Source organism: Paraburkholderia sp. CNPSo 3076 (assembly GCF_026343935.1).
Taxonomy (GTDB): Bacteria; Pseudomonadota; Gammaproteobacteria; order Burkholderiales; family Burkholderiaceae; genus Paraburkholderia; species Paraburkholderia nodosa.
The window spans coordinates 56,383-114,053 of the sequence record NZ_JAPMAL010000027.1; the positions used below are offsets into that span (position 1 = coordinate 56,383).

The 57,671-nt window shown below is 64.0% G+C and carries 48 protein-coding genes and 3 pseudogenes (2 of these 51 only partly in view); 26 read left to right on the forward strand and 25 right to left on the reverse strand.

What is annotated here, in order from left to right; all coding sequences use genetic code 11:
- The 3 genes in view from M3A49_RS28355 to M3A49_RS28365 are tightly spaced (at most 12 nt apart) and all read left to right on the forward strand, a layout consistent with a single transcriptional unit that may run on beyond the window.
- Nucleotides 1–1,828 carry the 3' portion of an efflux RND transporter permease subunit gene (locus M3A49_RS28355; protein ID WP_266231983.1) on the forward strand. It extends 1,382 nt beyond the left edge of the window, so the window shows 1,828 of its 3,210 coding nt (coding positions 1,383–3,210); its start codon lies beyond the left edge, outside the window; the stop codon is at nucleotides 1,826–1,828.
- A 9-nt stretch (nucleotides 1,829–1,837) separates the two neighbouring features.
- Nucleotides 1,838–3,052 carry an efflux RND transporter periplasmic adaptor subunit gene (locus tag M3A49_RS28360; RefSeq protein WP_266231984.1) on the forward strand — a complete coding sequence of 405 codons (1,215 nt, stop codon included), beginning with the start codon at nucleotides 1,838–1,840 and terminating at the stop codon, nucleotides 3,050–3,052.
- 12 nt (nucleotides 3,053–3,064) lie between these two features.
- Nucleotides 3,065–4,549: an efflux transporter outer membrane subunit gene (locus tag M3A49_RS28365; RefSeq protein WP_266231985.1), complete on the forward strand. Its 1,485-nt coding sequence runs from the start codon at nucleotides 3,065–3,067 to the stop codon at nucleotides 4,547–4,549.
- Here the strand turns inward: M3A49_RS28365 and M3A49_RS28370 are convergent.
- Nucleotides 4,524–5,939 carry a heavy metal sensor histidine kinase gene (locus M3A49_RS28370; protein ID WP_266232105.1) on the reverse strand — a complete coding sequence of 472 codons (1,416 nt, stop codon included), beginning with the start codon at nucleotides 5,937–5,939 and terminating at the stop codon, nucleotides 4,524–4,526. The genes M3A49_RS28365 and M3A49_RS28370 overlap by 26 nt on opposite strands.
- 8 nt (nucleotides 5,940–5,947) lie before the next feature.
- Nucleotides 5,948–6,625, reverse strand: a complete 678-nt coding sequence (locus M3A49_RS28375) for a heavy metal response regulator transcription factor (protein WP_266231986.1) — start codon at nucleotides 6,623–6,625, stop codon at nucleotides 5,948–5,950.
- Between the two features lie 597 nt (nucleotides 6,626–7,222).
- Here M3A49_RS28375 and M3A49_RS28380 point away from each other — a divergent pair.
- The 8 genes and pseudogenes from M3A49_RS28380 to M3A49_RS28415 form a co-directional block, all read left to right on the forward strand.
- Nucleotides 7,223–7,390: a hypothetical protein gene (locus M3A49_RS28380; protein ID WP_254356497.1), complete on the forward strand. Its 168-nt coding sequence runs from the start codon at nucleotides 7,223–7,225 to the stop codon at nucleotides 7,388–7,390.
- A 307-nt stretch (nucleotides 7,391–7,697) separates the two neighbouring features.
- The gene (locus tag M3A49_RS28385; RefSeq protein WP_266232106.1) at nucleotides 7,698–16,853 is read left to right on the forward strand and encodes a hemagglutinin repeat-containing protein; all 9,156 of its coding nucleotides are present in this window, start codon (nucleotides 7,698–7,700) and stop codon (nucleotides 16,851–16,853) included.
- 25 nt (nucleotides 16,854–16,878) lie between these two features.
- The gene (locus M3A49_RS28390) at nucleotides 16,879–17,280 is read left to right on the forward strand and encodes a hypothetical protein (protein ID WP_266231987.1); all 402 of its coding nucleotides are present in this window, start codon (nucleotides 16,879–16,881) and stop codon (nucleotides 17,278–17,280) included.
- 524 nt (nucleotides 17,281–17,804) lie between these two features.
- The gene (locus M3A49_RS28395; RefSeq protein ID WP_266231988.1) at nucleotides 17,805–18,029 is read left to right on the forward strand and encodes a hypothetical protein; all 225 of its coding nucleotides are present in this window, start codon (nucleotides 17,805–17,807) and stop codon (nucleotides 18,027–18,029) included.
- A gap of 4 nt (nucleotides 18,030–18,033) precedes the next feature.
- Entirely contained in the window at nucleotides 18,034–18,246 is a 213-nt protein-coding gene (bcpO, locus tag M3A49_RS28400) for a CDI system lipoprotein BcpO (RefSeq protein WP_266231989.1), read from the forward strand.
- A 29-nt stretch (nucleotides 18,247–18,275) separates the two neighbouring features.
- A complete protein-coding gene (locus M3A49_RS28405; protein ID WP_266231990.1) occupies nucleotides 18,276–20,012 on the forward strand; it encodes a ShlB/FhaC/HecB family hemolysin secretion/activation protein in 1,737 nt (578 codons plus the stop codon).
- Between the two features lie 31 nt (nucleotides 20,013–20,043).
- Nucleotides 20,044–20,664 carry a hypothetical protein gene (locus M3A49_RS28410; protein ID WP_266231992.1) on the forward strand — a complete coding sequence of 207 codons (621 nt, stop codon included), beginning with the start codon at nucleotides 20,044–20,046 and terminating at the stop codon, nucleotides 20,662–20,664.
- A gap of 169 nt (nucleotides 20,665–20,833) precedes the next feature.
- Nucleotides 20,834–21,103: pseudogene (locus M3A49_RS28415) on the forward strand (hypothetical protein); the annotation flags it as partial.
- A 114-nt stretch (nucleotides 21,104–21,217) separates the two neighbouring features.
- Here the strand turns inward: M3A49_RS28415 and M3A49_RS28420 are convergent.
- The 5 genes and pseudogenes from M3A49_RS28420 to M3A49_RS28440 all read right to left on the reverse strand — a co-directional run bounded on the left by M3A49_RS28420 (nucleotide 21,218) and on the right by M3A49_RS28440 (nucleotide 26,895).
- On the reverse strand, nucleotides 21,218–22,567 hold the full coding sequence (locus tag M3A49_RS28420; protein WP_266231993.1) for an MFS transporter: 1,350 nt from the start codon (nucleotides 22,565–22,567) through the stop codon (nucleotides 21,218–21,220).
- A gap of 522 nt (nucleotides 22,568–23,089) precedes the next feature.
- Nucleotides 23,090–24,268 carry a tannase/feruloyl esterase family alpha/beta hydrolase gene (locus tag M3A49_RS28425; RefSeq protein WP_416339031.1) on the reverse strand — a complete coding sequence of 393 codons (1,179 nt, stop codon included), beginning with the start codon at nucleotides 24,266–24,268 and terminating at the stop codon, nucleotides 23,090–23,092.
- Complete coding sequence (locus M3A49_RS42525; protein WP_416339027.1) at nucleotides 24,162–24,866, reverse strand: tannase/feruloyl esterase family alpha/beta hydrolase; 705 nt, start codon at nucleotides 24,864–24,866, stop codon at nucleotides 24,162–24,164. Before M3A49_RS42525 ends, M3A49_RS28425 begins: the two co-directional genes overlap by 107 nt.
- 191 nt (nucleotides 24,867–25,057) lie before the next feature.
- Nucleotides 25,058–25,786, reverse strand: coding sequence for a substrate-binding domain-containing protein (locus tag M3A49_RS28435; protein WP_266231994.1), 729 nt, complete (start codon nucleotides 25,784–25,786; stop codon nucleotides 25,058–25,060).
- An 88-nt stretch (nucleotides 25,787–25,874) separates the two neighbouring features.
- Nucleotides 25,875–26,895: pseudogene (locus M3A49_RS28440) on the reverse strand (amidohydrolase family protein).
- Between the two features lie 370 nt (nucleotides 26,896–27,265).
- On the opposite strand from M3A49_RS28440, the gene M3A49_RS28445 reads away from it, so the two are divergent.
- Entirely contained in the window at nucleotides 27,266–28,438 is a 1,173-nt protein-coding gene (locus M3A49_RS28445) for an epoxide hydrolase family protein (protein ID WP_266231995.1), read from the forward strand.
- A gap of 3 nt (nucleotides 28,439–28,441) precedes the next feature.
- Here the strand turns inward: M3A49_RS28445 and M3A49_RS28450 are convergent, their stop codons facing one another.
- Complete coding sequence (locus M3A49_RS28450) at nucleotides 28,442–29,443, reverse strand: fatty acid desaturase (RefSeq protein ID WP_416339028.1); 1,002 nt, start codon at nucleotides 29,441–29,443, stop codon at nucleotides 28,442–28,444.
- A gap of 128 nt (nucleotides 29,444–29,571) precedes the next feature.
- On the opposite strand from M3A49_RS28450, the gene M3A49_RS28455 reads away from it, so the two are divergent.
- Entirely contained in the window at nucleotides 29,572–30,396 is an 825-nt protein-coding gene (locus tag M3A49_RS28455; RefSeq protein WP_266231997.1) for a phosphate/phosphite/phosphonate ABC transporter substrate-binding protein, read from the forward strand.
- A gap of 208 nt (nucleotides 30,397–30,604) precedes the next feature.
- Complete coding sequence (locus M3A49_RS28460; RefSeq protein WP_266232109.1) at nucleotides 30,605–31,405, forward strand: MetQ/NlpA family lipoprotein; 801 nt, start codon at nucleotides 30,605–30,607, stop codon at nucleotides 31,403–31,405.
- A gap of 572 nt (nucleotides 31,406–31,977) precedes the next feature.
- On the opposite strand, the gene M3A49_RS28465 is transcribed toward M3A49_RS28460, so the two are convergent.
- The 3 genes from M3A49_RS28465 to M3A49_RS28475 all read right to left on the reverse strand — a co-directional run bounded on the left by M3A49_RS28465 (nucleotide 31,978) and on the right by M3A49_RS28475 (nucleotide 35,454).
- Nucleotides 31,978–32,958: a zinc-dependent alcohol dehydrogenase family protein gene (locus M3A49_RS28465; protein WP_266231998.1), complete on the reverse strand. Its 981-nt coding sequence runs from the start codon at nucleotides 32,956–32,958 to the stop codon at nucleotides 31,978–31,980.
- 53 nt (nucleotides 32,959–33,011) lie between these two features.
- Nucleotides 33,012–34,409, reverse strand: coding sequence for a dihydrolipoyl dehydrogenase (locus M3A49_RS28470; protein ID WP_266231999.1), 1,398 nt, complete (start codon nucleotides 34,407–34,409; stop codon nucleotides 33,012–33,014).
- A 130-nt stretch (nucleotides 34,410–34,539) separates the two neighbouring features.
- On the reverse strand, nucleotides 34,540–35,454 hold the full coding sequence (locus M3A49_RS28475) for a LysR family transcriptional regulator (protein WP_266232000.1): 915 nt from the start codon (nucleotides 35,452–35,454) through the stop codon (nucleotides 34,540–34,542).
- Between the two features lie 125 nt (nucleotides 35,455–35,579).
- Here M3A49_RS28475 and M3A49_RS28480 point away from each other — a divergent pair, with 125 nt between their 5' ends.
- Nucleotides 35,580–36,503, forward strand: a complete 924-nt coding sequence (locus M3A49_RS28480; protein WP_266232001.1) for a DMT family transporter — start codon at nucleotides 35,580–35,582, stop codon at nucleotides 36,501–36,503.
- 71 nt (nucleotides 36,504–36,574) lie between these two features.
- Here M3A49_RS28480 and M3A49_RS28485 read toward each other — a convergent pair whose 3' ends face one another.
- The 4 genes from M3A49_RS28485 to M3A49_RS28500 form a co-directional block, all read right to left on the reverse strand.
- Nucleotides 36,575–37,462: an ABC transporter permease gene (locus M3A49_RS28485; protein ID WP_254357872.1), complete on the reverse strand. Its 888-nt coding sequence runs from the start codon at nucleotides 37,460–37,462 to the stop codon at nucleotides 36,575–36,577.
- The gene (locus M3A49_RS28490) at nucleotides 37,459–38,379 is read right to left on the reverse strand and encodes an ABC transporter ATP-binding protein (protein WP_375541844.1); all 921 of its coding nucleotides are present in this window, start codon (nucleotides 38,377–38,379) and stop codon (nucleotides 37,459–37,461) included. The genes M3A49_RS28485 and M3A49_RS28490 overlap by 4 nt, the downstream gene beginning before the upstream one ends.
- A gap of 167 nt (nucleotides 38,380–38,546) precedes the next feature.
- Nucleotides 38,547–39,602 carry an ABC transporter substrate-binding protein gene (locus M3A49_RS28495; protein WP_266232002.1) on the reverse strand — a complete coding sequence of 352 codons (1,056 nt, stop codon included), beginning with the start codon at nucleotides 39,600–39,602 and terminating at the stop codon, nucleotides 38,547–38,549.
- 63 nt (nucleotides 39,603–39,665) lie between these two features.
- Nucleotides 39,666–40,571, reverse strand: coding sequence for a TauD/TfdA dioxygenase family protein (locus M3A49_RS28500; protein ID WP_266232003.1), 906 nt, complete (start codon nucleotides 40,569–40,571; stop codon nucleotides 39,666–39,668).
- A gap of 208 nt (nucleotides 40,572–40,779) precedes the next feature.
- On the opposite strand from M3A49_RS28500, the gene M3A49_RS28505 reads away from it, so the two are divergent.
- A complete protein-coding gene (locus tag M3A49_RS28505) occupies nucleotides 40,780–42,228 on the forward strand; it encodes a DNA-3-methyladenine glycosylase 2 family protein (RefSeq protein WP_266232004.1) in 1,449 nt (482 codons plus the stop codon).
- A complete protein-coding gene (locus M3A49_RS28510) occupies nucleotides 42,225–42,716 on the forward strand; it encodes a methylated-DNA--[protein]-cysteine S-methyltransferase (protein WP_266232005.1) in 492 nt (163 codons plus the stop codon). The genes M3A49_RS28505 and M3A49_RS28510 overlap by 4 nt, the downstream gene beginning before the upstream one ends.
- A 70-nt stretch (nucleotides 42,717–42,786) precedes the next feature.
- Here the strand turns inward: M3A49_RS28510 and treA are convergent, their stop codons facing one another.
- The 5 genes and pseudogenes from treA to M3A49_RS42760 all read right to left on the reverse strand — a co-directional run.
- Nucleotides 42,787–44,481 carry an alpha,alpha-trehalase TreA gene (gene treA, locus M3A49_RS28515; protein ID WP_266232006.1) on the reverse strand — a complete coding sequence of 565 codons (1,695 nt, stop codon included), beginning with the start codon at nucleotides 44,479–44,481 and terminating at the stop codon, nucleotides 42,787–42,789.
- 307 nt (nucleotides 44,482–44,788) lie between these two features.
- A complete protein-coding gene (locus M3A49_RS28520; protein ID WP_266232007.1) occupies nucleotides 44,789–45,091 on the reverse strand; it encodes a chemotaxis protein in 303 nt (100 codons plus the stop codon).
- 144 nt (nucleotides 45,092–45,235) lie between these two features.
- Entirely contained in the window at nucleotides 45,236–45,409 is a 174-nt protein-coding gene (locus tag M3A49_RS42750; RefSeq protein ID WP_416339029.1) for a hypothetical protein, read from the reverse strand.
- On the reverse strand, nucleotides 45,369–45,761 hold the full coding sequence (locus M3A49_RS42755) for an SDR family NAD(P)-dependent oxidoreductase (protein WP_416339030.1): 393 nt from the start codon (nucleotides 45,759–45,761) through the stop codon (nucleotides 45,369–45,371). Before M3A49_RS42755 ends, M3A49_RS42750 begins: the two co-directional genes overlap by 41 nt.
- 41 nt (nucleotides 45,762–45,802) lie before the next feature.
- Nucleotides 45,803–46,135 (reverse strand): annotated as a pseudogene (locus M3A49_RS42760) (SDR family NAD(P)-dependent oxidoreductase); the annotation flags it as partial.
- A gap of 68 nt (nucleotides 46,136–46,203) precedes the next feature.
- On the opposite strand from M3A49_RS42760, the gene tkt reads away from it, so the two are divergent.
- Nucleotides 46,204–48,321: a transketolase gene (gene tkt / locus M3A49_RS28530; protein ID WP_266232008.1), complete on the forward strand. Its 2,118-nt coding sequence runs from the start codon at nucleotides 46,204–46,206 to the stop codon at nucleotides 48,319–48,321.
- Here the strand turns inward: tkt and M3A49_RS28535 are convergent, their stop codons facing one another.
- Together M3A49_RS28535 and M3A49_RS28540 are read right to left on the reverse strand one after the other, a co-directional pair.
- Nucleotides 48,322–48,609, reverse strand: coding sequence for a DUF1488 domain-containing protein (locus M3A49_RS28535; protein ID WP_266232009.1), 288 nt, complete (start codon nucleotides 48,607–48,609; stop codon nucleotides 48,322–48,324).
- A gap of 126 nt (nucleotides 48,610–48,735) precedes the next feature.
- Nucleotides 48,736–48,897 carry a DUF1328 domain-containing protein gene (locus M3A49_RS28540; protein ID WP_028205820.1) on the reverse strand — a complete coding sequence of 54 codons (162 nt, stop codon included), beginning with the start codon at nucleotides 48,895–48,897 and terminating at the stop codon, nucleotides 48,736–48,738.
- Between the two features lie 274 nt (nucleotides 48,898–49,171).
- Here M3A49_RS28540 and M3A49_RS28545 point away from each other — a divergent pair, with 274 nt between their 5' ends.
- Both M3A49_RS28545 and M3A49_RS28550 read left to right on the forward strand, forming a co-directional pair.
- Nucleotides 49,172–49,357 (forward strand): hypothetical protein, encoded by a 186-nt coding sequence (locus tag M3A49_RS28545; protein WP_266232010.1) that lies wholly within the window; start codon nucleotides 49,172–49,174, stop codon nucleotides 49,355–49,357.
- A gap of 33 nt (nucleotides 49,358–49,390) precedes the next feature.
- A complete protein-coding gene (locus M3A49_RS28550) occupies nucleotides 49,391–49,822 on the forward strand; it encodes a CBS domain-containing protein (RefSeq protein WP_266232011.1) in 432 nt (143 codons plus the stop codon).
- A 61-nt stretch (nucleotides 49,823–49,883) separates the two neighbouring features.
- Here the strand turns inward: M3A49_RS28550 and M3A49_RS28555 are convergent, their stop codons facing one another.
- Complete coding sequence (locus M3A49_RS28555; RefSeq protein WP_323183336.1) at nucleotides 49,884–51,302, reverse strand: cation:proton antiporter; 1,419 nt, start codon at nucleotides 51,300–51,302, stop codon at nucleotides 49,884–49,886.
- Between the two features lie 45 nt (nucleotides 51,303–51,347).
- Nucleotides 51,348–51,833, reverse strand: coding sequence for a GNAT family N-acetyltransferase (locus M3A49_RS28560; protein ID WP_254357862.1), 486 nt, complete (start codon nucleotides 51,831–51,833; stop codon nucleotides 51,348–51,350).
- 165 nt (nucleotides 51,834–51,998) lie between these two features.
- On the opposite strand from M3A49_RS28560, the gene M3A49_RS28565 reads away from it, so the two are divergent.
- The 3 genes from M3A49_RS28565 to M3A49_RS28575 are packed head-to-tail and all read left to right on the forward strand — an operon-like array spanning nucleotide 51,999 to nucleotide 53,804.
- Entirely contained in the window at nucleotides 51,999–52,388 is a 390-nt protein-coding gene (locus M3A49_RS28565) for an ester cyclase (RefSeq protein WP_266232012.1), read from the forward strand.
- The gene (locus tag M3A49_RS28570) at nucleotides 52,385–52,795 is read left to right on the forward strand and encodes a sugar ABC transporter ATPase (protein WP_266232013.1); all 411 of its coding nucleotides are present in this window, start codon (nucleotides 52,385–52,387) and stop codon (nucleotides 52,793–52,795) included. Before M3A49_RS28565 ends, M3A49_RS28570 begins: the two co-directional genes overlap by 4 nt.
- A gap of 22 nt (nucleotides 52,796–52,817) precedes the next feature.
- Complete coding sequence (locus tag M3A49_RS28575; protein ID WP_266232014.1) at nucleotides 52,818–53,804, forward strand: alpha/beta hydrolase family protein; 987 nt, start codon at nucleotides 52,818–52,820, stop codon at nucleotides 53,802–53,804.
- Between the two features lie 3 nt (nucleotides 53,805–53,807).
- Here the strand turns inward: M3A49_RS28575 and M3A49_RS28580 are convergent, their stop codons facing one another.
- Nucleotides 53,808–54,611, reverse strand: a complete 804-nt coding sequence (locus M3A49_RS28580) for an IclR family transcriptional regulator (RefSeq protein ID WP_266232015.1) — start codon at nucleotides 54,609–54,611, stop codon at nucleotides 53,808–53,810.
- Nucleotides 54,612–54,773: 162 nt separating this feature from the next.
- Between M3A49_RS28580 and M3A49_RS28585 the strand changes: the two genes are divergently transcribed.
- The 3 genes in view from M3A49_RS28585 to M3A49_RS28595 are tightly spaced (at most 52 nt apart) and all read left to right on the forward strand, a layout consistent with a single transcriptional unit that may run on beyond the window.
- The gene (locus M3A49_RS28585; protein ID WP_266232016.1) at nucleotides 54,774–56,528 is read left to right on the forward strand and encodes an FAD-dependent oxidoreductase; all 1,755 of its coding nucleotides are present in this window, start codon (nucleotides 54,774–54,776) and stop codon (nucleotides 56,526–56,528) included.
- 52 nt (nucleotides 56,529–56,580) lie between these two features.
- Nucleotides 56,581–57,348: an SDR family NAD(P)-dependent oxidoreductase gene (locus tag M3A49_RS28590; protein ID WP_266232017.1), complete on the forward strand. Its 768-nt coding sequence runs from the start codon at nucleotides 56,581–56,583 to the stop codon at nucleotides 57,346–57,348.
- 42 nt (nucleotides 57,349–57,390) lie between these two features.
- Nucleotides 57,391–57,671 carry the beginning of an MFS transporter gene (locus M3A49_RS28595; RefSeq protein WP_266232018.1) on the forward strand. The gene runs 1,084 nt beyond the window's last position, so the window shows 281 of its 1,365 coding nt (coding positions 1–281); it begins with the start codon at nucleotides 57,391–57,393; its stop codon lies beyond the right edge, outside the window.

Consider the following 57,671-nt stretch of genomic DNA (forward strand, 5'->3'; position numbering starts at 1 on the left):
GCCGCTCGCCGAGGCCGTGGTGTTCGCGATGTGCGCGTCGTACTTCTTCTCGCGCACGCTGATTCCCACGCTCGCCATGTATCTGCTGCGCACACGCAAGCCTGACGCTGCACCCAGGCGCGGCATCGCGGGTCTGTTGACGCGCTTTCAGGCGGGCTTCGAACGACGCTTCGAAGCGGTGCGCAACCGCTATCGCGCGCTGCTTCAGGCCGCGATAGCGCAGCGCCGCCGATTCGTCGTGCTGTGGGTCGCGCTGTGCCTCGGCTCGCTCGTGCTCGTGCCGTTCACCGGCCGCGACTTCTTTCCCGCTGTCGATACCGGCGAAATCCGCCTGCATCTGCGCGCGCCCACCGGCACGCGCATCGAGGAGACGGCCCGCCTCACCGACGAAGTCGAAGCGAAAATCCGCAGCGTGATTCCGCCCGCCGAACAGGCCGCGGTGCTCGACAACATCGGCGTGCCGGTGAGCGGCATCAACCTCACGTACGACTCCTCGGACCCCATCGGCCCCGAAGACGCCGACATCCTCATCACGCTCGCGCCGAAGCACAAACCCACCGCGCAATATGTGGCGACACTGCGCAACGTGCTCAACGCGTCGTTTCCCGGCGTGACGTTCGCGTTCCTGCCTGCCGACATCGTGAGCCAGATCCTGAACTTCGGCCTGCCCGCGCCCATCGACGTGCAGATCGTCGGCAACAAGCTCGCGCAGAATCGCGTCGTGGCGAACCGCCTGCTCGACCAGATGCGCGGCGTGCGCGGCCTCGTCGACGCGCGCATCCAGCAGCCCGGCGACGAGCCCACCCTCAACGTCGACGTGGACCGTACGAAGGCCTTGCAAGCGGGCCTCACGCAGCACGACGTGGCGCAAAACCTGCTCATCGCGCTCTCGGGCAGCTCGCAAACCACGCCCAACTTCTGGCTCGATCCGAAGAACGGCGTGAGCTACCCGCTCGTGACCGAGGTGCCGCAATACGATATTCATTCCCTGCAGACGCTCGCCAATATTCCGCTGACGACGTCTCAATCCCTCACGTTCACGCCACAGAACCAGCTCGGGACGCTCGGCACGGTCTCGCGCAGCTCGCAGGAAGCCGTGGTCTCTCACTACAACGTGCAGCCCGTGCTCGACATCTTCGCGTCGACACAAGGACGCGACCTGGGCGGCGTCGCCTCCGACGTGAACCGCCTCGTGAACGCCGCGCGCGCGCAACTGCCGCCGGGCTCATCGATCGTGATACGCGGCCAGGTGCAGTCGATGAACGCCTCGTTCAGCGGCCTCGCAGCGGGCCTCGTGTTCGCCATCGCGCTCGTCTACCTGCTGATGGTCGTGAACTTCCAGTCGTGGCTCGATCCGCTCATCATCGTGAGCGGCCTGCCGGCCTCGCTTGCCGGCATCGCGTGGATGCTGTTCGTCACGCAGACCACGCTCAGCGTGCCGGCCCTCACGGGCACGATCCTCTGCATGGGCATCGCCACGGCCAACAGCATTCTCGTCATCAACACGGCGCGCGAGTCGCTTGCCGCCGGCATGGAACCGCTCGCCGCCGCGCTCGACGCGGGCTTCAACCGCTTTCGCCCGGTGCTCATGACAGCGCTCGCCATGCTGATCGGCATGTTGCCGATGGCGCTGGGTCTCGGCGACGGCGGCGAACAGAACGCGCCGCTCGGACGCGCCGTGATTGGCGGCCTCGCGATCGGCACGCTCTCCACGCTCGTGTTCGTGCCGGTCGTGTTCGGCATGGTGCATGGCTGGCTCGCGCGACGCCGCGCCGCGCGCCATGCCAGCAACGATGCGCAAGCCAGTGCAACCACTCACGTTGAATAAGGAATCCAGATGAAATCGCAGACACCGCACGAAGGACGCGATGCCGCGGCGCCAACCGCAACGCGAGGTCGCACCGCTGTCGTCGTCGGCCTTACCTGCCTCGCCATCGCCGTCACGCTCCTCACGGCGGGCATCGTGCCGCGCCTCGAAGCGCGCACGGCGCAAGCCCGGCAGGTCGCGGCGCAGCGCGAGCTGATCGTCTCCACGCTCACGCCCACTCGCGCACCCGCCACGCAGGACCTGTTGCTGCCCGGCTCTGTCATGTCCTGGGCCGACGCCTCGATCTATGCGCGCACGAGCGGTTACGTGCAGCATTGGTACACGGATATCGGCGCGCACGTGAAGGCGGGCCAGACGCTCGCGCAGATCGACACGCCCGAACTCGACGCGCAACTCCAGCAGGCGCGCGCCGACGAAGCCACCGCACAGGCCAACTATCGCTTCGCCAGCAGCACGGCGCAGCGCTGGCAGACGATGCTGCAGACGCAATCGGTTTCCGAGCAGGACGCCCAGGCGAAAACGAGCGACGCCGCCGCGAAACTCGCCACGCTCCAGGCGGCGCAGGCCAACGTGGCGCGGCTGCAGGAGCTGGTTTCCTACCAGAACGTGACAGCACCTTTCGATGGCGTCATTACGGCGCGCAACGTGCAGGTGGGCGCGCTCGTCACAGCGGGCGGCACGCCCGGCCTCGCCACGATGCCAGGCGAGCTGTTTCATCTCTCGCAGACCGACCGGCTGCGCGTGTACGTGGACGTGCCTCAGGACGACGCGAGCCTCGTCACGCCGGGCACGACCGTCTGGTTGACGACGCAGCAATATCCGGCCCGCCGCTTCGAGGCGAGCGTGGCGCGCAGCGCGAACGTGATCGATCCCGTGAGCCGCACGTTGCGGGTGGAAGTCGATGTGGACAACCACGACGGCGCGCTGATGCCCGGCGCCTACGCGCAGGTGCATCTTGCGCTCACGGCGGCCGCGCCGGCGCTCGAACTGCCTGTGAGCGCGCTGCTGTTCCGCCCGGACGGCGTGAGCGTCGCGGTGGTGGATGTGAAGAGCACGGTGCAATTGCGCAAGGTGACCATCGGCCGCGACTTCGGCACCTACGTGGAAGTCGCAACCGGCCTCGCGCCGACCGATCGCGTCATCAACAATCCCGGCGACGCCATTGCCAGCGGCCAGAGCGTGCACGTGGCGGCGCCCTCGACGGCTACGAAAGCGAAAGCGTAAGCGAGGCTCATCATGTTCGAACGCCCTCTCCCTGCGCTGCGCCGGATCGTCGTCGCCTGCACGGCAGCCTCGCTCGCGGCGTGCACCACGTTGCCGCAGTACAGCGCGCCCCCGCTAGACGTGCCCGCGCACTACGCCACACAGGCAACACAACTCGCGGCGGCGCCCGGCTGGACGGTCGCCACGCCCGCCGACGTCAAACCACGCGGCCCGTGGTGGACCCTCTTCGGCGACAACGACCTCGACCAGCTCGAGGCGCGCGTGGACGTGTCGAATCAGAGCGTGCGCCAGGCCGTCGCCAATCTCGAAGCCGCGCGCGCGATGATCGATTATCAACGCGCGGGCTATGCGCCTACCGTCACGGCGGGCGTGGCGGCGCAGCGTTACCGGACCTCGCAGAATCTCGTGGACCATTCGCTTGCGGGCAAGACGATTCCCGATTATTCGACGGGCCTCACGGCGAGCTGGGAACCCGACTTGTTTGGGCGCGTAAAGGACGCAACCACGGAGGCGCATGCCAACGCGCAGGCTGCGGAAGCCGACCTCGAATCGGTACGCCTTTCGATTACGAGCCAGCTTGCTACGGACTACTTCGATTTGCGTTCGCTCGATCGCCAGAAGAAGCTACTCGACGACACCGTGACCGCCTACACGGCCGCGCTGCGCATCGTGCAGCAGCAACTTGCCGATGGCGCGATCGACGCCTCCGCCGTCGCCCAGGCGCAAACCCAACTGGAAAGCGCGCGCACGGCCGACAGAGACATCGACGTGCAGCGCGCGCAGCTTCAGCACGCCATCGCCACGATGATTGGCGTGCCCGCTTCGACGTTCAGTCTGCCGGCGCGTGTCGATCCCGTCGTCGTGCCGCCGATCCCCGCAGGCGTGCCCTCTGCGCTGCTCCAACGGCGTCCCGATATCGCGGCAGCAGAACGGCGCGTGGCGGCGGCGAACGCGAGAATCGGCGAAGCGCATGCGGCCTTTTACCCCGACCTCACGCTTTCCGCTACGGCGGGCCTTGAAAGCACGTTCTTCGCGCCGTGGCTCAGCGCGCCCAGCCTCTTTTGGTCACTCGGCTCGCAGCTGGCGGGCACGCTCTTCGACGGCGGCCGGCGCGACGCCACCCTAAAAGGCGCGAACGCGCAATACGACGCGGCCGTGGCCGGCTACCGGCAAACCGTGCTGACGGCATTTCAGCAAGTCGAGGACAATCTGAGCGCGCTCGATACGTTGGCCAGCGAAGCCCAAAGCCAGCAGCGCGCCACAGCCGCCGCGCAACTCTCGCTCAAGCTCACCACCAACCGCTACCAGGCGGGCGCGGTGAACTATCTCGATGTCGTGACGGCACAGACCATCGCGCTCTCGAACGAACGCAACGAGGAGCAGGTCGCGGGCAGAAGGCTCGATGCGAGCGTGCATCTGCTAGAGGCGCTCGGTGGCGGTTGGGACCGCGCGGCGCTGGGCAACTTGAGCGCTAAGGGCGGGCGAACGTCAGGATGAAACGCGTGAGCACCGCGTCGCTTTCGGCGCGTGCCGAGCCGCCGTGCAGCGCCATGATCGTGCGCACGATCGCGAGCCCCAGCCCCGCCGAAGCGCCCGCGCGCGGCTCGCGATGGCGCGACGCATCCGCGCGATAGAAGCGGTCGAAAATGCGCTCCAGCAGCGCGGCTTCGAGGGGCGTGCCCGGATTGGCCACCGTGACCTCGACGGCCTCTGGCGTCTGCTCGACGCTCAGTGTGATCTCCGCGCCGCGCGGCGTATAGCGCAGCGCATTGGCGAGCAGGTTGCCCACGGCGCGCCGGAACAGCTCCTTGTCCGCACGCAGGCGGCCCTCGCCCTGCACGCGGATCTGCACGCCCGCCTCGTCGGCCAGACCTTCGAAGTAGTCGGCGATCTGCGTGAGCGCATCGTGCACGTCGAACTCCGCGAGCGTCGTCATGAACTGCGGGTGCTCCGCGCGCGCGAGAAAGATCACGCTTTCGATCATGCGCGAAAGCCGTTCGCATTCCTCGAGATTCGATTCGAGCAGCGCTTCGTATTCGGCCGTGGTGCGCTCACGCGCGAGCGCCACTTCGTTCGCGCCGCGCAGGTTGCCGAGCGGCGTGCGCATGTCATGCGCGAGGTCCGCCGTGTATTGCGACATCCGCTCGAAGCCGCCGTGCAAACGGTCGAGCATGGCGTTGAGCGACTTCGTGAGCGTGTCAAGCTCGCTCGGCGCGCGTTCGACTTCGATGGGCGTATCGAGCCGGTCCACCGTGACCGTAGCAGCACGCGCCGCCATCTCGCGCAGCGGCCGCAGCGACTCGCGCACGAGCATCCAGCTCATGAGGAACGCGAGCAGCATGCCCGCCAGGCCGAAGCCGTAGAGCCGCTCGCGATAGTGGTCGAGCAGACGCCAGCGGTCGGTCATGTCGCGCGCGATGACGATGGTGACGGGCGTGCCGTCCGCCAGTGCGGCATCCGTGGCGAGTCCGCGCACGGGTACGCCGCGCGCGTTGCGCCACTCCACGACGTCGCCTTCGGTAATGCGTTGCGTCGGAGGGAGGCGCCGTGCGAGCGCCGCTTCTGGAAACGCCGCGTCCGCAATGGCCGCCGTGTTGTGCTCGACCAGTTGCGCGCCGCCGGTGCCGAGTATTTCCATGGAAAGCGCGGGATTGCCGAGCACCTGGCTCGTGAGCCGCTCCGCATGTTCACGCACGTCGTGCTCGTTGTGCAGCTCCTGGGCGAGGCGGCGCGTATGCCGCGAGATCAGCACGATATCGAGATCGTCCTGCTGCTTCACTTCGCGGTCCAGCGTGAAATAGAGCGTGCTGCCCACGAGCGCGAATACCGCGAGCGTAGTGCCCGCGAAACTCAGCGCGAGGCCTGTGGCGAGCGAGCGCACAGCCATGCGCGGCATCAGGCGTTCCCTTTGATTTCAGCGACGTAGCCCACGCCGCGCACCGTGTGGATCAGCTTGACGTCGAACGCGTCGTCCACCTTCGCGCGCAGGCGGCGGATGGCGACTTCCACGACGTTGGTGTCGCTGTCGAAGTTCATGTCCCACACGTATGAGGCGATTTGCGTGCGCGTGAGCACTTCGCCCTGGCGGCGCACGAGCAGTTGCAGGAGCGAGAACTCCTTCGGCGTGAGGTCGATGCGCGTGCTCCCGCGTTTCACGCGCCGGCGCGTGACGTCCACTTCGAGGTCGCCCAGCAGCAGCACGTCGCTCTCGCGCGGCGGGCCGCGGCGGGCCAGCGTGCGCACGCGCGCGAGCAGTTCGACGAACGCGAACGGCTTGACGAGGTAGTCGTCCGCGCCGAGCTCCAGGCCCTTCACGCGGTCGCTGATATCGTCGCGCGCGGTGAGGAACAGCACCGGCGTGGTGTGCGTGGCGCGCAGCGTTTTGAGCACCGTCCAGCCGTCCATTTCGGGCAGCATGACGTCGAGCACGATCACGTCGTAGGCGGCCTCTTTCGCGAGAATCAGGCCTTCCGCGCCGTCCGCGGCAACGTCCACGGCATAGCCGGATTCCTCGAATCCCTTCTTCAGATACGCGCCGGTCTTCGGCTCGTCTTCGATCACAAGAATGCGCATCGCCGTTCAGTTCTGAGTGCGTCCGGCTCAATTGTATGCGTTGTGCCGCTTGCTGCGCGTCCGGGCGGCGCGCCTGGCATGGCCGCCCAGCTCCTGCGGGATGCATTTCGAACGGTCGTATCGAATCTGCCTTGAGGGACTTGCGAAGAAGTTATCGGGTATTGTGCATGCAAACACCCGCTCAAACGCCTCGAAGCCTTTGCGTTCCTGGCTGCAAGCCTTATGCGGTGCGGGTTTCAGCCGTGGTGCCCCGGCCCACGCCCCGGCGCTCCGCTCCATTTATCGCTCTCCTTCGCCGCGGCGATGAGTTTTGGCCTCGAACGGCCCCATTCATGATCGAAAACACCGGCCGATAAGCAGCGGTCAGCGGGACAACCCAATCGAAAAACGACGGAGATCACGCATACCGAATCATCGACCCGACCGAACCATCAGGGAGAAGCCGCTCTCCGGCCCGGCAAACAGTTCGTTTCCCGACCGACACACGCGGCGTGACACCCACTGCAACGACGCGTTCATCGAAGCCAGCGGCCTTTCCCGCGAAGCCCTGATCGGGCAGCCTCATAACGTCGTGCGCGTGCGCCGGCCGGGGAGCATATGCAGTTTGCGCAGGCCATGCGGCCGTCACTTGACCACCTCATTGCGAATCTGGGTGAAGAAATCGCCCAGGCGCACCTTTCCGGTGTCCGGCTGCCGCCAGTGGCCGGCGAACTCAGCGCCGTAATGGACACCTACCGCGCGTCGATGTCCAGCCGTTTGCACTGAAGCCGTTACCCACATCTTGAGCCGCCGTCCGAAAAATCTGCTCAGCACAACTGACAGAACGGGGCATGCACATCGCCAGCGAAGCGTAAGTAATGCTAATCAGGTATCTCAAAATTTGATTGACCTCAATTGTTGTCGATCGTCATTTCGCTTAACGATTCTTGACGGATTTTATCTGCCGCCCAGGCGATGATTTAGCCTTCCGCGCGCGCCTTAATTTGTAGCGATGCCGGACCGGTATCGCGTGAAACTGCCGGATCTCGCTCCTGCAATGCCTGGCATCATCTGGCCTCAAGGGTTAATAAAAATGAATGACCGTTGTTATCGGCTTGTCTTCAGCAAGGTGCGGGGCATGCTGGTCGCAGTTTCAGAAACAGCGACGGGAAACAGCAGCACCTGTCATGGAGAAACCGGCCCGGCGTGCGCGCTTCAGTCCTTTACGCTCTTTTCAATGCGTCATGCAGCGTTTGCTGCGCTCGTTCTCTTTGGTCTCGCGCCAGAGCTCTCGGAAGCGCAGATTGTGCCGTCCGGCGCGCACGCGCCAGACGTAATCACTACGGCAAACGGGCTCCCGCAAGTGAACGTTACCAAGCCCTCCGCGGCTGGTGTGTCACTTAACACATATTCCCAATTCGACGTCCAGAAAAACGGAACAATTCTCAATAATTCGCCTGTTATTACAGGAACGCAACTCGCCGGGAAAATATCGGGGAATCCGAATTTTCGCCCGAATGACGCAGCGAAGATTATCGTCAACCAGGTTAACAGCAATAATCCATCCCAGTTGAGAGGTTACGTCGAGGTCGCCGGGAGAAAAGCCGATGTCGTGATTTCGAACGGTTCCGGGATCGTGGTCGATGGCGGCGGCTTTATCAATAGCGCACGTGGAATTTTAACGACTGGTAATCCGCTTATCGATGGCAGCGGAAATCTGACGGGCTTCAGTGTAACGGGCGGCCTGATTACTGTCCAGGGCGCGGGCCTGAACGCCTCGAATATCGATGAGGTCGATTTGTTGTCCCGAGCCCTCGAAGTGAATGCGGCCATATACGGCGACAATACACTTCATGTCGTGACGGGCGCCAACAACATCGATTACACGAGCCTCGTTCCCACGCCTGTCGCGGGTAGCGGACCCGCACCCGGCGTCGCCATCGACGTATCGCAACTGGGTGGTATGTACAGTGGCCGCATCATTCTGGTTGGCACGGAGAACGGTGTGGGTGTCGCGAATGCGGGCACCATCGCGGCGCAGGCGGGCGACCTCATCCTCACGAGCGCAGGTCAGCTTGTGCAGTCCGGCAAGGTCAATGCGAGCGGCAATGTCGGAATCAGTGCGACGGGCGTCGCGAATACGGGCACCATCTACGCGCAGGGCAATACCGCCATTAGCACGGCGGGAACCGTTTCGAACAGCGGGACCCTTGCTGCACAACAAAGCACGTCGATTACCGCTGGCAATATCGCATCGACTGGCACACTCGGTGCGGGTGTGAATGGCGACGGCGCGGTGGGCAACAGCGGTGACCTGCTGCTTTCCGCGTCGGGACAGCTTGACGCCACCGGGCTGAACCTGGCGGGCGGCAATGCGACGCTTACGGGCGGCGGCGTGAATCTTGCGGGCAGCGAGACAGCCGCGAACGGCAACCTGTCGCTGGCGGCCTATGCCGGGGACGTGAACCTTGCTGGCGCGACCACTAGCGCTGGCGGCGCCGTGAACGCACAGGCGACCGGCGCACTGGTCAACGACTCGGGCTCCCTGAGTGCTGGCGGCGGCATCATGCTTGATACGGGCAGCATCTCGAACCACCAGGGTGAGATGTCTTCTCAGGGTGCGTTCGTCGCGCAGACCTCGGGACAGATGGCGAACCAGGGCGGCCAGTTTGTCTCGCAGGGCGCAATGCAGGTTAGCAGCGGCGGTGCCATTGCGAATAACGCGGGGGTCATGCAGGGTGCTGCGGGCGTATCGGTCGCGGGCGCGTCACTGGACAATACGGCGGGCCGCATCACCTCCCTCTCCAGCGACGGGCTGTCGGTCACCACAACCGGGCAGCTTCTGAACGCAGCGGGGACCACGGCTGGCGGCGCGCAGGGTGGCGTAATCGGCGGCAACGGTGCCGTGACGTTGCAGGGCGGGAGCATTGTCAACCACGGCGCGGTCAGCGCACAAACAAACCTCCAGGTTGATGCGCAGTCCCTGAATAACGATGCGGGCACGCTTCAGGCGCAGAATAATGCAACGATCAACGCCGGAGCGCAGCTCACCGACAACGGCGGTGCCATTGTTGCGGGCCAGGCCGCGCGCCTGAGCGCGAGGACGCTGGATAACAGTGGGGGCGTCACCCAGGCCGCGCAACTCTCCCTCAACGCAACGAACCTTGTCAATCACGCAGGCACGATCACGCAGAGCGGTTCGGGGCCGATGAGCGTGAATGTCGGCAATACGCTCGACAATTCGGCAGGCGGCACGCTTCAGACCAACAGTACCGACCTCACGCTCGCCTCCGCTGCAATTGAAAACGATGGCGGCACAATCACGCATGCAGGGACAGGCACCCTGACGCTCGACGCGGGTAATGGCGCGGGCACGCTGTCGAACGTCAATGGCAAGATTCAGGGCAACGGCGAAGTGGTTGCCCAGGCAGGCGCGTTCAACAACACCCAGGGCCAGGTTGTCGGCCAGAACGGTCTCACTGCCACGGTGGGCGGCGCGCTCAACAACACAAACGGCAAACTGCTGTCGAATGCGGACCTGAGCCTCACAAGCGGCACACTGAACAACAATGGCGGCCAGGCTGGCGCGGGTGCGAACGAAACGATCCATGCTGGCTCAGTCACAAACAGCGGCGGCGTTTTTGTGGCACCGAACCTGTCGATCACGACCGGTGGCACGTTCGATAACAGTGGCGGCGAAACGCAGGCCAATCAGCTTGCGTTGTCAGCGACGGATCTGCTTAACCACGGCGGAACGATTACGCAGTTTGGCGCATCACCGATGGCACTCGATGTCAGCGATACGCTGGACAATTCCGCGAATGGTGTCATCCAGACCAACAGTACGGACCTCACGCTCGCCCCTGCCACTCTCATCAACGACAATGGCGGCACGATCACGCACGCGGGTACTGGCACGCTCACGATTGATCCGGGCAATGGCTCGGGCTCCTTCTCGAATGCGGGCGGCCAGGTCCTCACGGCGGGGCAGCTTCAGGTCAAGGCTGGCAGCGTCAACAATCAGGCCGGAGCGCTCGCGGCACAGGGGGGCATCTCGGCAACCGTTGCGGGGAACGTGAACAACAACCAGGGCGTTGTGCGATCGCTGTCCTCGATTGACCTCGCGAGCGGCGGTGCGCTGACGAACGTGAACGGGCAAATCCAGTCCGGCACGGGTTCGTCCGGTGACACCAGCACACTCGGTGTTCAGGCCACGTCGATTGATTCCACAAATGGTCTTATCGGCAACCTCGGTACGGGCGATACCACCGTGCAGGGCGGCAGCCAGATCGTCAACAGTAACGGGCTCATTGCGGGTAACGGGGCCGTGAAGCTCAACGCGTCGTCCATCTCGAACACGCAGAACGGCCAGGTGGCCGGCGCGGCCGTCTCGATCCAGACGGGCACGCTCGATGACACTGCGGGCAAGATTGGCACCTTTACCGGTTCGGGTGGCGATGTCGATATTACGGCCACAGGGGCTGTGTCGAATACCAACGGCCAGATCGGTGCCGATCATGACCTGCTGATCAGTGCCGCAACGCTCACGGGTGGAGGCGCATACAGCGCAGCGAATGACGTGACGGCAAACCTGCAGGGTGACTTCGCGCCGACGTCGGCCATGCAGTTCACGGCCGGTCACGACCTCACCTTCACACTGCCGGGCACATTCAGCAATTCCGCCACCCTCCAGGCGGTCGATAACCTGAATGTCAACGCGAACGACATCAACAACAGCGGCGCCATGATGGCGGGCGGTACCCTTTCAACGCACTCGAACACGCTCGAAAACTCGGGCGCGATTGTGGGCAGCAGCGTATCGCTGAACGCGACCACCCGTATTTCGAACGTGGGTCCGACCGCGCTCATTGGCGCCACCGACAGTAACGGCCTGCTTGAGCTGCTCGCGCCCGACATCGAGAACCGCGACGACACCACGGCCACCGACACGCAGGCGACCACCGCGATTTTCGGTCTTGGCCGGGTCGTGCTCGCGGGCGGCAAGGACGCGAACGGCAATTACACCAACGCGAACCTGATCGACAACGTATCGGCGCTCATCCAGTCCTCGGCTGACATGGCGATGTACTCGAATCAGGTCACGAACACGCGCCGCGTGATGACGACCGACGGGGCCTACATCGAAGCAGTCGATCCGTCGATCATCGAGCAGCTTGGTATCAGCCTGTCGGGGTGTACGGCAGCGTACATGGCCGCATGCGGTCCTGGCAATCCGCAGGTCATGGGCGTCCAGTTCGATCCGAATGCTTCCAACTACGATCCCGCCGTCATCGCCGCATTGCAGGCCGGGCCAGGCGGCATGCCGATCGATCCGCCGCACGGCGGCCAGTGGAACAGTACGTACCAGTACACGACCTATACGGGCGTGGCGCTCGGTAACCTGATTACCGCCATCAGCCCGAAGGCGCAGATCATGTCGGGTGGCAACCTGGACCTGTCGAATGTGGGCCTGTTCCAGAACTACTGGAGCGCGGTGGCTGCCGTGGGCAACATTGCGATGCCGGCCTCCCTCGACGCGAATAGCTGGGCCGGACAGCTTGCACCGGGCGTGCAGATGACCTACTCGGGCCAGTACCACTACGACAACTACGACAACTCGGAACATAACTGGCAGTTGCCGTTCGGCAATGCGACATTCGTCACCTCCAATCCGGGCGGCTACCAGGTGGCCCCGGCGGATGTCAAGCTCTACGGTCTGCCCGACTACGAATCCACCTGGGGTGCGGGCGGCACGATTTCCGGTAACGGCGTAAGCATCAACAATACCGCCGGTAACGCTGGAATTCCGTCGCTCGGCCTGGTCAACGGTCAGTCGATCTCGGGCGTCAATGTCGGTTCGGTGAGCGGCAGTGCGAACGGCACAAAGAGCGGCGCGGCATCTGTCCAGGGCAACGCGACCCAGGTCGATCCGGTCATCGCACACGCGACGGCGGTGAGCGTCCTGAGCAACCTGTCGGTTCCCCAGGGCGGCCTGTTCAGTCGCGATACGGCACCGAACGCGCCGTATCTGATCGAGTCGAACCCTGCCTTTACGAGCGCGAAATCATTCATTTCAAGCGACTACTATCTCCAGCAGCTTGGCCTGAATCCGCAGACGGTGGAGAAGCGCCTGGGCGATGGTCTCTACGAGCAGCAGCTCGTGCAGAACCAGATCACGTCGCTGACCGGCAAGGCCGTGCTTGGCCCCTACACCGATACGCAGTCGATGTATGAGTCGCTGATGGCAGCGGGCGCATCGCTTTCCGAATCCCTGAACCTTCCGCTGGGCATGGCACTGTCTCCCGCGCAAGTTGCGGCCCTGACGACCAACGTCGTCATCATGCAGACCGAGATGGTTGACGGACAATCGGTGCTCGTGCCGGTCGTCTATCTCGCGCAGGCCAGCCAGCAGAACATGAACGGGCCGCTCATCACAGCGACCGACATCGACCTCCAGAACGCGCAGACCTTCACGAATAGTGGCACGATGCAGGCCAGCAATTCGTTGACGATCAACGGCAAGTCGATCGTCAACGCGTTCGGCACGCTGCAAAGCGGTGGCCTCATGTCGCTGACGACAACGGGCGACGTGAATTTCACCTCCGCGACGGTGAACGCCGGAAGCCTGGCGCTGAGCGCAGGCGGCAATCTGCTGCTGAACACGGCAACGAACACGGTGAAACAGGTCAGCGCAACGGGTGCCACGCGAACCACGACCACGCTCGGCCCCATTGCAAACCTCAATGTCAAGGGCGATGCCGCAATCGTGACGGGCGGCAACTTCGAGCAGAACGGGGCCAACCTGAACGTGGGCGGGAACCTCGGCATGGCCGTTGGCGGCAACTACGACATCGGCACGGTGCAGACCGGCGAGCAGAAGGTGGTTCATGGCGCGAACGGCGTGTCGGACACGAACATTAATAGCGCGACCGGCAGTTCCGTGAACGTGGGTGGCGTGTCGCAGATTGGCGTCGGCGGCAACCTGACTGCGACCGGTGCGAACATCAACCTGGGCGGTGGCGGTATCGTCGCGGCGAAGGGCGATGTGACGCTCCAGGCAGCCACCACAACCTCCACCGTCGATAGCAGCAGTGCGGGTAGCGATCATCACGGCAGCTATTCAGCGTCGCAGCATACTTCCGACGATACATTGACTGCGACGACGCTTAAGGCCGGGAACTCGCTTGTCGTGGCCTCCGGCAACGACATCAACGTCACCGGTAGCACGATCAGCCTCGCCCAGGGGACCGCGACACTTGCGGCAACGAACAATGTCAACATCGGCGCAGCCACCGAAACGCATGTCGACAATTCACAGGAGCAGCACAGTCTCAGCAATGTGGTGAGCGGCAAGGAGGTTTCGAGTTCGAGCGATACGACGACGACGATCTCACAGGGCAGCCTGATATCTGCGGATAGCGTGGCAATCTCCAGCGGCAAGGATATCAACGTCGCAGGCAGCGCTATCGTCGGCACGAATAACGTGGCATTGAGCGCTGCGCACGACGTGAATATCACCACGTCGCAGGACACCATGAAGTCGTCGAGCAGCTACCAGAAGAAGGATTCGGGCCTGGGGACAAGCGGCCTGAGCGTCACGATTGGCAGCAGGCAAACCGCAACCACCGACCAGCAATCGTCCGTGACGAATAACGCCAGCGTAATCGGCTCATCGACCGGCAACGTTTCGATTACGGCAGGACACAATGTTGGCATTCCCGGTAGCGAGGTCGTAGCGGGCGGTGATGTGGCGCTGACCGCCCAGAATGTCGCCGTCAACGCTGCCTACGACACCTATAAGGACAACCAGACGCAGCAGACCAGCCAGTCGGGCCTGAGTGTGGGCCTGGGCGGCGGCCTCGTGAGCCTCGAGCAGCAGATGGCATCCACCGTGCGCCAGGGTGTCCAGTCAGGTGATTCGCGCCTCACAGCGGTACAGGGTGTGGCGGCGGCCGAAATGGCTTACCAGAATCGCGGTGCTATCGGCAATGCGGCAAGCGGCCTGGCGAACGGCGACGCCAGTGCGGCGACCCAAGGCGTCCAGTTGCAGATCAGCGTCGGGTCGAGCCACAGCAGCAGCAATTCCAGCACGTCGATTACCACCGCGAAGGGATCCTCGATTATCGGTAACGGCAACGTGACCGTGACGGCGACCGGCGCACCGGACGCAAACGGCAACGCGCAGGCGGGCACGGGTGACATCACCATGACCGGGGCAACCGTGACGGGGAAAAACGTTACGCTGGCTGCGAACAATGCGATTACGCTGCAAAGCGCACAGAGCACCGAACAGGACACCAGTTCGAACAGTTCGAGCGGCTGGAATGCGGGTGTCGGAATCGGCGTAGGCAAGAGCACCGGAATCAGCGTCTTTGCCAGCGCGCAGAACTCGCACGGCCAGGGCAATGGATGCAGCGTGACGCAGGACAACACGACCATCGCAGCGGGCAATACGCTGACGATGAAATCCGGTGGTGACACGACGCTTGCGGGCGCGCAGGTGTCAGGTAACACAGCCAACGTGGATGTCGGTGGCGACCTGATGATGACGAGCCTTCAGGATTCGTCTACTTACGGGGCCAACCAGCATAGCAGCGGTATCAGCGGCACGTTGACCTATGGCTATGGCAGCAGCGTAGATGCCTCGGTCAGCCATACCGGCATCGATAGCAACTACGCATCCGTGAACCAGCAGACGGGCATCGTGGCGGGCACGGGCGGCTTCGATGTGAACGTGGCGGGTCATACGCAGCTTAACGGCGCCGAGATTGCGAGCGCGGCTCCGGCAGCAAACAACAGCCTGACGACGGGAAGCCTTGGCTTTACCGACGTTCAGAATACGATGTCGTATTCCGGCTCGACGCAAGGGTTCTCGCTCTCGGGTGGGCCGAGCTTTGCGCAGACTAGCGACAGCGCAAGTGGTACGACGCATGCAGCGGTGAGCCCGGGCACGATTACGGTGAAGTCCGACCAGCAGAGCGGTTCGGACAGCACGGCGGGTTTGTCGCGTGACACGGCCAATGCAAACCAGACCGTACAGAACACGTTTAACCTGCAACAGGTTCAGAACAACCTCGCGTTTGCTCAGGCGTTTGGCAAGACTGCAACCTACGCAGCGGGGCAGATTGCGGACCAGCTTGAAAATAGCAACCCGGCATTCGCCGAGGGCGGCGTCGCACGCGATGCAATGCATGCAGCGGTCGCAGCAATTGGTGCGGCGCTGTCGGGCGGCAATATCGCGGGCGCGGTGGGCGGTTCGCTCGGTGGTGATGCGTTGCAGTCGCTGGCGCAGCCGATTATCGACCAGGCCGTTTCGCAGGTGCCGCCCGAAAATCAGGCAGCGTTGCGCAATGCGCTCAATGAGGTTGTCGCCGCGGCGGGCGGTGCAGCTGGCGGCGCACTGGCTGGCGGTGGTTCGTCGGGCGCGCTGGCTGGTGCGGGTTCAGCCTCGAACAACGAGGTTTACAACCGGCAGCTTGATCAGAGCGAAAAGCAGGTCATCAAGAACCTGGCTAATGGTGACCCAACCGAACAGCATCGACTTGAAGCTGCTGCTTGCGCACTCGTTCAGTGCGCAGCCCAGTATGCGCCCGGAACAGCAGACTATGCGAAATATTCTGCTTTGCAGGCTGAGGGCGCGGGTTATACGAGCGAACAAGCGCATCTGCAAAACTACAGCGGTACGTTCGCTTCTGCTGGGACCTATGGTGGTATGGTGCATCAAACCTCGGGGGCCTCGCTCTTCCACTATAGCGCCTCCGACGCGCAAGCCGATCAACGTGCCTCACAAGCTGCTACCGCAGCCTTGCAACCTGGGTTGCCGACTGTGACCTATACCGTTGGCGTTGGCGGTACGATCGTAATCGGTTACGGTGGGTCCGCAGGCGTTGGCGTTTACGCTACTCCAGGCTCAGGAAAGACGCCATTCGACGCCGGTTTGTATGCTACATACGGGACTGGATACGGATTCGACCCGTCCTTAGGTGGCTCGGTTGGCTTTAATAAGGGCAGCGCTGCTGATCTTCGCGGAGTCGCCTCCAATGTGAACGCCGCCGTGACGTTTGCCGACGCTGGCGTTGGTGGTTCCGTAACTTATAGTAACGGTCAGGCTACTGGCGCTTCGTACGGAATAGGAATCAAGGGGGTTCCCTCAGTCGCAGGCGGGACAACGTCCGTCACTAATATGACAACATGCACATTTGGAATTAGTAACGCTAGGAGTGGCTTTACCCAAGCACTCTGCAAATGAAGGTGATCCCACAATGAAAGTAAGTATGAAAGCCGCAGCGGTCGGTGGTGCTGTGATTCTGGCAATGCTGGTGACCATTTCGCTTTTTCGCGATGCGACGTTCCTCGCAACGAGCGCAACTACACCCCGGCTTCTCGTTAGTATCGGGGTAGGTATCTTGGCCACACTGTGCGCGGTGGCCGCGGCGGCGCTATTCGCATGCGGTTACTTCTTTCTGAAAATGGTGAACAGTCCGCAGCCGGGGAAAACAGTATTCGACGCCAGAATGTTCAAAGGAAAGTCACTCTTTTCCGACGCATATTTGAACAATGAAGGTAGGGATGCACGTTCGAATCTATATAAATCTTTGATTTATTTTCTCGGTTCTTGGGTCGGGGCGGCATGTATTGGGGTGGCTATGCAGCTATCGTTTAAAGGATCGTTATAGCTGGACGGATATGCAATTGACGCTGCGATAGCTATTCCATCCTTTGATGACATGGAAGTGTCGGCGTATAGTCGTCGTAGCGCGATTGAGGAAAAGTCTATGAGTAGACTGAAGCCCCTGATTGGCGTCGTAGTTATAGCCATCTTCGTGTGCTTACTATTCAGGAATGTTTTCCCGAACATTCCAACGGACGTTTCATCGAAATTTGCTTTCATGGAAGCCGACATGAGCTACATGCTCTCGAACGGCGCGAATTTCGTATTAAGAAACGATCTAAATAGGAGTAGCGCCGCATTCGTGATGCGAGACATTAGTGCCGATTCATGGAGCGACGATCTTTTCAAGAAATATCGCTCGGCTTTGTACGAACGAGGATGGTCTCAAGTAAACGCTGCTGGCGATGTCTGGCAAGCTTGTCGATTGGGTGTGCTTGCAACTATATCGACTAAGAAGGGGGGTTTTCCCGCTCGGGGAATTTTTACCTACAGCATGCGTTTCGAGTACAACGCGGGGACAGTGCGTCAGTGCAGACAATCGAACTAGCATCAGCGGGCATCAAGGTACTTGCTTTGTCGTTTGCTGGCGCCGCTGCCGTAAAGGTATGGGCAATTTTCGTGATTACATGGTCGCATGGCGGCCATCATCAGTGGGAATGGCAGGATGCCAAGTACATCGTTGTGAATGGAGCCCTGCTGACGATCGCCTTTTGTATTGTTGCGTCGATTGACTATTTTAAGAATAGGCTATAGAGCGATGCGTAATTTATATGCGCTGTCAGCGTTCGCGCTGCTGGCGGCATGCCAGAACGTGCCGCCCGGTGCGCCGCCCATGCCGCCGCCAAAACCTGAGATGCAGCCCGTGCTACCACCTCTCTCCAATGGATTTTGGGTTATGGGTTTCTGGAAATGGAGCGGTACGGAATGGGTCTGGATTCCTGGCCATATTGCGCCCAAGCCCGGACTGTAGGACGGACAACAAGAAAACGAGAACAAAGAATGCACCACCGCTTGAAGCTGACGGTCGTCTCGTTAGCATGCCTGATTTCATTTGATGTGTTTGCGCAAACTGCCCCCGATGCTGCGGCCCGCACCAACGCCGAACAGCAACAGCAGGTTAAGCAGCGTCGCGACGCACAGCAGCGTGCGGCGACTGTCGCCGCGCCCGTTGTACGCTCGACTGCCCCTGTCGTCGGGGAGCACCCCGTGCTGCCCGTCGAGACGCCGTGCTTTCGTATCGATTCGTTCACGGTCGAGGTACCCGATACGCTGCCTGAGGTAGTTCGTGTAAAGGGTGCATCGGCGTTGCCGCTCGATCCATTCGCATTCCTGCATGACTGGCTGCGGCACTACGAGGGGCAATGCGTCGGCAAACAGGGCGTCGATATGCTGGCGAAGGGCCTGCAAGGCGTCATCCTGAGCCACGGCTACATCACGACGCGTGTGCTGGTGCCGACCCAGGACCTCTCGAAAGGGGCGATGAAATTCACGCTCATACCGGGCGTGATCCGCAACCTGAAGTTTGCCGACGCCGGTACGCGGGGCACGCTGAAAACTGCCTTTCCGGCTCGCGACGGCGACATCCTCCAGTTGCGCGACCTTGAGCAGGGGCTGGAGCAGATGAAGCGCGTCCCGAACCAGGACGCCTCCATGGAGATTGTGCCCGGTACCGAGCCCGGCCAGAGTGATGTCGTGGTTACGGTCAAGCGCACGAAGCCATGGTCGCTCGTCGTCTCGGCGGATAACTCGGGCACCGACGCGACGGGCCGTTACATCGGCAACGTGTCGCTCGCGCTCTATAACCTCCTGGGCATCAACGACGTGCTTTCGGGCGGCTACAACCAGGATTTGCAGTTCGGCAACCACGACCTCGGTACACACGGCTGGAATGCCTCGTATGCGGTGCCGTGGGGCTACTGGACAGGCACGATGTTCGGCTACACGAACACGTACTACCAGCAGATTGCCGGGGTCAACCAGACGTTCGTTTCGAGCGGAAACGCGCAGACAGCGGGTCTGAAGCTGGAGCGCGTCATTCGTCGTAGCCAGAACGATGTTTCGGGCGTCGAGTTTCAGCTAATCAAGCGCTTTGGCGCGAGCTTCATCGATGACGTCGAAATCCCACAGCAGAAGCGCGACAACACGTTCATCGAGGCGGGGCTGACCAATCGCCATTACTTCGGCGCGGCGCAGTTCGACGGCACGCTGGCCTATCGCCAGGGTATCGGCTGGCTCGGGGCGATGCCGAATACAGCGAGTGGGCCTACGTACTATTTCCACATGGCGACGCTCGACGCCAATCTCTCGGTTCCGTTCGCTGTGGCCGGTAAGACTCTGCGCTATGTGGGTACGCTGCACGGGCAGTTCACCAACGACGAACTGAACTATATCGATGACCTGACCATCGGCAGCCGCTACACGGTTCGCGGCTTCAGCGGTGAAACGATGCTGGCCGCGGAGAAGGGCTTCTACTGGCGCAACGAACTCCAGTATCCGATTGGCCAGACGGGCCAGCTGCTTTATGCGGGCCTCGACTACGGCCGCCTTTGGGGACCATCTACGGCGTTTCTTGCCGGGACGCAGCTCGCGGGCGCGGTCCTCGGCTTCAAGGGTTCCGTACCCTCGCGCCTGGGCGCGTTCAGCTATGACGTGTTCGCCGGCACGCCGGTCTACGCGCCGCGCGGCTTCCCCGCGCCGAGCGTGACGCTGGGCTTTCAGGTGACGGGACAATTCTGATGTGCGATTCACTGACCATAAGGAGCTAACAATGTTGATGAGCCGAAAATCTTCAATGGGTCTGATTGGCGCCGCCGTGCTGCTGGCCGCGTGTGGTGGAGGCAGCGGCGGCGGTGGCGGAGCGTCAGGGGCGGATTCGTCGGCCTCAGCGGGCGCATCCTCCCCAGGTGCGGCCTCTGCGCCTGATGCGGCCTCATCGCCGCAATCGACCACGTTCAACTGTCCGGTCAACTACAGTCGCCTCGATATCGCCCTGGGTACCGCTGCGGGCACGGCGATGACGATGGTCTCCAATGACAATATCGCAACCCTGAAATTTAAGGCCCCCACGGGTGGCGTCACGCGCGCCTTGACGCTCTGCCTGGGCAAACCTGACCCGGTCCCCGCTGGCGTCACGACGCCCTTCGCCTACGAAATCACGGAAGGCGGCGCTGGCGATATCACGCAGATGGACAGCCGGATGCTGACGTTCAATTTCTCGACAACGCAGCCTGTGACGGGCACTCCTGCACTCGAACTGGCGACCGTTACGGCTGCGGGCGTGACCTATTCTCCAACAATTCCGGGAGCGCTGTTCACCGTCAGCCCGAATTACAGCGTCGCCGGCATTCCGAACCGGACGGGGCTGTATGTGGTTCGCCTGACGAAGTAACGGATGAGTCGGCGACACAGACGATGACCAGGACCAGACGGCGTCCACTCTCCCGCGACATGCTGCTGCCGCTGGCCATGCAGAAGGCGCGTGCGATCTCGCTCGAATGCCATCTCGCGCTTTCTGTGCTGGCGGCGGGCGACGGTGATGTGGATCAGGCCAGAAGGTTCAGGAAGGCTGCCAACTCACCGAAACGGCCCGCGAAAAGATGCAGCAGGCGGTGCAGGCAGTGCGCGACGTGAACGTGCCAATCGACGAGATCAATACCGCGACCGGCGAACAAAGCGCCGGCATTGCCGAGATCAAGCAGGCTCTCGATCATATCGAAGCGCTCACGCAGCAGGACAGCGCACTCGTGAGTCACTTTTCGATTTCGGCCAATACGCTTGGCAGGAATGCGCAGACCGTGATCGAAACGGTGAGCGCGTTCAGGATTTGACGCTGCAATCAAGCGGAGGCTGTGTCTCCGCTCTCACGCCAGACAAAAAAAACGGCGCGGCAGTGCAAACCGCACCGCCGCGCCGACCAGTCCAGCGCTGTTGCTAGATCAAACTCAGTGTGCCGCGCTCACCTGCGTAGCCGGTTCCGACTGACGCGCACGCTGCGAAACCAGGATCGCGATGGCCGCGAGCACCGCCGGTACGGCGAGCATCGCGAGAATCGCCGCGAATTCCCAGCCAAGGCCCAGCAGCGCGCCGCCGATGGCCGAACCGAAGATGCTGCCGAAGCGGCCCATGCCCAGCATCCAGCTCACACCCGTTGCACGCGCAACCGTCGGATAGCGGCCCGGTGCGTAGGCATTCAGGCCCGTTTGCGCACCGCTCATGCAGAAGCCCGCGGCGAACACGAGCAGGGCGAGCGACGAGGACAGCGCGCCCACGCCGGCCAGCGCCAGCACGCAAATACCGCCGCCGACATACGCCGCGCTGATCACGCGCGCCGGGCGCACCTTGTCCATGATCCAGCCCACCAGCACGGCGCCGATCGTGCCGCCGATCTGGAACATGGACGTGACGTTCGCCGCCACCGTAATGGAGAGGCCCGCGTCCTTGATCAGCGTGGGCAGCCAGCCGGTCAGCAGATAGATGACGAGCAGGCCCATGAAATATGTGACCCACAGCGCGAGGGTCATCACGCCATAGCCTTCCGAGAACAGCACGCCGATCGGCTTGCGCGTGGGCAGCGGCGGCTCCGTCGAGACGAAACTCTCGTCGCCCGCGAAGTTCGCGCCGGTCACGCGGTTCAGCGTCGCGGCAATGCGCTTGCTCGTGGCGCCCCGCACGGCGAGCAGACGCGCCGATTCCGGCAGCAGCCAGGCCTGCAGCGGCACGAGCGCAAGCGGAATGGCGCCGCCGAAGATCAGCACCGCGCGCCAGCCGTGGTTCGGCACGAGCCAGCCGGCCGCGAAGCCGATCAGTGCGGAGCCGAGGTTGAAGCCCGTGAACATGATCGTGATGAGCAGCGCGCGGCGGCGTTGCGGCGAGTACTCCGAGAGCAGCGTCGTGGAGTTCGGCATGGCCGCGCCAAGACCGACACCGGTCAGCACGCGCAGCACCGCCATTGACACCGGCGACTGCGTGAATGCCGTGAGAATCGTGAACACGCCGAAGAGGAACACGGAGGTGATGAGCACCCACTTGCGGCCAACGCGGTCCGAGGCCGGACCCGCGGCGAGCGCGCCGATCACGAGACCGATGGGCGCGGCGCTCATGACAAGCCCGAACTCGGGGCGCGAAATGCCCCAATCGTGAATGATGGAGGGCGCGACGAAGCCCATGATGGCCACGTCCATGCCGTCGGCGGTCACCGCGAGGAAGCACAGCGCCACCAGTAGCCACTGGTAGGCCGAAATGTGGCGTTCGTCGATGAACGCCTTGATATCGATTGTTTTGCTGCCAGACATCTGTAGTCTCCTGTCCGTTCTGTGGTCTGCCGCTCGCTCCTGCCCGAGTCGAATTTCTACGAACTGCTATCCGTCGGGGGCACGATAGGTGGCCAACCCTTCGCCCGAAAGTGCGGGTTAACCACATATTGGATGCGTCCGTGCCCGTCTGCATGGGCGATTTCGGCACGCCCGCACTTGCGATACCGGCCCGAAAGCCGCGCCGCGTAAAGGCCGGGCGCGATCAGCCCGCGCTTTGCCTGACACGGCCCGGGGCTGGAATCGAATCCAGCGTGATAAGCAAAATCGATGCTCTCCGAAAGGATTCGCAAACGCGCCGGACGATCGTGCGGAATTCAGTTGCCGCTACATCGCCGGGCGGCGCTCCTATGCGCGCCGCTTTTCGAGGCGGCGGCGCACCTCGCGCCGCCGCCCTTGCCCGAATTTTCCATGCGATTTATTTATCGCAATACAAACGAAACCAGCCCCGAAGGGCTGGCCGGTTCAACGGTGAATCATGCGAGTGTGCCCGAAGCTCACCCGTTAAGGCGCGGCAACACCCTGCGTAGTCGGCGTGTACGTCGCATAGAAGCTCGAGCCTGCCCAGGCATGCGTGGGCTGGTTGTACAGCGGTGTGCCCTGGGTCCAGTTCGCGCCGAGGTGCCAGTCGCCGGTGCCCGTAAATTGCGCGACTGCCGGGTACGGATAAACCGGGCGGCTGGCCGTCACGTTGTTCGACGAATCGGTCTGATACGTCATAACCGCGTTCGGCGCCGTGCCCTGCTCGGCCCACGCCGTGATCTGCGAGACGAGGTCGATGTTCGGGAAGCCTTCGCCGCCGCCGCAGTGAGCCACGCCGGGCACGAGGTACAGGCGCGCGAAATCGCTCACGTTCGAAGCACCCGTCGTGTTCTGCATCGCTTCGTAGTACTGGATCGTGAAGCGCGGCGAAATGTGTTGATCCGCCCAGCCGTGCCACAGGATCAGCTTGCCGCCCGCCTTCTTGAACGCCGAGAGATCGGGGTTCGTCGCGTCCATCAGCGGATGGTTGGCCTGCAGGTAGGTCGGGTAGAAGCTCGCATCCGTGTAGCCGAAGGTGTCGATGGTCGGCATGCTGGGCGAGCCCGTGAAGATCAGGTTATAGGCACCCGTCACGATCAAGTAGCTGAACAGGCTCTTCACCGAAACCGGCGCGGCCGTCGAATTCGTCGTCGGCACTTCCACGCCGACCCAGTTCTCCTCCGAACCCATCTGCGGGGAGCCCGCCAGCATGCGCTCGCCCGTTGTCGCGTCCACCGGTCCGCCATAGATCTTGCTCGCGGTGGCGACTTCGGCTGCGGTCAGGCAGTTGCTCGTGTTCGTCGCGCCCTGCGCACACTGGATCGATGCGGGATCGAAATTGCAAGTGCGCGGATCGGCGATCAGACCATCGGGCACACCCGCCTGGCCGCCGCATGCCGCGACGACTGCCTTGTGCAGCACGAGCGTCTTGTCGGCGTAAAGGGTCGCGTTGCCGGTGCTGTCGCCGGTCGTGCTTTGCGACTCCACGCTCCAGCCGTGATACAGCGAGTTCTGGATCTGGAAGTGTGCAGCCGGCGCGCCCGCGACGATGCCGTTATAGTCGTTCGGGTAGCGTTGCGCGGCCATCAGCGCTTCGCGGCCGCCGTCCGAGCAGCCGATGAAGTACGCGTACTTCTGCGTTTGCCCGTAATAGGCCTTGATGAGCTTTTCCGCCGTGAGCGTCGTGATGTGCTGCCCGCGATAGGCGAAATCGGCCTGTTTTTTGCGGGTCCGTGGTCCACGTCGTGTCGTTGCCCGAGTGGCCCATATCGGTCGCCGCCGTCACGAAGCCGCCTTCCTGCACGAGCGGACACCTGTAGCTGAAGCTGAACGACGACTGCTGGGTCGGGTCGCTCAGGTTGCCGCATAGACCCCCGCAGCCTAGCGCCGCAAAGCGCTGCGTCCACGTGCTCACCGGCAGCGCCACTTCGAACGTATTCGAAGGCGCGAGCGTGCCCTTCACCGTACAGAAGTTGACCGAAGCACCGTTGATGGTCGCCGTGGTCATGCTGGCCGAAGTAATCGCGCTGCCAGCCCCGCCAATATCGGTGATGTCGACCGATGTCAGCTTCGAGCAATCCACCACGGGCGCGACGACCGCGAGCGGCGCTTTCGACGCATCGGCGCTACTGCTGCCACTACCGCCACTGCCGCACGCGGCCACGAGCGTGGCCGCCGCGAAGAGGGCGCACAGCGAGAGCAGCGAGGCTGCACGAGCGCGCACGCTCGTGAAAAGCCGCCGGATATGCAGGGTTCTCATGCTTGCCTCCTGAGGTTGTCCGTATTGGTGTTGTTCTGATTCACTTTTCATGCCTCCGATTCTGTTTTTTCTGATTAGTAAACCTAATTAATTTGGATACGTGAACCGTGCGACATGAGATGTCCAATCCAATCGCCTTATTGCTCCTTCTATTCCGCTGATTGCCGTCTTGCTCGTGCCCTGCTGCCCAGCTACCGCCCGTGCGCCGCGCCGCCTGCCGGCTCCATGCCAAACGCCCGCTTGGTCGCCACGGCGCGTTCCGATCCGAGGAACGCCAGGAAGTCCGCCGCCGCCTGCCGCTCCTGCGACACCGCGCAGATCGCCGCGGAGAAGACCGTGACGAGTTGCGCCCCGGCCGGCAGCGGCCCGATCACGTCTACGCCCGGCACATCCTTTAGCTCGCTCAATTGCTGAAACCCGATCTCGACCTCGCCTTGCGCGATCAGGCTCGCGACAGGCACGCCCGGCTGCGCCATCACGAGGCGCGGCCCGAGCGTTTCGGCTACGCCCCAGCGCTCGAGGAGCCGCAGCAGATGGTCGCCGCTAGGCCCCGTCGAATAGCCGATGCGCGCCGCGCGCAGCATCGTCTCGCGCAGTGCGTCTTCAGTGCCGATATCCGGGTGCGCCGCGCCGGCGGCCACGGCCGCCGCCATGCCGGAGCGCACCACGTCCATGCGCGCGCCAACAAGGTGCCCGCCCGCCGCCAGGCGGTCGATCGCAGCCGAGGCCAGCACGGCGAAATCGAACGCCGCGCCCGCCTGTACGCGCCGCGCGGCTTCCACGCCGCCTATCGCGGCAACAGTCAGCCGCTGCCCCGTCTCGCGCTCGTATTGCTCGGCGAGACCCGCGAGCAGGAGGCGCGTCGCCATCGACCCGACCCCCGCCAGCGCGGCGTTGCTTTTCACATCGTCCTTTGTCATTGACTTCCGTTTCGGTCGAGAGTGAGCGAGGCCGCCTTATAGGGCGCTTCGCCGGTATTGCACAGATTGCGAGCCGCTGCGTGTGCGCTCACAATCCCTTTGCCTTGAGCCGCGCATCGAGGCGCGGATACACGCGGCGCGCGTTGCCTTCGTAGATCTTGTAGCGATCGGCGGCGTCGACATGTGCGGCTTCGATATAACGCTTCGTGTCGTCGTAGTTGTGGCCCGTTTCTGGGTCAACGCCGCGCACCGCGCCGATCATCTCGCTCGCGAACAGAATGTTGTCCACGGGAATCACGCGCGTGAGCAGATCGATGCCGGGCTGGTGATACACGCAGGTGTCGAAGAACACGTTATTCAGCAAATGCTCGCTGAGCGGCGGCTTCTTCAACTCCTGCGCGAGGCCCCGAAAGCGCCCCCAGTGGTAAGGCACCGCGCCGCCGCCGTGCGGAATCACGAAGCGTGGGGAAGTCGCGGAACAGGTCCGACGTCAGACACTGCATGAATGCGGTCGTATCCGCGTTCAGGTAGTGCGCGCCCGTGGTGTGGAAGCACGCGTTGCAACTCGTGCTCACGTGGATCATCGCGGGAACGTCGTATTCGACGAGCTTCTCGTAGATCGGGTACCAGTGACGCTCGGAAAGCGGCGGGCTCGTCCAGTGGCCGCCCGAGGGATCGGGATTCAGGTTGACCGCCACATTGCCGTACTGCTCCACGCATTTGACGAGTTCCGCCACGCACGTGGCCGGATCGACGCCCGGGCTTTGCGGCAGCATCGCGGCCGGCACGAAATGCTCGGGAAAAAGCTCGCTCACGCGGTGGCACAGCTCATTGCAAATGGCGGCCCACGTGCTCGACACCTCGAAGTCGCCGATGTGATGGGCCATGAAACTCGCGCGCGGGCTGAAAATCGTGAGATCGAGACCGCGCTCGCGCATCAGCTTGAGCTGATTGAGTTCGATCGACTCGCGCAATTCATCGTCGCTGATCTTCAGCTCCGATGCCTTCGGCATTTCGGACGGATGGGCGATGCCCGCTATCTGGCGTTTGCGCCACGCCTCCAGCGCATTGGGCGCCGTCGTGTAGTGGCCGTGAATGTCGATGATCATTGGGACCTCTGCTGCTGATTCGAATCGTTGCGCTACGGTACGAATTGGCCCCACCGCGCTAGTAGCCAGGGCTATTACCTAGATTGTGCAAAAAATACCGCTCATGGCAATAAGCGGGTGCGGCAGCCGGCGGCTGAAAATACTGCAAACCACGGACGCCGTGGGGTTTGCGCCGCGCCGCGTTGCCCGACTGAGGCGTCGCGCCGCCCCGCCGCGCTTGCCAAACGCCGATAAATTAAATCGATGCCTCGATAAACATCTGGTAAGCGATGGATGGAATTCGAAGGGTCGCTGGGGGCGGCCGATGCGCGGCGGCGAATTCGCTCATAATGGACAGCTCCTCGGCCTGCCAGCGTGCGGATGAACCATCATGCATATCGACCGGTTTGAAATTCGCGTTCCCGAAGAGGCACTCGACGACCTGCGCCGGCGTTTGCGCGCCACGCGCTGGGCCAACGCTACGCCCTCGCCGGCGTGGCAACAAGGGGCCGATAGTGCATGGCTGCGCGAGCTCGTCGCATATTGGGCAGACGAATACGACTGGCGCGCCGCCGAACGCGCGCTGAACCAGTTGCCGCAGTTCATGGCCGAAGTGAGTGGTGCGGGTGGTGCGGGCGGCCAGCGTGTGCACTTCGTGCATCGGCGCGGCGCGGGCCCGAAGCCCTACCCGCTCGTCATCACGCACGGCTGGCCGGGCTCGTTCATCGAATTCCACGCGCTGCTCGACCGGCTCTGCGATCCCGCGACATACGGCGCGGACCCGGCCGATGCGTTCGATGTCGTCGTCCCGTCGCTGCCGGGCTTTGCCTTTTCGCCCGCGCCGGCAGCGCCCGGCACCTCCGCGTTCCAGATCGCAGACCTGTGGGCCGCGCTCATGCGCGGTCTCGGCTACGAGCGCTTCGGCGCGCAGGGCGGCGACCTCGGCGCGGGTGCGTCCATCGCGTTAGCCGCGCGGCACACCCAGGCCGTGGAGGGCATCCACCTGAATTTCCTGCCCAGCTCGTATGAACCCGCAATCGACGCTGCGCAAGCCCCGCTCACCCCGGTGGAACAGGACTATCTGCGCGAAAAGGCCGACTGGGCAGCACTGGAGGGCGGATACGCGCATATGCACAGCACCAGGCCGCAAACCGCGGCGGCGGCGCTCAACGACTCGCCCGCTGGACTGGCCGCATGGATCGGCGAGAAGTTTCGCGCGTGGAGCGACTGCGACGGTGACATCGAGCGGCGGTTCTCGAAGGACACGTTGCTTACGGACCTTTCACTGTACTGGTTCACGGGCAGCATCGGCACATCCATGCAGATGTACTGGGAGAACCGTCTCCAGCCGTTTCGCTTCGCGGCCGGGCAACGCGTGGCGCCGCCCGTCGCCTTCGCGCACTTTCCCAAGGAGATCAATCACCCGCCGCGGTCGTGGCTCGAGCGCGTGTTCGATGTCGCGCAATGGACCGACATGCCGCGTGGCGGCCATTTCGCCGCCATGGAAGAGCCCGATCTGCTCGCTGCCGACATTCGGCGCTTCTTTAAACGGTTCCGGCAGTGAGCGTCACTGCGCGGTGCTATCGCCGAACGGATGCGCGGGAGCATCCGTCGCGCGCCACGCGTAACGCCTGAGGAGCGCGGCATAGCCTTCGATCACGAAACCACTGCATTTGTGCCGATAGTCGTCGCGCCGCATGCGGTAGGCGCGCGCCAGCTGAAACCACGGCAAGCGCGGCAGATCGTGGTGCACGAGATGGTAGTTGTTGTTCAGATACAGAAAGCGCATGACGAGCCCGGCCTCGTTGATGGCGATACGCGCCTTGGGATGCGACGCCGCGCGATGCTCGTACAGCGAGCGGACCATCGCGAGCCCGAGCGCGGGCCAGGTGACGGCGGCGAGATACCACCACCACGGCACGCCCGCGTAACGCTGCACCCACGCGAGCAGCAGCACAACGGCCGCGAAGTGCGCGAGCCACATCAGCACGTCACGCCAGTCGCCGCTTCGCAGCGCTTTCGCCGCGCCGGCGAGCATGGCGGCCACGCTCATGGGCGGCCCGATCACCACACGGCCCACGAAGCTCTTGCGTGCGTGCCATAGCACGCGATGCCAGCGCGGCAGGCGAGCCCATCGCTCGTGCCGCACGTAGTTCGTTTCGGGGTCGATGCCAGGCACAGTCAACGCTTCGTCGCGATGATGCGCCATATGGCTCTCGCGGTACACCGCATAGGGAAACCAGACGGCAAGCGGCGGCCAGCCCAGCGTCATGTTCAGCCATGCGAAACGGGTGGGATGACCGTGCAGCAATTCGTGCTGGAGCGACATATGCCATGCGCACAACACGATGAGGCATGGCGTGGCGGACACGAGCGTGACCAGACCTGAGCGCACGAACGCCAGCACCGCAAACCAGCCGCCGTAGATCACGGCAATCAGCAGCCACGTGGGCCATTCCGTGCGTGCGGTGAACCCTGTGGCGAGCGCGGCGATTTCCCGCGCGTGATCTGCGTCGAAGTATTCGGCCATGTTCGCCAGCTCCCGCGATGAAGGATGGTGCCACTCCATACGGAGAGCAAAGCAACGCAGGTCCTCACCATACCGAACGCGCGGCGCTTCACCAACCAACGAATTGCCATTTGCTTATTTCACCGCGCCGCACGACGCGCCACGAATGTGCGGCGTAGAATGCGCCGATGACCCGCTGGATCGCCTCCCTGCCGATGTACAACGTGACGCCGCAACATGCGGCGTCGTGGCGCTCGCTGTTGAGCGACTGTCTGGCCAAAGTTGCGCGGTCGTTCAAGTTGGGCGACATCGCGATCGAGAACGCGCCGGAGGGCGAACTCATGCCCTACTGGCGCCGCGAGGATTTGCTGCTCTCGCAGACCTGCGGGTATCCATACCGGATGCTTGGCCTCGCCAAAGATGTCCATCTGATTGCGACCCCGATATTCGACGCACCCGGTTGCGAAGGTCCGCGCTATCGCAGCGTGCTCGTCGTTTCGGCGCAGGCGTGGGAGCGCGGCGCGAAAACGCTGGCAGCGTGCCGCGGCTTGCGCGCCGCATGCAACGGCGCGGATTCGCATAGCGGCATGAACGCGTTTCGCCACGCGGTCGCGCCGCTCGCACGCGACGGCCGCTTCTTCGCCTCGGTGCGCTGGACAGGCTCGCACGCGGCCACCTTACGCGCGCTGGCGAACCGCACGGCCGACGTGGGCGCCATCGACTGCGTCACGTTCGCGCTGCTGCACGATTCGCAGCCCGAACGGTTCGACGGCGTGCAAACCATCGGCATGACAGCCTCCGCCCCCGGCCTTCCGCTGATCGCCTCACGCGCGCTCGGCGAGAATCAAGCCGATGGATTGCGCGATGCGCTGGACGCCGCGCTCGCAGCCGATCCTGAACGTGCACACAAGCTGCGGCTGCGCGGGTTCGCCAGGCTCACTGGCGAGGCGTACGCCGAGATCGAGGCGTTCGCCAGCACTGCGGCTCGACAGGGCTATGCCGAGCTGCGTTGAAGCGCGGCGTCAGGCTCATCCGCGTAGTCTTCGCTATCGATCTCGTAGCCCGAGGGCTGGCCACGCGGTTGCGCGCCGCAAAACGACGAATATAGATAAGCAATCCTCCCAAAATTGGTTGTCCGCTTGCGACGCGCTCTCTAGCATCGCTTTATCCACAACTCTTCGAATAACGGATCCTATGAAAAAAAGAACCTTGCTGGGCACGATGCTGGCTTCGCTCGCGATGGCCGTGAGTTTCGGGGGCGTGACGCTCGCGCACGCGGCGGACCAGACGTTGCGCGTGGGCATCATGTCGGGTGAAGACGAGGACGTATGGCGCGTGGTCGCCGCCAACGCCGCGAAGCGCGGCCTCACGATCAAGGTGACCACGTTCTCCGAATACACGCAGCCCAACGAAGCGCTTTCCAGCCACGACCTCGACGCCAATTCGTTCCAGCACAAGCCGTATCTCGACGCACAGATCAAGGCGCGCGGCTACAAGATCGTGCCGGTGGGCTTTACCTACGTGCAGCCTATCGGGCTGTATTCACGCAAGGTGAAGTCGCTAACGGACCTGCCGCAGGGCGCGACCATTGGCGTGCCGAACGATCCGAGCAACGAAGGCCGCTCGCTGCTGCTGCTCCAGGCACAGGGGCTCATTACGTTGCGCGACGACGTCGGCCTGCTGCCGACCGCACGCGACATCGCGAAGAATCCGAAGAATATCCGTATCAAGGAACTCGATTCGGGTATTGTCGGGCGTGCGATTGGCGATCTGGATGCGGCCGTTGTCAATACGGACTGGGCCGTGAAGTCGGGGATCAAGATTCCGCAGGAGCGGATTGCTCAGGAGAAGGTGACGGGTAACCCTTATCGCAACTTCATTGCCGTGAATGAGAAGGATGCCAATGCGGGATGGGTGCGTGCGCTTGTGGAAAGTTATCAGCAGGCTAATGTCGCTACTGAGATTATTGCCGTGTATCACGGGGCGACGCTGCCTGCCTGGCAAGGTGCTCCGCAGCAGTAAGGGGGTATGCGGTGGGGGCGCCGTGATGCTTTTTGTTCGCGGCTAGTCGGCGCTTTTGCGCTTTCCTTTTGGCTTTCCTTGTGTTCGCGTCGGTGTGCAGGCGTTGCCCCTGTGCGGGGCGGCACCTCCTTTCTTTGCCGCGGCAAAGAAAGGAGGCAAAGAAAGCCGCTCAAACCGCCAGCGACCGCCACGGTTCACCTCGCACCACTAATGGTGAATGGCTCCGGAGCGTCTGTCACCTCGCACCACCAAAGTGAGTGACAAGGCAGTCATGCATCCCGCTGCTCGCTACGCGCGCTGCGGTTGGGTCTGCAAGGGAAACCGGGTGGCACGCCTGGGCATCCGCGAGAACTCATGTGCCCCGCCGGTTTTTGACTATGCCCTTCGGCGCGCGGAGCGCCGCCGGAAGGATGAGCGCCTTGACCTTCAATACAGTTGCTTTCTTTGCCGCTGGCAAAGAAAAGTAGGTGCCGCCCCGCACAGGGGCAACGCCTGCATACCGACGCGAACACAAGAAACGCCAAAGCGCGAGAAATCCCGCCCGCAGCGGTGCAGCACCCGACACCACACCGTCAACCAATCTCAACGACAACCTTGCTAGCCGCACTACCATCGGCGACAGCCTCATAAGCAAGCTCGGCTTCACCCAGCGCGAAGCACCGCAAATCCACCCGCGGCTTGAGCTGCCCCGCCTCGGCAAGCCGCGTGGCCTCGCGAAGCATCTCACCGTGATGCAAACGGTGCTTCCCGCTCAAAAGCGGATAAAGCGTAAACACACCCGAATAAGTCGCCTCACGAAACGACAGCGGCGCGAGCGCATGCGTGCCCCACCCGAGCGCGCTCACCACGTGCCCAAAATGCTTGACCGCGGCAAACGAAGCATCGAGCGTCTTGCCGCCCACCGTGTCCACCACTAGATCAAACCCTGCACCGGCCGTATGCGCCTGAACATACTGCTCGACGCTTAGCGCGCCATAATCAATAGGCGTCGCACCCAACTGCGAAATCACATCGCCGTTGCGCGCGCTCCCCGTCGCGAAGACATTCGCACCGAGCGCGCGCGCAATCTGCACGGCCACGTGGCCCACGCCACCCGCGCCGCCCTGAACCAGCACGCTCTGTCCCGCCGCCAGGTACGCGCGATCGACGATGCCCGACCACGCCGTGATGAACGCAAGCAGCAGCGCGGCGGCTTCGCGCATCGAGAGATTCGCGGGCTTGCGCGCGAGGAGGTCCGCGTCGACGGCAGCGTACTCGGCCAGCGAACCTTGAATGCCGCCTACGCCGCCCGTCATGCCGTACACCTCGTCGCCCGGCGCGAAACGCGTGACGCCCGCGCCCACCGCTTCCACCACGCCCGCCATGTCGATGCCGAGCACGAGCGGCAGCGGATGCTTCGCATGATCGGCCTTCCCTGCACGAATCTTGACGTCGAGTGGATTGAGGCCCGCAGCATGGACGCGCACGAGCACCTGGCCCGTTTGCGGCTGCGGGCGATCGAGCGTGGCCAGTTCGAGCGGACCATCGTACTGGCTGAGGACGAGTGCTTTCATTGTCGGTGTGTGCGCCGTTGCGAGCTGGAAAGGATAACCAGGCGATATTCGCCTTAGCCCTTGTGATTCAGCTGCGAAGCAGCGTCGCGCAACGCCGTGCGCAAGCCTTCCTCCACCACCGGGTGATAGAACGGCATCGCCACCATGTCGTCCACGCTCAGTCCCATCTGCACACTCCACGCGAGCAGGTGCCCGATATGTTCAGCCGCCGGTCCGAACCATTCCGCACCCACGAAGCGCCGTGTCGCGCGATCCACGTACACGTGGCCCAGGCCGTGGTTCTTGAGCATCACGCGGCTGCGGCCCTGGTCCTCGAAGCTCACGGCGCCCGTCACGACGCTGCCTTCCACCAGATCCCGATGTGACTTGCCAACCATGGCGATCTGCGGATCGGAAAACACGATCGCAAGCACCGCACGGCGCGCAACGGGTTCGACTACGGGAAAGCGAGCCGCGTTGCGGCCCGCTGCGCGGCCCTCGTCTGCGGCTTCGTGCAGCAGCGGCAGCACGTCGTTCGCGTCGCCGGCCAAAAACACCGGCGCGGTGCCGACTTGCAGCGTAGCCGGGTCGAAGCGCGGCACGCCGTGCGCGTCGAGTTCGAGCGAGGTGTTTGCAAGGCCCAAATTCGCCACGTTGGGGTCCCGGCCAGTTGCCGCCAGGACGTAATCAAACGTTGCTTCGGACTGCGTGCCGTCCGCGCGGGCGTACCGCAGCGTCACGCCCGCATCGCTGCGCGTAGCCGATACGACACGTCCCTGCGTCTCGAACTGCATTTCCGCGCCGAACACGCGGTGCGCTTCGCTTATCAGACGCGGGTCCGTGAGCGGCCCCACGCTGCCGTGCGAGCCGCCGTACAGCGTCACTCGCACGCCGAGCCGCGCGAGCGCCTGGCCGAGTTCCAGACCGATCACGCCCGCACCGACCACCGCCACGCTGCGCGGCAAGTCCTCCCAGGCGAACACGTCGTCGTTGACGATCAGCCGGTCGCCAAGTCCGGCCAGCGACTCGGGTACCGTGGGCGTCGAGCCCGTTGCGATCACTACGCTTTTTGCGCGCACCTGCGTGTGCTCGCCAACCTGGAGCAGGCCGTCGTCGATGAAGCGGGCGTGCCCAACGAGGCGGTCCGCTTCGGGCAGTGCGAGCGTGCTGTCCACGACGAAACCGACGAAGCGGTCCCGCTCGCTGCGTACGCGCTCCATCACGGCCCGGCCGTCGATTTCCATGCCGAGCGGATTCACGCCGAAACGCGGCGCCATGGTCACCGCGTGCGCCGCCTCGGCCGCCGCGATCAGCAGCTTCGAGGGCATACAGCCCACGCGCGCGCAGGTCGTGCCGTAAGCGCCGCCTTCAATGATGATTGCGCTTGCACCTTCCGCCTTCGCGGCGCGGTAAGCGGAAAGTCCGGCCGTGCCGGCGCCGATAATGGCGACATCCGTTCGCAGGGTTTGCATCGTGTTTCCTTGAAGGGTTCATGCATTCGTTTTCATGACCCAGTCTAGGAGGTCCACGCGCGAGGGTGAATGTCGGCGCTGCTCAAGTTCATGCCCGATCGTCTCACGGGCAGCGGGGCGGGACGGCCGGTCACTCGGGCAACTGCTGCGCAAGCCAGTCGATCAACACGCGCACCTTCGGCGGCAAAAACCGGTTGGGCGGATAGAGCATCCACACCGGGCCGCTGTACGCGCGCGGCTCCAGCGACCACTCGGGCAACACGCGCACGAGCAGCCCGTCGCGCAGCGCATCCGCCGCGGCGAATTCAGGCAGGCTCGCAATGCCCCAGTCCGCGAGTGCCGCATCGCGCCGCGCGCCCACGTCGTTGGCGATATAGCGGCCCTTCACCTCGACGGCATGCGTCTGCGCGCCGCGCCGGAAGGTCCAGCGGTTGTCGTCGGGCGTTTCGCCAAGATAGAGGCAGTCGTGGCGGGCGAGATCCTTCGGGTGCGTCGGCGTGCCGTGCGCGCGCAGGTAGGCGGGGGACGCGCACGGCATCCACTGCAGCGTGCCGAGCCGCCGCGCCGCGAGCCCCGGCGGCGGCGTGGGCGTCGGGCGAATCACGATATCGACGTTGTCGCGCACGGGATCGACGTCGCGGTCGGTGAAGATGAGTTGCACCGCGACTTCCTCATACGCACGCAGGAAGCCGGAAATCAGCGGATGAATGACGCTTTGCGCAAAGGAAATAGGCGCGCTGATGCCGACGCGGCCATGCGGGCGGCCGGTCAGGCGGCTGGCGGCTTGCGCCGCGCTCGCGGCGGCTTCGACCATGTCGGTGCAGTGACGGTAGACCTCGGCGCCGGATTCCGTGAGCCGCAGGCTGCGCGTGGAGCGCTCCAGCAGGCGCGTGCCGAGCGCGCGTTCGAGCCGCTGCATCTGGCGGCTCACGGTGGAAGGCGTGCTGCCGAGCTGGCGCGCCGCGACCGAGAAATTCCCCGCGTCGACCACGCGGGCGAAGGTGGCCAGATCGGGCAGCAGCGGCAAGAGGTCGGCGGGATTCATGGCAGGAAGGGTGAAATCATCTGTGCATTCTGGGCATAAATGATGTTCCGTCTAAGCGGATTATCGCTGCGAAGGCATTATCGGACAATGGGTCCGTTCCCGGCTTATTTGCAGGCTCGTTCCCCATGAATGCTCTGACCCGTTCTTCCCGCACCCTCGATCTGCTGCTCGTGGCCGTCGCGCTCATCTGGGGCACGAGCTATGGCGTGGTGAAGGGCGCGCTGCTCGTCTACCCGGTGCTGGGTCTGCTCGCGCTGCGCTTTGGCATCACGTTCGTGCTGCTGTCGCCCGCGTTGCGCGGTCTGCGTCATGTGACGTGGCGCGAGCAGATCGGCGTGCTCGGCGCGGGACTCCTGCTGCTCGGCATCTTTCTGGCGGAGACGTTTGGCGTGTCGCTCACGAACGCTTCGAATGCCGCGTTTCTCATCAGCCTGTGCGTGGTCCTCACGCCGCTCGTGGAGTGGGCGTGGCTCAAGCGCGCGCCGCGGCCCGTGGAATGGGCGGCGGCCGGCGTGTCGCTGCTTGGCGCGCTGCTCCTGACGGGCGGCCATGTGGCGGCGAGCCCCGGCGATCTGCTGGTCGTGCTGGCCGCGCTGCTGCGCGCCTTGGCGACCTGCGCGGTCAAGCGCGTGATGAAGTCGGGCGCCGTGCCGGCGCTCACGGTGACAGCGGTCCAGTCCGCCGTCGTGTCGATCGGCTGCGCCGCGCTTGCGATCACTGTCGCGCCCGAACAGTGGCAACCGTTGCCGCACTGGCAGGGGCATGGCGTGTTCTGGGGCAGCGTGATCTATCTCGTGGCGGGCTGCACGCTGTTCGCCTTCTTCGTGCAGAACTACGCCGTGAGCCGCAGCAGCCCCACGCGCGTGGCATTGCTGATGGGCAGCGAGCCGGTGTTCGGCGCGCTGTTTGCCTGCGTGTGGCTCGGCGAGCGGCTTACCTTGCCCGCGTGGATCGGCGGCATGCTGATCGTCGTCGCTTCGCTTTTCGCGCTCAAGCGCGAACCCCAAGCCGCTGCGCAGATTGAAGCGCAAGCCGCCGTGAAAGTGTAGCCGCGCCCACATCTGCGGTTTGCTTTTTTTGTTGTGGTTCGCAAATCAAGCGCCTCGCAGAGCCCAGAACCTCAAACCTGCACACCCCAGCGCCGCACAGTCAACCGCTCCAGCGTATCAAACACCAGATGCTCAACGAGCAGCCCAATAACGATCACAGCAGCAAGCCCAGCAAAAACACGATCGGTATAAAGCTCGTTGCGGTTCTGAAAGATATACCACCCAAGCCCACCCTGCCCTGCGCTAGCGCCAAACACAAGTTCGGCCGCGATCAGCGTGCGCCATGCGAAGGCCCAGCCCACGCGCAAGCCCGCAATGATCGAGGGCAGCGCCGCAGGCACGAGTATCAGCACCACCTGGCGTAGGCCGCTCAACCCGTAGTTGCGCCCCGCCATGCGCAGGGTAGCCGGCACGCCGAGAAAGCCCGTGTACATGTTGAGCGCGAGCGGCCACAGCACCGCGTGCACGAGCACGAACAGCAGGCTACCGGTGCCGAGCCCGAACCAGAGCAACGCAATAGGCAGGAGTGCAATGGAAGGCAACGGATTAAACATCGCAGTCAGCATGGAAAGCAAATCGCGCCCCACGCGCGTAGAAACCGCGAGCGACGTGAGCACGAACGCGAGCACCACGCCAATAGCATAGCCGCGCAGCAGCACCGACATCGAAATGCCGGTCTTGACGAGCAATTCGCCGCTCGCAATGCCCTGCACGAACGCGGCAAGCGTCGCGCCAAAGGTCGGCACGAGCAGATCGTTCGCAACCACGCGCGCCGTGGTCTCCCAGACTGCAACAAGCACCAGCGCGATGAGCGTGCGGCGAAACCAGCCCGCATCGAGCACGCGCCGCGCAAGCGGCAATGGCGCGGTGGCGGCTCCCGCCTGCACCGGCAGCAAGGGCCGCTCGTATTCCGCGCGCACGGGCGGCAAGGTCGGCAGCGTAGGGTGTGGCGTGCTCATCGGCTGGCCTCCTTTTCAGCTTCGGTTTCAATATCGGTATCGAACAACAGGCGATGGATGCGCGCCACACTTTCGCGAAAATCCACGCCGCCCATGCTCGCATGCGAATACGCGTGACTGTTCACCTCCGCGCGCACGCGTCCCGGATGCGGCGAGAGCAGCAGGATGCGGTTGCCGACCACGAGCGCCTCTTCGATCGAATGCGTGACGAACAGCAGCGTGAAGCGCGCGTCGTCCCAAAGGCGCAGCAGTTCTTCCTGCATCTTGCGGCGCGTGAGGGCGTCGAGCGCGGCGAAGGGTTCGTCCATCAGCAGCACGCGCGGCTGCATGGCGAGCGCACGCGCTATCGCCACGCGCTGTTTCATGCCGCCCGAAAGCGTGTGCGGATACGCATCGGCGAAGGCGGCGAGGCCTACCTTGTCGAGGTAATGGAGCGCACGCTCGCGCGCTTCGGCACGCGGCAGCTTGCGCGCGACGCGCAACGGAAACGCCACGTTCTCGGCCACGGTTTTCCAGGGCGGCAACTGGTCGAATTCCTGGAACACTACGACGCGGTCCGCACCCGGCCCGCGCACCGGTCCGCCCGCCAGCGAGATCGATCCCGACACCGGCTCGATAAAGCCCGCAATCGCCTTGAGCAAAGTGGACTTGCCGCAGCCCGAAGGCCCGAGCAGCACGAAACGGTCGGCGCCGTAGACATCAAAGCTCACGTCCTGCGTGGCGCGCACGATGCGCTCGCGACTGCGGTATTCGAGGCTGACGTTTTCGATGGCGAGCAGGCGTTCGCTGTGTCGTGCGGCGTCGACGGTGTGTTCGGTATGCGCAGGCCGCTCGCTCACAACGACGCGTTCCGCCGCGCCCGCTTCGCGGCGCGCTGCGGGAGCGCGCTCCCAGAATCTGGTGGAGGTGACGTTCACTTTTCGCAAATCCAGCGGATAAAACGTCAACATACGGGCACCCGGTGTGCCGCCCAACCAATGAATCGACATATCCAAACCAGGCCTGCTCATAAGCGCTGGCTATCCGCCACCAATGCGAACGGGCCCGAAAGGGGCCCGCTCGCCGACGCTGAGGGCGCGCTGGCTCAACTGCCGTTGGCAACCGCCGGGTCGTCGAAGAAGTAATCGCGCCACGACTTTGGCTCGTTGCGGATCGCACCCACGCGATACATGAATTGCGCGAGCGCGAGCGTATTCTGCGGCGCTGTCTTGAACTGAACCTGCGGATCGCGCAGGATCTTAAGGAGCAGGTTGCGGTCGATCTTCGAGTCGTTCACGCGGATATAGATATCCGCGGCCTGCTCGGGGTGCGCTGCAATGAAGTTCGCCGCATCGGCGAGCGCCGCCACGAATGCACGATAGGTCTTCGGGTTCTCCTCGCGGAACTTCTGCGTGGCGTAAAGCACCGTGGCCGATCCCGGTCCGCCCAGCACGTCGTACGAGTTGAGCACGATATGCGCCTTCGGGTTGGCCGCCAGTTCCTGCTGCTGGAACGGCGGATTGCCGAAATGCGCCGTGATCACACTGCTGTTCGCGATGATCGCGGCCGCGGCATCCGGGTGCGGAATCGCCTGGCTGTAGGGGTCGAGCCGGTCGAACTGCTTCTCGCCCCACTGCTTCGCCGCCGCGTATTGCAGCACGCGCGACTGCACGGAAACGCCCACGGCCGGCACGGCAATGCGGTCCTTGCTCGTGAAATCGGCAATGGTCCTGACGTTCGGATTCGTGCTCACGAGGTAATACGGCAGGTTGCCGAGCGATGCCACGCCTTTCACGTTCTGCCTGCCATGCGTGCGGTCCCACACCGTGAGCAGCGGGCCCACGCCCGCGCCGGCCACATCCACCGCGCCGGAAAGCAGCGCGTCGTTCACGGCCGCGCCGCCAGAAAGACGCAGCCAGTCGACCTTGATATCCACGCCGGCCTTGCGCCCCTCCTGCTCGATGAAATGCTGGTCGCGCGCGACGTTGAGCATCAGATACACGACACCGAACTGCTCCGCAATGCGAATCTGCCCTTCTGCGCGCGCGGTTGCCGGCGCGCCCAGCCCAAACGACGCGAGCGCAATGGCGAGTGACGCAACGCCCGCACGGCGCCACACGTTCGCGCGTTTCGCGAGCGCGTTACCGATGGAAAGCAACATACTATGGATTCCTTCTTATTCTGTTTAATATCGAACGTGCAAAAAAATGCCCCGCGGCGCGCATCAAAACGGCGTGTCGCCTTCGATGGTGGTGCGATAAAGCTTACGGCGCAGATGATCGGGCGTGCCCGCCGCGAGATGCATGAGCGAGCGGTTGTCCCAGAACACGAGATCGTGCTCACGCCATGCGTGGCGGTAGCAATGCTCCGCACGCACGCTGTGCGCGAACAGCGCGTCGAGCAGCGCGCGGCTTTCGTCCTCGGGTAGATCGACGATGCATGTCGTGAAGTGCTCGCTCACGAACAGCGCCTTGCGGCCCGTTTCCGGGTGCGTGCGCACGACCGGATGCACAACGGGCTTCACCTGCGCGATCTGCTCCGCCGTGAGATTCGGCCGCCACGGGCTGCGCGCCTGAAGTTCCGCATAGCGCGCGAGATAGGTATGCTCGGCGCGCCGCCCTTCCACGGCGCTCCGCAAATACGCAGGCAGCGTCTCCCATGCGAGATGCATGTTGGCGAACAGCGTATCCCCGCCCTCTGCGGGCAACTCCTGCGCGTGTAGCAGCGAACCGAGGCTCGGCTTCTCCTTGTATGAAAGATCGGAGTGCCAGAAGTGCCCCGCGTCGCCAAGACCGATGGGCTTGCCGTTCTCCACGATGTTCGAAACGATTAGCACCTCAGGGTGGCCCGCCAGTGCGAACTGGTGCAGCACGTGGATCTGCAGCGGCCCAAAGCGGCGGCTGAATTCGACCTGCTGCTCCGGCGTGATGCGCTTGTCGCGAAACACCAGCACATGGTGATCGAGGTGCGCGCGATGAATTCGCGCGAAGTCTTCGCTCGACAGCGGCTTCGCGAGATCGAGGCCGACCACTTCCGCGCCGAGCGGCGCATCCAGGGGAAGAATGTCGAAGCGTTGGGACGCGTGCGCGCTCGATGCGGCTGAAGCGGTGAATGTGGCAGGGGTAGTCACGCAGCAAGCCTTTCAGGTAAGCAATGGCTTCAATCTACGTGATCCGCCCGCCGCCTGACAACGAAGTAAATCCGATACGTTTATCCGTTCGAGTCATAAAGGCGCTGTTAAGGCATACGGCGACACAAGTCGCAGAGGCGCACCGGGCGCGAATACTCATGTCCGAATCTGGCCAGATTCCCCCCTGAATCTGTTTTAAAGTCTCGACATGCGCCTCGATCCCGACACCTGCTACCAGACCATGCTCTCGAAGGACCGCCGTTTCGACGGCTGGTTTTTCGTCGGCGTTTCGTCTACCGGGATTTACTGCCGCCCGGTCTGCCCGGTTCGCACACCCCGGCGCCAGAACTGCCACTTTTTCGCCAACGCCGCAGCGGCGGAACGCGCGGGCTTTCGCCCCTGTCTGCGGTGCCGCCCTGAACTGGCCCCAGGCAACGGCCTGCTGGACGTTTCGAGCAGGCTCGCGCACGCCGCCGCCACGCTGATCGAAGAGGGTTGCCTCAACACGGGCAGCCTGGCTGACCTGGCCGCACGCGTGGGCGTGACCGACCGGCACCTGCGCAGGATCTTCGACGCGCAATTCGGCGTGTCGCTGATGGAGTTCGCTCAAACCCAGCGATTACTGATGGCTAAGCGGCTGTTGACCGATACCCGCTTGCCGATGAACGCCGTTGCACTCGCGGCGGGATTCGGCAGCGTGCGGCGGTTCAACGACCTGTTCCTGAAACAGTACGGCCTGAACCCACTGCGGTTCCGCAAAGAAACCGATGTCCCCAATGCTTCGAATGCAGAAAGCATGACCTTTCCGCTGGGCTATCGGCCGCCGTTTTGCTGGTCCGGCATTCTCGCGTTCCTCGCACGCCGGCAGATAGCCAGCGTCGAGCATATCGGCGACGAAATCTATACGCGCACCCTCGCATTGAGCCATCACGGCCGCGATATCCACGGCTGGATCAGCGTGCGGCACGCGCCACAGCGCTTCGCGCTCGAAGTGACCTTGCCGATGTCGCTGATGCCCGTCGTGGGGCAGCTTCTGCCGCGCGTCAGGCGTCTGTTCGATCTGGACTCGCGCCCCGATCTGATCGATCCGCATCTCGGCGATCTCGCGGACGGCTCACCGGGCATGCGCGTCCCGGGCGCCATGGACGGCTTCGAGATCGCAGTGTGCGCCCTGGCCGGGCAATCACCACATTCAACGCGCACGCAAGGCATCGTTTCACGCATTGCCGAACGCTTTGGCACGCCGGTCAGCGCGCCGAACGCTTTGACGCGCGTCTTTCCCAGCGCGGCCACGCTTGCACGCGAGCCAGTCTCCGCACTCGAGGATACGGGTATGGCGCGCAAGCGTGCAGAGACGATCGTTGCGCTCGCAAGCGAAGTGTCGTCGGGGCGCATCAGGCTCGAGCCCGCAGCGCCGCTGGAGGAAACGCTCCATGCGCTGCGGAACATTCACGGCATCGGCGAATGGGCCGTGCAATACATCGCCATGCGCGCGCTCGCGTGGCCCAATGCCTTTCCGCCGTGCGACCTGAAGCTGAAAAAGCGGCTGGGCTACGCGCGCGCATCCGTATTCGGCCGCCATGCCGAACAATGGCAACCGTGGCGCGCCTACGCAACCCTCCACATGTGGAGCCAACTCGAAGGCCAACTCAAATGACACCCGGCTACCTGATTCCCAGTCCATTGGGCGATATCGCGCTGCGCATAGAAGACGATTTCCTGACCGGCCTCTTTTTCGTGGGCCAGAAGTACTTTCCGCACATCTCGCTCACGCGCATCGGAACCGGAGCGCCGCCACTCGCTCTTTACGCACAGCGCCAGATCACGCAGTTCTTTTCCGGCGAGCGACGGGACTTCGGGCTTCCCATTGCATTGCGTGGCACGCCGTTTCAGCGGCGGGTCTGGAAAGAGCTTGAAGCGATTCCGTATGGACGTGTGATCTCCTATGCGGAGGTCGCGAAGCGCTTGCGCCTGGACTCGGGGCACGCACGCGCAGTGGGGAGCGCGGTAGGCCGCAACCCTGTTTCCGTGATCGTTCCGTGCCACCGTGTCGTCGCGACAAACGGCGCGCTGACCGGCTACGCAGGCGGCGTGGATCGCAAGGCGGCGCTGCTCGAACTCGAGCATGCCGGCCCATTGGAATGAAACCAAGTGGACCGCTTCTCGGCACTCAATCAGCCTTAGCCGCCAGTTTAGAAGCGGTCCGCTCTCACACCTACTGCCCGCCCCCGTACATATCGAGCAGCATCAGCGTCACGCCGTTGGTCCAGCCAAAGCCATCCTGCAACGGGTATTCGCCGCCCCCACCGCCGCCTTCGCCCGCGCCCTCGACGATATATTTCTCGACGAGCTTTTGCTGCGTGTTATAGACGTTCTCGACGTCGGCGAGAAAACGCGTGCCGACTGGCTGCGCGAGATCGCTGTGTCCGTATTGCTTAAGGCCCTGGATGGCGATCCAGTGCAGCGGCGCCCAGCCGTTCGGCGCATCCCATTGCTGGCCAGTGTTGTAGGTCGACGTGGCGAGGCCGCCCTGCTGGAGCAGCACGCTTTGCATGGTCTGCGCCGTCTTCTTCGCGCGCTCAGGCCACGCCACGCCCGCCATCAGCGGATACATCATCGCGGGCGTCTGGTTGTCGCGCGACTTGCCGAGCCGCCAGTCATAGTCGCCGTAGTAGCCCTTGTTGTTCCAGAGGTAACGGTTGATGCCCTCGGCGCGGCGCGCGGCGTAGCCGGCGAACTGTCCCACGCAGCCGAAATCGCGCGCGACCGTGCAGGCGCGCACGATCGTCGTCTCCAGATGGAACAGGAGGCTATTCAGATCGACCGGAATGATCGACGTGGTACGCACGGTCCAGAGGTTCTGGTTGTCGCCGAACCAGCGCGAGCTGAAATCCCAGCCGCTTTCGGCGGTGGCGCGCAGGTCGCGGTAGACCTCGTTGGCGGGGCGGCCCGTGGCCTGCTGCGCGGTCTGCACGTCTTCGATATACGACTCGTCGCGCGGCGTGTCGAGTTCGTCCCAGTAGCGGTTGAGCACGGTGCCGTCGCGCAGCACGACCACGTTGCGCGTGGCCTGCCCGCGCGGCGTGCTGCTCGCCCCCTGCATCCAGTACGCGTACTCCTTGCGCAGCGCGGGCAGGTACTTCTGATACACGCTGTTGCCTTCCTTTTGCGCCGCGAGTTCCACCATGTACGAATAGAACGGCGGTTGCGAGCGGCTCAAGTAATAAGTGCGATTGCCGTTCGGAATATGGCCGAAGGTGTTGATCATGTACGCGAAGTTGTCGAGCATGTCGTCGACGAGATCTTCATGGCCCGACTCCTGGAGCCCGAGCATCGTGAAGTACGTGTCCCAGTAATAGCCCTCACGGAAGCGCCCGCCCGGCACGACATACGGCTTCGGCAGCGGCACGAGCGAGCTGTTGTCGGGCGCCGACGTGGTCGTGCGCGTGAGCCCGGTCCAGAGCCAGTCGATATGCTGGCGCAGGGTCTGCCCCGCCGGCGGCGTGATGCTCTGGTCCGGCGGCGGCGTGAAGTATTGATTTACGAAATTCAGCAACGAGAAACCGGCTTGGTTCTTCTGCGCTTCGTAGAGCTGAACGATGGTTGCGGGGTCCGTGTTCGGCGTCGAATCGACGAAGGTCTTCTGGTCGGAGAAGATCTGCGCGGTCTGCACTGCCACGAACAGATCGCCATACAGAATATCGGGCGCAGGCGGCAGCGGCGCGCCCACCTGCGTGTCGGCGAAACAGTTTGCGCAGGCAAGCAAAAGCGTGGCGACACTGATCGCACTGATCGCAGTGCGAGATCGCTGCGGCGACTTTCGGGGCGGGAGTGACTGTAAGCTTGCTTGAATGCGATGCGCATCGTTTGGCGATGCGGCGTGGGTGCGAGATTGCAGCTGCGTGCTCATGTTGCCTCCTTGGTGTTGGGGCACTTCGCTGGTCTCCTCACACCGACCCGTTCACGCCGTTTGTCTGCGGCGTGCGGGTTCGGCTGGATGCACGCTGGCATCGCCGTTTCCCGGGCAACGAGAGCATCGCATGACTTCGTACACCGAAGCAACTGCGGCGTGACAAGGACGCTAAGATGCGGAAAATTATGCCACCGACCTGACGGAAAAGACACGGCGCGTCGGTAACAGTGGCCGTGCTGGGGCGGCATGTGCAGCAGATATGCGGGCGCCAGGCACGACAGCCATATCGCGGGCGCCCACTTTTTCAAACATCGCCCGAATCGTCGATACGATCCGGAAGCACATCGCTGCCGGGCTCCTGCGATTCGTCGCCGTCTGCCGCGGCGCGTTCGCCCGTGCCTGCGCTATCGGTGTCGCTCTGCGCTTCGTCCTCGCCCGCTTCGAGCGCGTGATTGTCCAGTTCGGTGTCGCGGTCGAATTCGTGGCGCTTCGCGCCCTGGGTGTCGCTGCCGGAATCGGATGAATCGCACGGGCCCAGCGAGCCGGTGTCGTGCCCCGGCGGCCGGGATTCGGGAAGATCGTTGTCGGGGTCTAGCGTGCTGTTCATGGCAGGCTCCTTGTATTGTCGATGCGTTCGATGCCGCGCAGTTTGTGACGCCGCATCCCCATCCACGATGCGCGCAGAACGCATGCCTCGCGAACCGCGCCCTCACGCGTTCGTGAGCGGCGAGCGTGCGCAAAAGTGCAACGATCACGGGCGCGAGCGCGCCTGCCTGCGCAAATGCGCAAACGCCATCGCCACGCCAAGGACGCCAATCGCCACATCGCCCATCAACGCGTGCACATGGCGCTCGGTGAAGAGCGGCGCGCCGCCATTGCGCGCTTCACGGTCGAAGCGGCCATGCGCGCCGATCTCGCCCGGCACGGGCGCATGCAGGTTGTCGGGCGCGTCGGGCGCGCGCGGGTTGCCCGTCAATTAGATCGACCAGCGAGAGGTGCACGTCGAGGCCGTCGTGAATCAGCTCCGATCGCACGGCGTCAGTAAAGCCGCGCACCGCGAACTTCGCGCCGCAATACGCGGATTGCAGCGGGATCGCGCGCGAGGCGAGCGCCGACCCCACGTTGACGATCGCGCCGCGATTGCGCGTGCGCATGCGCGCGAGCGCCGCCATCGTGCCGTGCACCTGGCCGAGATACGTGACCTGGGTCGCGTCGAAGTCGCGCGGCGAGATCGACGAGAGCGGCGCAAAAATGGTCGCATGGCGACGTTCACCCACACGTCGATTTCGCCCGGTTCGCGCTCCACGCGCGCTGCCGCCGCTTCGACGGCCTGTGCGTCGGCCACGTCGGTGGGCACCGCGAACGCGCGCACACCGCTGTAAGCGGCCTGTAACTGCGCGGCGGCGCGCGCGAGCCGTTCGGGTTCGCGCGAAAGCAGCGCGACGTGGTAGCCCGCGCGCGCGAAGGCTTCAGCAACGGCGCGGCCCACGCCCGCGCCCGCGCCCGCGCCCGCGCCGGTCACGACAACGATCTTGTGGCGCAGCTTTCGATGCATCGGCTCAGTATTCGAAAAGGGAAGACGTGATAGTGTCGACCCGCAATGCCTATGCCTGTCTGGCATCCAAATGCGGTGCGGGGGCCGGCACCGCATTTGCGCATCGATCTGTTTGCGAACCGCCGCCCGCTTTGCCGCGCGCCCCTGCCGAGGAGTCCCAGCTCATGTCATCGAATTCATCGTCGAATGCCAGGCCCACGAACGCCGACCCATCCGATCTCGACCGTCTCGCCATCGACACGATCCGCACCTTGTCGATGGACGCCGTGCAAAAGGCCAATTCCGGCCACCCCGGCACGCCCATGGCGCTCGCGCCGCTCGCGTACCAGATCTGGCAGCGTCATCTGCGTTACGACCCTGCCGCGCCGCTATGGCCCAATCGCGACCGCTTCGTGCTCTCGAACGGCCACGCTTCAATGCTGCTCTACTCGCTGCTGCACCTCACGGGCGTGCAAGCCATAGACGAGAAAGGCAAGCTCACGGGCAAGCCCGTGGTCTCGCTCGACGATATCAAACACTTTCGCCAGATCGACAGCGTGACGCCGGGGCACCCGGAATTTCGCATGACGACGGGCGTCGAGACGACCACCGGGCCGCTCGGCCAGGGGCTCGGCAACAGCGTGGGCATGGCCATGGCCGGGCGCTGGTTCGAGCAGCATTTCAATCGCGCCGACGCCAGAATCTTCGACTACCGCGTCTACGCGGTGTGCGGTGACGGCGACATGATGGAAGGCATCTCGCACGAAGCGGCTTCGCTCGCGGGCCATCTGGGTCTGTCGAATCTGATCTGGTTCTACGACAGCAACCGCATCACGATCGAGGGCCACACCGACCTCGCCTATAGCGACGACGTCGAAGCGCGCTTTCGCGGCTACCATTGGAACACGCTGCACGTGGACGACGCCAACGACACGAAAGCCATCGAAGCCGCCATCGAAAAAGCGCAGGCCGTGACCGACAAGCCGACGCTCATCGTGGTAAAGAGCATCATCGGCTGGGGCGCGCCGAACCGGCAGGACACTGCGGCAGCGCACGGCGAGGCGCTGGGCGAAGAAGAAGTGCGGCTCGCCAAGCGCGCATATGGCTGGCCGGAAGACGCGCAGTTTCTCGTACCCGATGGCGTGTACGAACGTTTCGCGCAGGGCATGGGCGCGCGCGGCAAGGCGGCGCACGAAGCATGGAAGCAACGCTACGACGACTACGCGAAGCGCTACCCCGAGCTAGCGAAGGATCTGAGCTTGATGCTCGAAGGCAAGCTGCCCGAGGGCTGGGACACCGACATTCCCACCTTCGAAGCCGACGAAAAAGGCCTCGCGACACGCGAGTCGTCGGGCAAGGTGCTCAACGCCATTGCGCAACGCGTGCCGTGGATGATCGGCGGTGCCGCCGACCTGTCGCCCTCGACCAAGACCAATCTCAAGTTCGAAGGCGCGGGCAGCTTCGAGCGCGATCACTACGACGGGCGCAACCTGCACTTCGGCATTCGCGAGCACGGCATGGGCGCGGTCTCCAATGGCCTCGCGCTTTCTGGCTTGCGGCCGTTCGCGTCGACGTTCCTCATTTTCAGCGACTACATGAAGCCGCCCATCCGGCTCGCCGCGATCATGGAGTTGCCCGTGGTCTACGTGTTCACGCACGATTCGATCGGCCTGGGCGAGGACGGGCCGACGCACCAGCCGATCGAGCAGCTCGCCGCGCTGCGCAGCGTGCCTGGCCTGCTCACGCTGCGCCCGGCCGACGCCAACGAAGTCGCACAGGCGTGGCGCGTTGCACTCACGCGGCCGCACGAACCGGCCTGCATGGTGGTGACGCGCCAGCCGCTGCCCACGATCGACCGCACGAAATACGCCAGTGCGCAAGGCGTGAGGCGCGGCGCATACGTGCTCGCCGACGCACCCGATGGCAAGCAGCCCGAAGTCCTGCTGCTCGCTACGGGCAGCGAGGTTTCGCTATGCATTTCCGCCTATGAGACGCTGAAACAGGAGGGGATCGCGGCACGCGTGGTCTCGATGCCTTCGTGGGACCTGTTCGAACAGGAGGACGAGGCGTACCGGGAGTCGGTACTGCCGCCGCACATCTACGCACGCGTGGCCGTGGAGCAGGCGGCGACGCTCGGCTGGGACCGCTACGTCGGCCGCTTCGGCTCGCAGATCGTGATGCACACGTTCGGCGCCTCCGCGCCGTTCAAGGCGCTGAAGACCAAATTCGGCTTCACGCCGGAGCGCGTGGTCGAAGAAGCAAAGAAGCAGATTGCGCGCTGCAAGGCAGGCGCGGGTGAGTAGTTAGTGCCTGCCGGTGCCGTACATGCGCAAATAGCCGCTGTGAAGCATCACCGGCTTGCCGTCCGTCTCCTCGATGAGCCGGGCGGCCGCCGATTCGATCGCGGAGCGGTTGCGGTGGAACGCCTGGCGCAGGTCGGGCTCGCGCAGCGATCTCGCGCCGAAGCGATCTTCCAGCGCTTCAGCCGTAATGGCACAGTCCACAGCGACGGAATCCGCCACCGCGACAAAGGTTAGCGCGAATTCTTCCGTGTCGTACCCGACCGGGCCTTCTGGAAAGGAAATGTTCATGATCGTTGGACTCCTGAATTTCTTGCCAACCAACCTGCTCCTCTCGATCCATCTCATTCCTTCCCCGGCGCGCGCATCGTTCATGCCCAGATGAAGCGGTGCGCCTTGACCGACGCCGGAGAATGTTTACCGCCTCGTGATGCCAAACAACAAGCTCGCCAGAAAGAGAATCACGAAGATGAAGAACAGAATCTTGGCGATGCTCGCGGCACCCACCGCAATCCCGCCGAACCCGAAGACAGCCGCGATGATGGCTATCACGAAGAAAACGATCGCGTAGTAAAGCATTGCCGGCTCCTTTGAAAGTGTCTCCCGGCGTACGCGCACCGGCTGTGCCCGAGCCGGCTTTTCGCGAGCGCACCGGCGTCCCGAGACGCGCTGAGTCCTGCGGCACGCCTGTTGCGGGAGAAGCAGGCTGTGGCTCCCAAAGCGAAGGAGGCAGTCATGTACCCGTTGCAATGCGCCTTGCGCGCGGGCCTCGCCGGCCTGAAAGAGTCCAAACCGCAGTAATGCCGCAAACGTCTCACGTCTAACCGCCATGGCCTCTCCACAGGAGTTCTTCATGCCGCCGATGCTGTACGCCTTCACGACGTCGTTTCACTTGCCGCCGCCCGATCCGCTGGACGACCCGCAACGCGCGCCGCTGCCGCCGCAACCGGACGACCGCCCGCCGCCCACGCTGCCCGAAGGCGACCCACCGCCGCACATGTCGCCGGAGCGCCTCGAGCGCGCGGCGCGTTTCGCATGAGAAGAGACGATACGACCACGAAAGGAGAAGACAATGACCCAGGTTCACGAAGTGATGTCACGCGAGGTCGTCCATATCGCGCCTGACACGACGATCCGGCACGCCGCCGAACTCATGCGCGACCATGACATCGGCGCGCTGCCGGTATGCGACGGCGACCAGATCGTGGGCATGGTGACCGACCGCGACCTCGCCATGCGCGGGCTCGCCCAGGGCTGCACGGGCGAGGAAACGGTCTCGCACGTGGCGACCTCGGGCGTGCAGTGGTGCTACGAGGACGAAGACGTGAACGTTGTCCAGCGCCGCATGGCGGAGGCACAGGTGCGCCGGCTGCCCGTGGTAAACCACGAACGCGAGCTGGTGGGCACGCTCTCGCTCGGCGACATCGCCACGCGCTGCGACGGCGCGCAGCGCGAGCGCATCGCCAACACGCTCGAAGACATTTCGCAGCGGCGCGTGCCCTGACGATCGGGCTGGATGCGGCACGGCTCAGGTCTACGTCGATGCCTGCCGCGTCACCCGACGGCTAGTCGAATGCTTCCCTCGCGCGCACGCGGCGCTCCGCTGCCGCGAGCGCTTCCTGGCGCCGGTAATAGCGCTCGAGTACATAGCCCGCCGTCGCGCCGTGCAGCACGACGGACAGCACGATCGCGTCGAGTGCCGCAGGCAGCACGGGCCGCAGCACGTCGCCGGCCTGGTCGATACCCCACACCGCGTAATAGAACGCGCCCACGCCGCGTATGCCCATCCATGCCATCAGGGCGCGCTGCGGCGCGTCAGCGTGCGAGCCCGCCATTGCCGCGAATACGGCCAATGGCCGCGCAACGAACACCAGCACCAGTGCGCACAGCACCTCACGCGGGTCGAGCATCTCGCGCCAATGCGCGGAAATCACACAGCCGATGATCAGCAGTACCGAGAACTCGGCCAGCCGCTCGATTTCCAGCGTGAATCCCGTCATGCCTTCGGCAAGCCAGGCGTGCGCGCGCTGCGGATCTTTCGCGACTTCAGTGCGCTCGCCAAGCTGCACGCTTTCGAGCGCTTCTGCCGGGCGGCGCTCGCCCGTTGCGCGCAGTTCCTCGTGGCGCAGCGCCACGCCCGCGGCGAATACGGCCACGAACGCGTATGCGTGCAACAGCAGCGCCACGCCGTAGGTCACGGACATCAGGCCGATCGCGATAAAGCCGTCGAGGCCCACGGCTTCGCCGTAACGCGTACGCAGATGGAACACGATCCGCACGCACATCGTGGCGAGCAGGGCGCCCACGAGGAGCGCGCCCACGATTCCCCATGCCACCCACGCGGCGAATGCTGCCGCGTTCTGCGTGCCGGTGCCGTGCACGCCGCATAGCGCGAGACCGAGCAGCGCGAACGGCATCGCAGCGCCATCGTTGAGACCGCCTTCGCCCGAAAGCGCGAATCGCACTGGCTCGGCGTCGCCGGCCTCATGGACGCGCAGTTCGTTGGCGAGCACCGGGTCGGTCGGCGCAAGCGCCGCGGCAAGAAACAAGGCAACGCCGGTGGCCGCGCCCAACGCCACGCCAAACGCGTACATCAGCCCGACACTGAACGCCATGGCCAGCACGCCCAGGCGCAGCGGCAAGCACCAGAGCCGGTCGCGCAGCCGCACGCGCAGGTGCATACCGACGGAAAACAGCGAAATCACGAGCCCGGCTTCCGCCACCACGGTGAGCGTGCGCACGTTCTGCGCGAGGTCGGCGTGCACGAGGCCGAACACACCCGGCCCGACGATCACGCCCACGGCCAAATAGATCATCGCGCCCGTAAGCGGCAGGCGCGCGATCGGACCCCGCGCGAGCGCCACGAACATCAGCAGCACGCCGATCAGAAAAAACCACAGTGCTTCCTCCGGCATCGGCAGACTTCCCTCCTCGTCGATCGTTGCGGCGGTGCGTGGGCCGCTGCCCGCGCACGAACCCCACATTTACGCAACCTCTGTGCCGCTCGTCACGCGGGCGGCACGATCGCGTCATTCGTCCGCCAGGAGCGGCAGCGCCTTCGCAAAGCACCGCACGTCGCTCAGGCCGGCGCAATCCGCGAACGGCTCGGTCCGCCCGTAACCGTGCCGTTGATAGAACGCGATCGCGCGCCGGTTGGCTTCGCGCGCCTGAAGAATTACGCTGCGATAGCCCGCCCCGGCCGCCACCGTCTCGAGAAAACGAAGAATCGCCGTGCCGGTCCCCGGCCATTCGGGCCGCCGGTAGAGGCAGCGGAATTCGGCCACCTCGAACGAGAAGCGGCACAGCGCGCCGCAGCCGATCGCGAGGCCATCCATGGTGCGCGCCATGACAAAGGCGCTGCGCGCCGAACCCAGGTCGCCCAGGTAGAACTGCGGCTGCACGCTGTCCCCACGGTAGAGCGCCAGCGTGGCGCTCATCTCGTCGAGCAGAATACGGGCGTCGAGCGTGCACGCGTTCTCTCTTCGCACTACTGCGAGTGCCGATAAGTCTTTCATTGCTCATGCCCTCCCGATCTCGTCGCATCCTGCATGCGCAAGGAGGGTGCCAGGGTGCGACGGTCCAGGCGCGCACAGTCCGCATGCCCATACGGCGCGTTCGAGGCCCCTCACGCCGCTTTCGTCTACCATCGCGTGTGCTTCGTCATCCGATCAGGAGGCCGTATGGACGCACACGATCTGGGCACCCTTTACCGGCGCTACATCGACTGCCTGAACCGGCGCGATTGGGCTTCGCTCGGGGAGTTCGTCGCTCAGGACACGATCCACAACGGCCGCCCGCTTGGCCTCGCGGGATATCGCGCCATGCTGGAGCAGGACGTTCGCGACATTCCCGACTTGCGCTTCGAAATCGAACTGCTGGCCGCCGAGCCGCCGCTCGTTGCCAGCCGCTTACGTTTCGACTGCACGCCCCGGCAAGTCTTTCTCGGCCTACCTGTCGACGGCCGGCGAATCGCATTTTCGGAAAATGTCTTCTACGCCTGGCGCGACGGGAAGATTGCGCAGGTCTGGTCGGTCATCGACAAGGCCGCGATCGAGGCGCAACTGTCGTGAAAAGCCGGTTTGTATCGACGATTGCTGTGGTTTTCGGCGGCGTGATCAGTTGCGCAGTCGCGCACGCAGCAGGAAGTCAGGATGACTCACCTCGCAGTGCGGAAAGTGCCGCGCATGCCGGCTCTTCGTATCCGCAGTTCTTTCTTCCCGACCAGAACGGCAAGCCGGTGAAACCCAGCTCGTCGGTCCGCACCTTCACCACGCGAGATTGCGCTGGCACCGTGCTACAGGGCGAACACGCGTCCGCGCAGGTACAGGGCGATGCGGTCGAACTGAGGGACGGCAAGGTCTACGTGAACGACCTGTCGTACGGCGCCGTGACGCGCGAGCAATCGGTCGAATACGACGTCAGGCAAGACAAACGCACCTTGCTGGTGGACGGCAAAGTCCGAACGCCCGCGCACTGAGATCACTCCCACCCGAAGCGCCATGACAACAACCCGCAAAACACTTCCGTACGCCGCTGCTTCGATTTTGACCGTACTCTTGTGCCTGTTCACCGCGGTCGCACACGCGGCAGGCGTCAAGCGCCTCGACATTCCCGCCGACGCGAACGGCCCGGCATTGAAAGCCATGGTGTGGACGCCTTGCGCCGAGCCCGCGGAAGACGTGCCGTTCGGCCCATACATCCTGCACGGGCGGCGCGACTGTCCGACGGTTGGCAACAAACTTCCGCTGATCGTCATTTCGCACGGCCACACCGGCTCGTTTCTGGGCCACCATGACCTTGCCGAAGTGCTGGCCGATGCGGGCTTCGTTGTGGCCGCAATCAACCATCCCGGCGATTCGTTCGCCGATCCGAGCCGCTCGGGCGATCTGTCCGTGTTCGTCGAGCGGCCGACCGATATCAAACGCCTGATCGATTACATGCTGGGCGCCGCGCCTGACGCCGCGAACATCGACCCGCAACGCATCGGTTTCTTTGGCTTTTCGCGCGGCGGCTATACGGGGCTGGTGCTGGCGGGCGGCGTGCCGGACTTCAAGCACGCCGAAGTGCCGTGCCCGGACCCGAGGCCGCCGGTCTGCGACGAGGTCGCGCGTGGCGAGGTGCCCCCGCAGCCGCTGCCAGTCGACGCTCGCATCAAGGCGTTCGTGCTCGCCGATCCGCTCAACGAATTCCCCGCCGCGAGCGACTTGAAGAACGTGACGGCACCCATGCAGGTGTGGGCTTCGCAGTATGGCGGCGACGGCGTATTGCCCCACAACGCGCCCGCGCTTGCCAAAACGCTGCCTCGCAAACCCGACTATCACTTCGTGCCCGATTCGGCGCATTTCGCCTTTCTCGCGCCCTGCCCCGCTCCGATGAAAAAGAGAGTGCCGGAGATCTGCGTGGATGAGCACGGGTTCGACCGGGTCGCGTTTCATAAGCAGTTCGATGCAAGCGTGCTCGCGTTTTTCCAGGCGAATCTGCACTAGCTTTCACGCTGCCCGGTAGCCCAGCCGCCGTGAAATCGCCTGCACGCAATCGCGCAGCGCGGCGGCAACGGTGCCGTCCCAGTCGGTGTCGAGCGTACCGGTCGGTCCCATGATGGTGAGCGTCAGCGCAATGTTCTTCGAGTAGTCGAAGACCGGCGCGGAGAACGCCACGATGCCCGGTGTCGGATGATTGATGCTGCGCGCCATATGCCGCTCGCGCGCCTCCTCGATCATCGCCTCGACCACCGACGCTTCTAGCGGATGCGCAATGTCGGGGCCCAGCCGGATGCGGTCGTCGAGCAGCAGCGTCTCAGTGAGCCTGCGCGGCAGAAACGCCGAAAAGACCCTGCCGGTCGCCGTGTTCGCGAGCGACATGACCGTGCCCGTGCGGATGTTCGTGTGGATGGGGTAGGACGCATCGATCAGGCGCACGATCACCGGGCCCAGATTGCCCCACACGGCGATCGCCACCGCATGCGAGGTCTGTTCCGACAACGTCTCCGCAAAGGGCGTGGCCTCGCGGATAGGGTTTTGCGTCTGGAGGCTCGCGAGCCCCAGCTGGATCGCCATGGGCCCGAGCAGATAGTGCCCCGTGGCCGGGTCCTGCGCGACCAGCCCGATCTTGCCGAAGCTCACCAGGTACGGATGAATCTTGCCCGACGGCATGCCTGCCGCCTTCACGAGATCGCGCAGCGCCAGGGGCCGCGCCTCATCGGCCAGCACCTTGAGGATCTCCCCTCCCACTTCGATCGACTGTATGCCGCGGCGCTCTCGCTCGGGCGCCGCCTGGCCTTCGGTGCTTTCCACGTCCGTCCCCGTTATTCAAAGGTCGACTCAGTATAGCACTAGGCATTATCTAATTCAGTTGCATAGGGTTAACTATAAGATATTCTCTAGCGAGCTAGATTTAATCTAGCGGCTACGGAGGCGGCGTTGCCCGACGCCGCCCGCACCAGAACGGAGAGGTCGATGTCTTTGACGCAAGCAGAATGCGATGTGCTCGTGATTGGCACGGGCGTGGGCGGCATGTCGGCAGCCATTACCGCCGCGAGCCGCGGGTTGAAGGTGATCGTGGCCGAAAAAGCCGCGTACTACGGCGGCACGACCGCGCGCTCGGGAGGCTGGCTCTGGATTCCCAACACGTATCTCGCGCAGGCGTGGGGCCACCATGAATTGCCGGATCAGGCGTTCACCTATATCCGCAACCAGGCCGGGCGCGGCTTCGACGAAGCACGCGTGCGCGCCTTTCTCTCGAACGGCCCGAAGGCGGTGGAATTTTTCACCTCGAACACCGCGGTGCAGTTCGACATGCCGCTCACGTTTCCGGACTACCACGCGGAAGCGCCCGGCGCGGCGCAAGGCGGTCGCTCGATGGTCACGCGCCCTTACGACGCGCGTGAGCTTGGGCCGCTGCTCAAGACCCTGGGCCCGGTGCTGCCGGAATTGACGGTTTTTGGCGTCACGATCGGCTCGGGCAAGGACATCGTCCACTTCATGCGGGTTACGCGCTCACTCGAATCGGCCTGGTATGTGACGAAGCGGCTCACGAAGCACTTCCGTGAAGTAATGAAGTTCGGCCGGGGCATGACGCTCACCAACGGCAATGCGCTCGCCGCGCGGCTCGCCAGATCCGCCGCCGACCTCGACATTCCTGTGTGGCTGTCGTGCCCGGCCACGCAGTTGCTGTGCGAGGGCGGACGCGTCACAGGCGCCGTGCTCGAACGCGCAGGAGAACGAATCGAAGTCAAGGCGCGGCACGCCGTCGTGCTCGCCACCGGCGGCTTCCCGCACGACCTCGAACGTCGCAAGTCGACCTATCCGCACGTGCAGGCGGGACATGCGCACTATTCGCCTACCCCGCAGACCAACGTTGGCGACGGTATTCGCATGGCAGAAGCGGTAGGCGCCGTGTTCGACAGAAACCTCTCGAACGCCGCCGCATGGACGCCCATGTCGCTCGTGCCGCGTAAGGATGGCTCGACGGGCATCATGCCGCACTTCATCGACAGGGCGAAACCGGGCGTGATCGCGGTGAACCTCGACGGACGGCGCTTTGCGAACGAGGCGAACTCGTACCACGACCTCGTTCAGGCAATGATCGACGCGTCGAAGGGCAAGACGGAAACGGCGTGCTGGCTCGTTGCCGACCACGCGGCCATCCGGCGCTACGGGCTCGGCTTCGTCAAGCCCTTCCCGATGCCGCTCGGCCCGCATCTGCGCAACGGTTATCTCAAGCGCGGTAAAACGCTCGAAGCGCTCGCGAAGGCAATCGGCGTGGATGCGGCCACGCTCGGCCCCACTGTGCGGCAGTACAACGAGGGGGCACGACTTGGCCGCGACCTCGAATTCGGCCGGGGCAGCAAGGCCTACAACCGCTACCAGGGCGATGCGCTGCACGCGCCCAACCCGTGTGTCGAACCGCTCGCCGACGGCCCGTTTTACGCAATCAAGCTCGTCCCGGGCGACCTCGGCTCCTTCATGGGCCTGCGCACGAACGAACATGCCCAGGCCGTTTCGCGCGATGGCTCACCCATCACCGGCCTGTACGCCGCCGGCAACGACGCGGCCAGCATCATGGGCGGCGAATACACCGGCGCGGGCATCACACTGGGGCCTGGCCTCACGTTCGGCTTCATCGCGGCCAACCATATTGCCGACCGCGCACGTCAGGATCACTCCGGACCGGACGCCAAGCTCGAGCAAGTCTCGCTCGCGGCACACTAAACGCCTTCTTTAGACGAATACTCCGCCGTTTCAATTATTTTATTATTCAGTCATGCAAATTAATTCGAACCCGATCCTCACCGGCAAAATTGCTTTGATCACCGGCGCGGGCCAGGGCAACGGCCGCGCCATTGCCATCGGACTCGCCGAAGCGGGCGCGTCCGTCGTCGTCTCCGACATGAACGAAGCCAACGCCCGCGAAACCGCGGCGATCATCGAAGCCAACGCACACGCAGCCTACGCCTGCCAACTCGACGTGACCGACGCCGCCCAATGCCGCGGCGTGACCGAAGACATTGCGGCCAGGCTCGGCGCAATCGACGTGCTCGTGAACAACGCGGGCATCCTCATTCGCGAAGGCGTCGACAGCGAGAACGCGCTCGCCAACCTCCAGCGTGTCATGAAGGTCAATCACGAAGGCACGTTCAACGTGTGCCACGCCTGCCTGCCAGCGCTGCGCAAGACGCGCGGCGCAATCGTCAACGTAGCATCGATCGCGTCGTTTTCGGGTCAGCCCAACACGCTCGGCTATTCGCCGTCCAAAGGCGCCGTGAAGATGCTGACCCAGTCGCTCGCCGTGGATCTCGCGAGCGACGGCATACGCGTGAACGCCATCGCGCCGGGCGTGATTGAAACGCCCATGACCGACTTCACGCGCGACGATCCAGCCAGGCTCGAACGCTTCATGTGTCGCATTCCCATGAAGCGGGTTGGCAAGCCGGAGGAACTCGTCGGCGCAGTCCTGTTTCTCGCCTCGTCGATGTCCGGCTACGTCACGGGCGTCACCTTGCCGGTAGACGGCGGCTATCTCGCGGGCTGAAGCGCCCGGGTTTTTCGACAATCATTCAGGAGACAGGCGGCGATGAATCGCATACCCCACCCCATCGACGTTCAATCGTTCATCGACGCCGAGCGCTTCGCTCCATTGCACTGGCTCGTTCTCCTTTTTGGATTCCTGATCGTCATGGCGGACGGATACGACACCGCCGCCATCGGTTTCATTGCGCCGTCGCTCGTCCAGGAATGGGGCGTGGCGCGCGGCGAGCTGGGCGCCGTAATGAGTGCCGCGCTCGCGGGACTCGGCCTCGGCGCGATTCTGGCCGGGCCGGTGGCAGACCGCTTCGGTCGCAAGTGCGTGCTCGT

Bases quoted from the DNA above. Each gene is read 5' to 3' on its own strand.
- M3A49_RS28360 (WP_266231984.1), top strand. From the start codon at position 1,838: ATGAAATCGCAGACACCGCACGAAGGACGCGATGCCGCGGCGCCAACC.
- M3A49_RS28365 (WP_266231985.1), top strand. From the start codon at position 3,065: ATGTTCGAACGCCCTCTCCCTGCGCTGCGCCGGATCGTCGTCGCCTGC.
- M3A49_RS28370 (WP_266232105.1), bottom strand. From the start codon at position 5,939: ATGGCTGTGCGCTCGCTCGCCACAGGCCTCGCGCTGAGTTTCGCGGGC.
- M3A49_RS28375 (WP_266231986.1), bottom strand. From the start codon at position 6,625: ATGCGCATTCTTGTGATCGAAGACGAGCCGAAGACCGGCGCGTATCTG.
- M3A49_RS28380 (WP_254356497.1), top strand. From the start codon at position 7,223: ATGCAGTTTGCGCAGGCCATGCGGCCGTCACTTGACCACCTCATTGCG.
- M3A49_RS28385 (WP_266232106.1), top strand. From the start codon at position 7,698: ATGAATGACCGTTGTTATCGGCTTGTCTTCAGCAAGGTGCGGGGCATG.
- M3A49_RS28390 (WP_266231987.1), top strand. From the start codon at position 16,879: ATGAAAGCCGCAGCGGTCGGTGGTGCTGTGATTCTGGCAATGCTGGTG.
- bcpO (WP_266231989.1), top strand. From the start codon at position 18,034: ATGCGTAATTTATATGCGCTGTCAGCGTTCGCGCTGCTGGCGGCATGC.
- M3A49_RS28405 (WP_266231990.1), top strand. From the start codon at position 18,276: ATGCACCACCGCTTGAAGCTGACGGTCGTCTCGTTAGCATGCCTGATT.
- M3A49_RS28410 (WP_266231992.1), top strand. From the start codon at position 20,044: ATGTTGATGAGCCGAAAATCTTCAATGGGTCTGATTGGCGCCGCCGTG.
- M3A49_RS28420 (WP_266231993.1), bottom strand. From the start codon at position 22,567: ATGTCTGGCAGCAAAACAATCGATATCAAGGCGTTCATCGACGAACGC.
- M3A49_RS42525 (WP_416339027.1), bottom strand. From the start codon at position 24,866: ATGAGAACCCTGCATATCCGGCGGCTTTTCACGAGCGTGCGCGCTCGT.
- M3A49_RS28435 (WP_266231994.1), bottom strand. From the start codon at position 25,786: ATGACAAAGGACGATGTGAAAAGCAACGCCGCGCTGGCGGGGGTCGGG.
- M3A49_RS28445 (WP_266231995.1), top strand. From the start codon at position 27,266: ATGCATATCGACCGGTTTGAAATTCGCGTTCCCGAAGAGGCACTCGAC.
- M3A49_RS28450 (WP_416339028.1), bottom strand. From the start codon at position 29,443: ATGGAGTGGCACCATCCTTCATCGCGGGAGCTGGCGAACATGGCCGAA.
- M3A49_RS28455 (WP_266231997.1), top strand. From the start codon at position 29,572: ATGACCCGCTGGATCGCCTCCCTGCCGATGTACAACGTGACGCCGCAA.
- M3A49_RS28460 (WP_266232109.1), top strand. From the start codon at position 30,605: ATGCTGGCTTCGCTCGCGATGGCCGTGAGTTTCGGGGGCGTGACGCTC.
- M3A49_RS28465 (WP_266231998.1), bottom strand. From the start codon at position 32,958: ATGAAAGCACTCGTCCTCAGCCAGTACGATGGTCCGCTCGAACTGGCC.
- M3A49_RS28470 (WP_266231999.1), bottom strand. From the start codon at position 34,409: ATGCAAACCCTGCGAACGGATGTCGCCATTATCGGCGCCGGCACGGCC.
- M3A49_RS28475 (WP_266232000.1), bottom strand. From the start codon at position 35,454: ATGAATCCCGCCGACCTCTTGCCGCTGCTGCCCGATCTGGCCACCTTC.
- M3A49_RS28480 (WP_266232001.1), top strand. From the start codon at position 35,580: ATGAATGCTCTGACCCGTTCTTCCCGCACCCTCGATCTGCTGCTCGTG.
- M3A49_RS28485 (WP_254357872.1), bottom strand. From the start codon at position 37,462: ATGAGCACGCCACACCCTACGCTGCCGACCTTGCCGCCCGTGCGCGCG.
- M3A49_RS28495 (WP_266232002.1), bottom strand. From the start codon at position 39,602: ATGTTGCTTTCCATCGGTAACGCGCTCGCGAAACGCGCGAACGTGTGG.
- M3A49_RS28505 (WP_266232004.1), top strand. From the start codon at position 40,780: ATGCGCCTCGATCCCGACACCTGCTACCAGACCATGCTCTCGAAGGAC.
- M3A49_RS28510 (WP_266232005.1), top strand. From the start codon at position 42,225: ATGACACCCGGCTACCTGATTCCCAGTCCATTGGGCGATATCGCGCTG.
- treA (WP_266232006.1), bottom strand. From the start codon at position 44,481: ATGAGCACGCAGCTGCAATCTCGCACCCACGCCGCATCGCCAAACGAT.
- M3A49_RS28520 (WP_266232007.1), bottom strand. From the start codon at position 45,091: ATGAACAGCACGCTAGACCCCGACAACGATCTTCCCGAATCCCGGCCG.
- tkt (WP_266232008.1), top strand. From the start codon at position 46,204: ATGTCATCGAATTCATCGTCGAATGCCAGGCCCACGAACGCCGACCCA.
- M3A49_RS28535 (WP_266232009.1), bottom strand. From the start codon at position 48,609: ATGAACATTTCCTTTCCAGAAGGCCCGGTCGGGTACGACACGGAAGAA.
- M3A49_RS28540 (WP_028205820.1), bottom strand. From the start codon at position 48,897: ATGCTTTACTACGCGATCGTTTTCTTCGTGATAGCCATCATCGCGGCT.
- M3A49_RS28545 (WP_266232010.1), top strand. From the start codon at position 49,172: ATGCCGCCGATGCTGTACGCCTTCACGACGTCGTTTCACTTGCCGCCG.
- M3A49_RS28550 (WP_266232011.1), top strand. From the start codon at position 49,391: ATGACCCAGGTTCACGAAGTGATGTCACGCGAGGTCGTCCATATCGCG.
- M3A49_RS28555 (WP_323183336.1), bottom strand. From the start codon at position 51,302: ATGTGGGGTTCGTGCGCGGGCAGCGGCCCACGCACCGCCGCAACGATC.
- M3A49_RS28560 (WP_254357862.1), bottom strand. From the start codon at position 51,833: ATGAAAGACTTATCGGCACTCGCAGTAGTGCGAAGAGAGAACGCGTGC.
- M3A49_RS28565 (WP_266232012.1), top strand. From the start codon at position 51,999: ATGGACGCACACGATCTGGGCACCCTTTACCGGCGCTACATCGACTGC.
- M3A49_RS28575 (WP_266232014.1), top strand. From the start codon at position 52,818: ATGACAACAACCCGCAAAACACTTCCGTACGCCGCTGCTTCGATTTTG.
- M3A49_RS28585 (WP_266232016.1), top strand. From the start codon at position 54,774: ATGTCTTTGACGCAAGCAGAATGCGATGTGCTCGTGATTGGCACGGGC.
- M3A49_RS28590 (WP_266232017.1), top strand. From the start codon at position 56,581: ATGCAAATTAATTCGAACCCGATCCTCACCGGCAAAATTGCTTTGATC.